Raw genomic sequence first — 57,671 nt, 5'->3', positions numbered from 1 at the left:
TTTGAGGTAACCAGTTCTCCTTTGTCATGCAAGAATTCCTTTAATGTAAAGGATGGTCGATTTTTTACCGTTTCCAAAAGCATTTGTACCGAGGTTCGATTTTCCAGATTGATCAGCAATTCATTATCACCATCTGCAAGTAGCACATATTTTGGGAGTCTTCTGGTCTTTTGAAAAGCTAGCATTTCTTTCGCAAATCGTTCGTTGTCTTTTTTATGTGTGATTAAGGGTTCAATAGACTTTTTTTGCACGCGCCAAGTGGCATCGTGTATAATTAGATTACCATATTCCACCCTGGGTAGAAAGTCGAACATTCCTGATAATGGACCGAAATTGAAGCCGATCGCGCCTCGAAGACCTTGGGTCTGTAAATCGGATAAAAAGTGATAAATGGGTAAGGAGTTTGCAGCGTAATTATGTGCGTTGGTCAATCTTGGCAGGACTTCCATATTGTATTTTTTTGACCTTAAAAGTATTCGATTGCCCTTGACTGAAATAAATAGATCCTCCAAAGTCAATTGTTGTTCCTCTGGAAGTATGGATTTTGCCAAATATGGAATTTCATAGCCCCGAAAACTCGGCCGCATTAGAATATTGCCCACTCGTGCCTCTGGCAGATGAACAATCTCTGCAATCAACTTATTGAAATTCAATTCGGTTTCTTTTGTTATAATCTGTTTGGTGTAGTTTGTAACTGTGCTCTCTTCATGGCAAAACCGCCCCAATAGATTTGCAGCTGAAGAACCCCCGCCGCCACTTAATACGATTTTGGTTTGCTCCCCATCTTGAATAAATTCAGTCATTATGGAAAGTGTACTTGGCGTATCGGTCCAATTTGCTTCGAAATCTTCAAAATCAGCATCTTCCAGTGAAATAACATGTTCGTTATTATCTCTGGCCTTAGTAATTTTTTGGAGTAATTTTTTGTGAATGGTATTTAGTTTTAATTCGTCTTCGGCAAAAGGATTTTCAGCCTGCGGTATAAATAGATCATCAACTAATGGGTTTACATCCCCATTCCCTGTGTTTTGAAGATACCCAATACCAGTTTCAACATCCAATACATGGCATAAGGGCATTTCACGTTCTTCATACCGTTCTTGAAACGCCTTTTTGAATCGTTCCAAGTTGTTTTCCTTGACTTTGGGGGTAAGCTTGTTGAAAAGAAGTAAGGCACGCTCAATATGCTTTAGATGTTCTTTAGATATGGTACAGCTTTCCACATTTGGTTCGAGATCGGTTTGGAAGAGATATTTCAATTCGAAACTTGTGGATTCTTGTTTTAAAAATTGACTCAATTTTAGGTATTGACCTGGTGAGTTCCCCAATTTTGAGTCCAATTGATTAAAGCGATTAGAAATTTGTTTCAAAAATTCGATTTCGGCCTCGCAATTTTGAAGGGGTTCCAAGACATTCAACATTTGGTTGACGAATGGGGGACCGCTAACTGAAGGTTCAAGATTACTGGTCAAAACTTGACTATCCAATAGTTCATCTATGAATGCAAGGGCTTGTTCTTCTGAGATTTCATCATCAACCAAGGCATTCGAAAGCACCTCTAATTTTGCACCCGAAGTAGCAATTTGCAGAATCTTACTTAAGTAGTGTGAATTATCTATCTCAACTATATGGTGATGCCGTCTACTTTCTGCATAATAGTATTCTATATAGCGCAATTGGTTACCAACAGTATACAAGCTTGAATTGGGAAAATAACAAAGTTGGGTTTTGATATGTTCCTTCTTGGCCAAGTCTTGTGATAGGGCAACCAGATAGTTCATATCGGGCCTTGTAAACCTTTGGTAATCGCTAGGATTATGTAGTGCTAACTGCGTTTTCTCCGCGAAACTTCCAATTGTGCAACCCGCGAACAATCCAAAGGGTGTACATCGCGAACTCATTCTTGAAAGATATTTTAATAAGGAGAGTATTACCCGTTGTTCTTTTTTGGGTTCCAACTCATCTTTTTGCCATTTATCCAATTCAAAGTATAAAGTGGGCGATGCTAGAAAAATGGCTTCTTTAATAATCTCTTGTGAAAATGCTTCTTTCAGTTGGTCAACCGAAACTTCACTTTTTTCGGTCAGACCGGTATAGAACTGAAATGGAAGTAATGGGGTTCGAAGAACGAATTTATCGAATGCTTGTAAAGGTGTTTTAGAATTACCCATTTTTAGCGCAACATTAAAGATTCATCCCACTTGCTTTCCGATTCGGTCAAAAAGTCCAACATACTAAGTCCAATTCCAGAAATACCCTCTAATAGATTTCTTTTAAATTCATGTTTATTTTCCATTTGTACCCACTGTTTATAAGGTTGGTTATCATCTTTAAAACGTCTTTTTAGGCCATCGTCCAACCAATAAGCTGCTGTGGCCAAAAACTGTTCCTCATTAAAACCGAACCCCAATTGTTGGAAAATATGGGCGTTCCCAAAAGAACCGTGGCAATAGCCCGCATCAACAACATAACTGCTTTCTTCGGTCTTTCTTAGACTTGCTTTTAACAGGAGTTCTTTGGCCTTCAGTTTAAGCTGTGGTTTTTGTTGTATACTACTGCTCCATTGGATTGCCTTGCCAATCCCCAAATCACCATAACACCATGCCAATCGACTATGATAAAATGGATTTTCAGTTGGGTTGATCCAACTTGGGAATTGAGAAATGCCCTCATCGGTATTTTTTTCGCAGCTTAAGATGTACGTCGTTGCTCCTTCAACCAAATTTTGAACCCGCTCTTTTTCAATTCCGGCTTCGTGAATCTTAAAAAGCACATAAACAATACTGCTCATACCATGGGATAAACTCAAGTTGTAGCCTTTGGTTCCAATCTCTGAATTTAGGGTCGATTTCCACTTTAGACCGTTTCTGTCTTTTTCGGCTAGATTTTCAAGATCGGATAAAAGCTCAATTATGATCTCTTTATAGTGCTCTTTAGTTTTCGAAGAAGTTTTCGGACTGTTAAATCGCTTAATAAAATAAATCCCATAACCAAGGGCACCGTGAAGAGCATCATAGTAGTTGTTTTGAAAATCCAGCTTCATTTGTTGGTGAAGGAAATCGTCAAAAGGGGTTAGCAGTTCATCTAAATCTAAATCTATAAAATCAAGATTTTGCAACAATTGTAATGTCCACCCAAAACCAGCAATACCGTTGCAATATGTTGTGTACGAGTATCCTTCATTGATTCGTTCCATGCAACGTGTAATTATTTCAACACCCGTTTCTGAATAGGAATCTTCATCAAAATAATGGGCGCAATAAAATTGAAAAAGAGCTACCCCGGCTAGGCCGCCAAGAACTCCTATATGTTCTAATTCTTCATAACTGTTTTTGGTGATGATGGCCAATTGTTTGACTTGGGCTTCTAATTCCAACCGCTTTTCTTTTGAAATTGAACTTCCAACTTCCTTAGGCTGTTCTACAGAATTATTTATCATGGTCATTATGAATTGGAATGTTACTTTTTTTAATCTTTAAATGATACCAAGCTTTTTTGCTTGATGAATCAATCCCCAAGCACTTTTTTCTTCGACGCCTAATTTTTCTTTGAGAATTCGTTTTTGTTTCTCGACTTTCGATTTTGACCAAGGCAGGTAGTTGGGTATTTCTTTGGATTGTACACCAGTTGACAGCAAATACAGAAACTTACGCTCTTGAAAGGAAATACCATTATCCTTAATGAATTGATTTTTTATCACCTTTAAAACGGTTGGGGAATAAAAAGGTACGCCGCTCAAGACTTTTTGAATAGCAAAAATGAGCTTGTGCTCGCAAATTTCATTTTTTAAAACCATCCCTTCAGGGTTTAGTGACTTCAAAATTGTCTGTAATCTGTAATCGTCATTGAGACTTGTCGCGACAAGAATTTTTGATTTTGGCCAGTGTCCCCTGATCAATTTTCCGAGATCTTCACCATTGAAGATATCCTTTTCAGGATAATTTGGTAATCCGATTTCCAATAAGATTAAATCGAAAGAAATTGACGAATTGTTGGTTACCACTTCGTAAACTTCCCTGCAAGAATTTAGAGCGGTAGTTTTAATTTTAGGCAAATACCCTTCTTTAAAGGCCTCATCAACCAACATGCTATAGGCTTTGCAAGTCAGTTTGTGGTTGTCAACAATCAATACATTCAAGGCTCCAATAGTATCCAAATAGGGTACAATCTTCTTGGAGCCGTCAATTGTTATAGAATCGTTCATCTTCAAAGGGGTGTTCAAAATGCTCTCATTTCCTTACTAAGTTGAATCAATTCTTCTATAAATGCAATTGAAACATCCCCAGATTTATAAATTAAGAGTAACTTTTTTTTGTTATCTTCAACTAGATTAAAATCCTGACTTCAGGTCAAAAACACAACCATTGCTTTTTTACGTAAGACCTTTATTTCATAGGTTGAACAAACCCTTGTTTTTTTAAAAATGTTTATAAGCAGTAATCATTACTTATAAATTATTGAATTATCATTTTGAAAAAAGTAAAAGAAATTCTTTTAGCCTGCCTTCTCTGTTTAAATTGTGTCACTGCGCAGAACGATTTGAGTTCGGAATCTTTCGATGAATTATTAAATAAAATCTATGAAAATGAATCAAACGATTCAATTCAAATGATTTACATAAATGCTTATTTGAACAAGGCCAAATTGACAAATGATTTTGATGAGTTATCCATGGCCTATTATATGAAGGGGGTTTATGTGGAGTATCCAAATTCTTTGAAATACCTAGATTCTGCAATTACCATTGGTGAGGGCAAAAAATCTAATAAGTTCCTCCCACATATATGTCTTGAGTATGGATATGCATTGTTTAATAACAGTCGATATTTTGAGGCTTTTCAAAAGTTCATTCAAGCTAAGAGAACCTCAGATTCTTTGGGTTTAAAGAACATTTCGTTTAATGCAAATACCAATATCGCTTTTTTAAAGCAAATCTCGGGTGATTATGCAGGAGCAAAAGACATTTATTTGGAGAATTCCTATCTAGCAAAATCTTTGTTCAAGGGGGAGGACTTAAAGGAAGAAAGGTTGCTCAATTATCAAGAATTGGCCTATGCTTATTTGATGATAGATCAATACGATTCTGCTACATATTATAACAGATTGGGTTATTCGTTAAGTAAAAATTACCCTAACAAGACATATCCGGCAATATTTCAATTGGTTGAGGGAATTAATCAATTCAAGAGGGAAAAATTTCAGTCGGCTTATGACAGTATCATAAAAACAGAATCGTCATTTATTGAAGAAGGAGATTCAATTAACCTTGCTTTTGCATATCTATACTTAGGAAAAATTCAATTCGAAGAAAAAGATACCCTTTTAGGGGAAAAAAGCCTTTTAAAAGCGTACGATGCCCTTGGAAAAAATCCAGAGAAAATTTCTGAATTGGGCGAAGTGTATAAATTATTGTGGCAAATCAACAAGAAGAGAAATAACAAACAAAAGGAATTATTTTACTTGACAGAATTGATTGAATTTCAGGAAGCTATAAAGCAAGAATACAATGAGCTTTCACCCGCAATGATCAATGAGTTTGATATTCCAAAATTAGTTGTTGAAAAAGAGGCCGTTATCACCAGTTTAAAAGAGACAAATAAGTTAAAGACCCAAGGTGTACGTGCCTTAATTATTGGATTGGTTTTGGTAGTGGCTTTTGCAATTTTTCAATTGGTAAGAAGACGGTATTACCAAAACAAACTGGATGAAATCATTCATAGTCTTGAGCAAAAGTCTGTTGAACATAAAAAAGATAAAAAAGTTGAATTGGATGGTATCTCAGAGGAAGTGCTGGATGAGATTTTAAAGAAACTATCGGATTTTGAAGCTAAAAACCAATTTTTAGATGCCAATCTGACCTTAAGTGGATTGGCAAAAAAATTAAATACCAACAGTAGTTATTTATCAAAGGTGGTCAATTTGCACAAAAACGAAAATTTCAGCAAATACCTTCGCGGATTACGAATCGATTACATCACCAAAGAACTCATCAAAAATGAAAAAATTCGGAATTTTACAATCAAGGCAATTGCCATTGAAGCCGGCTTTAATAGTGCGGAAACCTTTTCAAAATCTTTTCGAGAAAGTAATGGAATGTATCCTTCGAGATTTATAAAACAGTTGACAAAAAAAGGTCTTGATTTATAAATCTCGGGTAATACTCGAGATTTTGCGTCTCATAAATACCTATTTTGTAGGAACAAATTAAAGTTATACACCATGAAACAAGCAAAATTGAAACTTAACAAGTTAACTATAGCGAAATTGAATAATACCGACAATGTAATAGGCGGTGCACGAGGAGAGGATACTTATGACTCCTCATATTGTAATACTAGGCTTAATACTCGTCGAAGTAGTGTTCTTTGTCTAAAAACTACCAGGTGTTGATTAAGTTATAATCAATTACATGTTCTATATAACAGAAAAGATGCTCAAGAGTTATGTTTAGAGGCGGTTTTACCGCCTCTATTCTTTTAGAAACATCTTATTATTGATAGAGAATTAAGCGACTTACCTCTTTTCGGTTAATAAGTACTAAAAACTCCTTTACTGAATAGTAAAGCTATTTTCTAAATTAGCGTATTGCAATTATCGCAGTTTCTTAGACTGCTCGAGAAGATATCCAACACTTTATGTACCTAATCTTTGATACCGAAACCACGGGTCTCCCTAAGAATTACAATGCGCCAATAACCGACACGGACAATTGGCCGCGTTGCGTACAGATTGCCTGGCAATTGCATGACACCATGGGCAATTTGGTGGAGCATCAAGATTACCTAATTCAACCAGAAGGCTTTGATATTCCTTACGAGTCAGAACAGGTGCATGGCATATCTACAGCCCTAGCAGAACAAGAAGGTATTCCCTTAAATGAAGTACTGGAACGATTCAATGAAGCCTTGGCCAAAGCCAAATTTGTGGTTGGGCAAAATGTGGAATTTGATGTCAATGTAATGGGATGTGAATTCTTTCGTGAAAGTGTTGAAAATTCATTACAAGAATTACCCATTCTTGACACCTGTACCGAACATACGGCTGAGCTATGTCAAATACCAGGTGGTCGAGGAGGAAAATTTAAACTACCTACGCTTACTGAACTACACCAATTCTTGTTTGGTGAAGCCTTTAACGAGGCCCACAATGCGACAGCTGATGTAGAGGCTACTACTCGCTGCTTTTTAGAATTGATTCGTAAAAGGCAATTTACCAAGGAGGAATTGGATGTGCAGCCTGATTACTTTGAACAATTTTCTGAGGTCAATCCGAAAGAAATTGAACTCATCGGGTTAAAGCACATTAATCTTCGAGAAGCATCGAAGAAAATAGCTGATGCCCTTTGGGAAAAGGATACGGGTGATATCTCCCAACAAGACATTCAACAAAACATCCAAGATTTAGCGGATGTTGATTTTGTGCATTTGCACAACCACTCGCAGTTTTCAGTCTTGCAGTCAACCATGAGCACCAAAGACTTGGTGCAATTAGCAGCTGATGCGAAAATGCCTGCCGTTGCACTTACAGACCATGGTAATATGATGGGTGCTTTCCATTTTGTGAAGGAAGTTAAGGCACACAACAAAACGGTCAAAGAAAAAAATGAGGCTGCTCTAGAAAATGGAGAAGAGGCAATTGCAAAAGAAATAAAGCCGATAATTGGCTGTGAGTTTTTTGTCTGTGAAGACCATGCCAATAAATCGGTAAAAGACAATGGCTATCAAATAGTCTTGTTGGCAAAAAATAAAAAGGGCTATCAAAATCTAGCCAAAATGTCTTCCTTGGCGTATACCGATGGGTTTTATTATGTACCTAGAATAGATAAGGAAATTATCAAGCAATACAAGGATGACGTAATTGCCCTTTCAGGAAATTTATACGGTGAAGTACCCAATAAAATCTTGAATGTTGGTGAAAAACAGGCTGAAGAGGCCCTACTTTGGTGGAAGACCACCTTTGGCGCTGATTTCTATTTAGAGCTAATGCGTCACGGTCAAGATGACGAGACCCGGGTTAATAAGGTTTTACTACAGTTTGCGCAGAAACACTACATAAAATTGGTGGCGTCCAACAATACCTACTACGGTACCAAAATAGACGCCGAAGCCCATGATATCCTTCTTTGTGTAAAGGATGGGGAATTGGTGAACACCCCAATTGGTCGAGGTAGGGGTTATCGCTATGGGCTACCGAATCAAGAGTACTATTTCAAGTCTTCGGATGAAATGAAGGAACTCTTTAAAGACTTGCCCGAGGCCATTTTAAACCTTCAGGAAATTGTCGACAAAGTCGAAGCTTTTGATTTGGCCCGAGACGTATTGTTGCCCAAGTTTGACATACCTGAAGAATTTAAGGTTGCTGAAGATAAAGCAGATGGCGGCAAGCGAGGTGAGAATGCTTATTTAAGACACATTACCTACGAAGGTGCCAAAGAGCGTTATGGTGAAATTACACCAGAGATTAAAGAGCGAATCGATTTTGAATTGGCCACTATAGAGAATTCAGGGTATCCGGGCTATTTCTTAATTGTTGAAGATTTCATTCGAGAAGCGCGAAATATGGATGTCTCCGTAGGCCCTGGTCGTGGTTCGGCCGCCGGTTCTGTAGTTGCATATTGTCTCAAGATAACCAATATTGACCCGATAAAATACGACCTACTCTTTGAGCGGTTTTTGAATCCAGATAGGGTTTCCATGCCTGATATCGATATTGATTTTGATGATGAAGGTAGGGGTCGAGTCATGGATTATGTGATTGAAAAATACGGCTCGAATCAGGTGGCGCAAATTATCACCTACGGTACCATGGCTGCCAAATCATCGATTCGTGATACCGCACGTGTACTCGATTTATCATTACCCCAAGCGGATAGGTTGGCCAAGCTCATCCCCACCATGGGCAAGTTCAAAAAGATATTTGGGGTCGAGGAAGCCAAGCTTAAAAAAACTTTTCGTTCCGATGAACTCGAAAAGGTATTGGAGCTACGCGCTATTGCTGAAGATGAAGGTGAAGAAAGCCGTACCGTAAATATGGCCAGGGTACTCGAGGGTTCGGTTCGAAATACCGGTATTCATGCTTGTGGGGTCATTATTACCCCTGACGATATTACCAATTTTGTACCTGTAGCCACAGCCAAAGATTCTGACCTTTACGTGACCCAATTTGATAATTCCGTGGTTGAGGATGCTGGGTTATTGAAAATGGATTTTCTGGGGTTGAAGACCTTGACCCTAATTAAGGATACGGTCAAAATTGTAAAGGCACGTACTGGGGTCGAATTGGTACCCGATGACTTTCCGTTGGATGATGAAAAAACCTATGAGCTTTTTCAACGAGGGGAAACTGTGGGTATATTCCAATACGAATCTCCAGGTATGCAAAAGCACCTAAAGCATTTAAAACCTACGGTTTTTGATGACTTAATTGCGATGAACGCGCTCTATAGACCAGGGCCAATGGAGTATATTCCCAGCTTCATTGACCGTAAGCATGGTGAAGAGGAGATAACTTATGACCTTCCTGAAATGGAAGAGTTCTTGAAAGACACCTATGGTATCACGGTCTATCAAGAACAGGTAATGCGCTTATCCCAAAAACTGGCAGGCTTCTCCAAGGGTGATGCAGACGTTTTGCGAAAAGCCATGGGTAAGAAAATCTTTGCCTTACTACAAAAACTAAAACCACAGTTTTTGGATGGTGGTGAAAAGAATGGCCATCCACGAGAAGTGCTCGAAAAAATATGGAAAGACTGGGAGGCCTTTGCATCCTACGCTTTCAATAAAAGTCACTCGACTTGTTATGCCTATATCGCTTATCAAACAGCTTATTTAAAGGCGCACTATCCGGCAGAATATATGGCCGCTGTCTTATCAAACAACATGAACGATATCAAGCAGGTTACTTTTTTTATGGAGGAAGCCAAGCGAATGGGATTGGATGTTTTGGGGCCTGATGTAAACGAATCCTACTACAAATTCGCGGTGAATAAAGATAATGCGGTGCGCTTTGGTATGGGAGCCATTAAAGGTGTAGGCAAGTCTGCAGTGGTAGCAATTGTGGAAGAACGCAAGGAAAATGGACCGTACCGTTCCGTATTCGATATGGCCAAACGAATCGATTTGCGGTCAGCGAATAAAAAAGCATTTGAAAATTTGGCCTTGGCCGGTGGTTTTGATTCGTTTGAAGATACCCATAGAGCGCAATACTTTCATCAAGAATCAGATGGAATCAGCTTTCTGGAAAAAGTGATTAAGTACGGTGCCAAATATCAAGAAAATGAGAATTCTTCACAGGTTAGCCTTTTTGGTGACGCCAGCGAAGTGCAAATTCCAGAACCGATAGTTCCTCCTTGCGAAGACTGGGGAACCATGGAAAAACTGCGTCGTGAAAAGGAAGTGGTTGGGATTTATATTTCAGGTCATCCATTGGATGATTTTCAAAAAGAAATCAAGGCATTTTGCAATACAGGTATTTCAACCTTTAAGCAAGAGCTGGAACCTTATGTAAATCGTGAACTGACCTTTGCGGGAGTAGTGACTGATATTCAGCATCGAGTTTCTAAAAACGGAAAAGGGTGGGGACTGTTCACCGTTGAAGATTATACCGATTCACATGAGTTCAGAATCTTTGGTGAAGAGTATTTGAAATTCCGTCACTTTTTATTGGTTAATTCATTTGTTCACGTCAAGGTGTTTGTTCGTGAAGGATGGGTGAATCGTGAAACTGGTAAAAAAGGGGAGCCCCGTTTACAATACAACGAGTTTAAACAATTGCAAGATGTGATGGATGCTTATGCCAAAAAATTAACTATCAAATTGGATGTTGCCGCATTGCAAGAGAATCGAATACAGAACCTTAAAAAAGCCATCTCTAGCCATCAGGGAAAGCATCCTTTAAACTTTGTTGTTTATGAGATGCAAGACCAAATAAAATTGAATCTCTCCAGTAGAAAACAGAAAGTCAATATAAGTGCTGAACTATTGAATTTACTGGAAGAACAAGAGGTTCATTACAAGTTGAATTGATCAGTTAAGTAGGGTTTTTTAAAATAGGGTTGTTCCATTAGCAAAACGTAATTAAACAAATTTTGCAATGAAACATCTTAAAATCTTACTTGTAGTACTTACCCTAGGTTTTGCGGCCTGCGAAACCGAACAACTTGATGAAATCGTTCTAGAAGATGATACAACCACCCAAACAGATGTTGACTCTTTCGTTAGTCTAGAAGCATCTGTAGAAGAGGCCGATGACGTATTGGATGATATTTCAATTTATTCAAGTTACTTCTTTGGTGTAAACGGTAGTGTTTTTGGAAAAACCGATGATGACCATCGCGGTGACTCCGGATTTTTTCGTGAATGTGCCGATATTGAAGTGGAGGAAACGGACAATTCAATTACAGTGACCATTACATTCAATGGTGAATGTGAAGATGAAAATGGAAATGCTATTACAGGTGTTGTCGTAAAAACTGAGACCTATACAGAAACAAGTTCTGAAAACACTATAACAGTAACCGACCTAAGTATCAACGGTTATGTAATTAACGGTAGCAAGACCTTTACTTGGACGGAAAGTAACGAAAACGGGAATCCACAAATGAGCGGAACTGTTGATATTACCGTTGAAACCGGAGAAGGGACAATTTCAAAATCAGGAAATAGAACTGTAGAAATCACAGAAGGAGCTGACACTAGAACCTGGGTCGATAATGTAAAGACCATCACTGGGTCTTTTCAGTATACCGGATTAGAGCGCAGTTTTTCTATGGAAATTACAACCCCATTGGTTAAGCCTGCGGCCTGTAAATTTATAGTTTCAGGAGTTAAAACTTATTCAAGTAGTGCAATGGATGGAGTTACAACCTTGGATTATGGTGATGGCAGCTGCGACGGATTTGCAACCCTAACCATGCCTGACGGTTCCGAAGAGCAAATTACACTTGGTAAGAAACGTCGTGATAGGGGAGACGATGAGGACGAAGATTCGCATGATGACGAAGATGAAGATGAGGATGATGATGAGGATGAAGACGACGACAATGATGAAGATGATGATGAAGACGATGAGGACAGTTTCATCGGATGCATCTTGATCACCGAATGTGGTGAGGTAGAATTTGAAAATATGAGTGATCTTAGTGTTACTTCGGAAGAAATTGACGGCGTTTATGTAATTACCGTGACCGATATGAATGGCGAAGTTATTTACGAAGAGGAATGTGCTGAGGGGGGTGAAGTAGTGATTGAATGTTCATCAGCGTCCAATGGAGGATAAAAATGATTAAAAAGTTGCTGTGAGAAAAAGGGTCATCTTAGGATGGCCCTTTTATTGTTGAAACTGATTGAGTTATAGGCAAAAGCTATCTTTTTTGGTGTAAGGTTAGGGTCTTTTTTTGACTAACTTTGCGTAATTGAAAAATAAATAGACATGGCACTAGAAATAACAGATGCAACTTTCGAAGAAGTGGTATTGAAAAGCGATAAACCAGTAATGGTTGACTTTTGGGCGGCTTGGTGTGGTCCTTGTAGAATGGTGGGCCCAATTATCGAAGAGGTTAGCTCAGAATATGATGGTAAAGCTGTTGTAGGTAAGGTTGATGTTGATGCCAACCAACAATTTGCTGCAAAGTACGGCGTACGTAATATACCAACTGTTTTGGTATTCAAAGATGGTGAGATTGTAAATCGTCAAGTAGGGGTTTCTCCTAAAAAGGTTTACACAGATGCGATTGAGGCTGTGCTTTAATCGAATAATAGCATAAAATTATCAAAAGGTCTGGCGAAAGCTGGACCTTTTTCGTTTATCTTGTTTAGGATGGATGTAAAATCAGAACTTAATCAAGCGAAACTCTTTCAAAATCTGGAACTTCTTGCTGGTCAAGTGGTGGAAGGCTTCATCAGTGGAATCCATAAGAGCCCTTTTCACGGGTTTTCAGCAGAATTCGCGGAGCATAAAATCTATAACACTGGTGAAAGTACCAAGCATATTGATTGGAAACTATTTGCACGAACCGATAAGTTGTATACCAAGCGTTATGAAGAGGAGACCAATCTGCGTTGCCATATGATATTAGACAACTCAGGTTCGATGTACTATCCAGAAGTAAAAAACCTATCCATCAACAATTTGAATAAGTTAGGTTTTGGGGTTTTAGCTATTGCTTCCTTAATGGCTGTTTTAAAGAAGCAACGAGATGCAGTTGGACTTAGTGTTTATGCCGAAAAAAATAGTTTCTATGCCCCTGAAAAGAGCAGTGAGCGTCATTTTCAAATGCTTTATCAACAATTGAATGCATTGGGGGCAAAAACTTCCTCAAAAGCGGCTACAAGAACCTATGATTTTTTGCATCAAATTGCAGAAAAAATCCATAGAAGAAGTTTGATTTTTCTTTTTTCAGATATGTTTCAGACCGAAGTTGAAGAAGCAAAGCTCTTCGAAGCATTACGCCATTTAAAATACAACAAACATGAAGTCGTTCTTTTTCATTTGTTGGACTATGACCGAGAAGTAGCCTTTAATTTTGAAAACCAACCCAAGCGCTTTATTGATGTAGAAACCGGAAAACACATTGACCTATACGCAGACAATATCAAAAAGGCTTACAAGGCCAAGGTTGAATCTTATCTGAAAGATTTAAAAATGTCCTGTCTTCGCTATAAAATAAAATATGTGGGTGTAAATATTCACGATGATTTCTCTACGGTTTTGAACACTTTTATGGTAGAGCGACAAAAGTTTGTATAGGACAAAAAAATTTTTGTCGAAACCGAAAAGTGTCGGTATATTTGCCCTCGCTTTGCAAAAAGCTTTTGAACAAGATTTGAATCCCGCTTTCGCTGGAGTCTTTAAAAGATAAAATCATTGGTCTGGTAGTTCAGTTGGTTAGAATACCTGCCTGTCACGCAGGGGGTCGCGGGTTCGAGTCCCGTCCAGACCGCTGGAATTCGTTGAAGAATTCGCAATAAGCCTGTAAATCAAGCATTTACAGGCTTTTTCATTTTATTTGATACCAAAAAATACCATATAAAACCATAAAAAAGGTGCGTGATTCGGTGCGTTAAAATTCTGCTTTAAAAGACTCACCGCCATCGCTGTAATTGACTGTTAAAGAAATCTTTACGAAGAAATTTTAACATTTGGTTTTAGTACTTTCCGGTGAGTTTTAAAATTACTCACCGATGTCTGGAAAAATAAACGTCCTTTTTTACCCTAAAAAATCCGATACTGATACCGACGGAATGGTCACCGTTTATGCACGGATAACCGTTAGTGGAAAGCGTGCCGAACTCAGTCTGGGGCGTCGTGTGGAGGAACAACGATGGGATTCGAGGGGTGGCAGACTACGGGGAACTACCATTGAAGTCTCCAAGTTCAACCGATTTTTGGACACGGTCAAAAACCGTTGTTTTGAAATCCATGATACGCTGCTGAGGGAGCATCAGGATATTTCCGCTACTATCATCAAGAACATTTATTTAGGAAAGGAAGGCAAGGAATGGATGGTGTTGGAAATCTTCCGGAACCATAATGACGAAATGGAAAGCCTATTGGGCAAGGGTTTTACCAAAGGCACCTTACAACGCTATAGGGCGGCCTACAAGCACGTTTCGGCATATATTCAACACAACTATCAAAGAAACGATATTCCCGTTCGTAGGGTCGACCATAAGTTTATCACGGGTTTGGAATACTTTTTAAAGTCAAAACGGAACTGTGAACACAATACGGCAATTAAATATATCGTCAATTTCAAGAAGATCATTCGCATTGCCTATGCCAACGAATGGATCAGCAGAGATCCCTTTTTCCATTGGAAGGCCAGTTGGAAAACCAAGGAGAAACAATTTTTGACCCAAACGGAGTTGGACATTTTACAAAACAAAAAATCCTTTTTGCCACGTCTCGATTTGGTACGTGATATTTTCGTGTTCTGCTGCTATACGGGTCTGGCCTATGCCGATGTAAAACAGTTGGGAGAAGAAGACATTGTCATTGGGGTTGATGGTTACCGATGGATCAAGATGGCGCGAAAGAAAACCAAGGCCATTAGTAGCATTCCCCTGCTACCTCCTGCCGAGGCCATTATTGAAAAATATAGCGAGCATCCTTATGTATTGGATGGAAAGGGCGTCTTGCCTGTATTGACCAATCAGAAATCGAATGCTTATTTGAAAGAGATAGCCGATGTCTGTGGTATTAATAAGAACCTGACCACCCATTTGGCGCGACATACTTTTGCCACAACGGTCACCTTGTCCAAAGGGGTTTCCATTTCCACCGTGAGCAAAATGTTGGGGCATCGTTCCTTAAAAACTACCCAGATTTATGCCAAGGTATTGGACAGTAAAATTGCGGAAGAAATGTCCGTTCTGAAAGCACAATTGGAACAAGAGGAAGCCCAAAAGCGAAAGGAAGAGATTCCGACCGGAGATTGATTTTATCTCTATTTCTAAGGACACAATTTGTGACCTTAAAACTTTATTTGGCAACGACTCTTTCCATTATCATATCTTCAAAAAAGGACAATATCTGTTCTTAAAATCCATGAAAATCCAAACAATTTGAATTAAAGGCCATTACCTTAAAAGTAATGGTATTCTGAAGTCCCCACTCGTGGGGAAGAGGAATAGCAAGAGGGTAGCGTGCCAAGGCAACGCTACGACAATACATTTTCCTTCGGAAACCCTATAAATAAAGGGGTGATAAGGAAAATGAAAAATAAAAACATCGGTAAAGTTTGGCGCAAACTTGCTTCAAACCCCTATAAACAGGGAAAAAATTTGACGTAAAATGATTGTAAAAGGAAAATATAAGTACAGTTACAGTACTATCAATTTAAAGAGCCACATAGCGAAACGATTTCGGCATTTCTCAAAAAAAATTGCTCCTTCACATTCTGAAACGCTAGAGAAGATTATGGATTTTTTTGAATGGCATGGATTGACATCTTTCGACGAATTCGCACAGAATCTTTTGGAGGAAATCCTAAACAACAGGAAACGAACAGAGAAATCCATCAAGCGTACCGAAGCGGCTATTGCGATTATACGTGATATCGAGATTACCCAGACCAGACCCAACAATGCCATGCTCCTTTCCCTTTTTGGTGAGGGCACAAGACAAGAGAAACCGATTAGGAGGGAAAAGAAGCTTATCAAAAAAGACCCAGAAAAGAATAAGGAAATAGAAATCACAGTCCCCAAAATTCGTTATGAACGTTTAACCGATAAATTGAACCGCACCGTTAGGGATTTTCAACATGTCTTGGACAGTGCAAAAGTGGTTAAGAAAGGTTTTGGAAAAGCTTATTTGAAATTGGAACTCACCGAAAACGAACTAGAAAAATATAAGAAGAAGCTAAGGGATATCACCGGTGGGGAATGACCATTGTTTGGGACTTCTATTCAAGCCAAGTAGTGTGCCCTATCCGATTTTTGCTTCACGCTTATCTGTCGGAACACTACAAAAATCGAACAGGATCCGTACACAAAGTTTTGGGGTAAGTATTTGGGACTTGCAGCGCAAAACCTTGTTTTGCTCGCTGACTACTCAAAAATTTTTAACAACAACAAATTTTATGACCGCCATATTGTCCATGTTACCTGCCAAACAACCTAAAGTTTTCATTAATCGGTTTTTTATGCACTTAATCGATTGCAAAGAACATCAGTAATTTCTTACCATGTCATGTTGACATTTTTCCTTTTCGCTAAAGAAATGGAATAATGATTGACGATGAATGATTGGTTAATTGAATATTATTATACTGGTATTCAAACACTAAGCAAGCAAAACTTTTTTAAGTGATTAGTAAAGTAAAAAATTGTTTCCTGAGTTATCATCATAACTATGACAGAAAGTATGTCAGAGCTTTGCGGAAAGCCAAAAGGGGAATGCGCGTAGCTGACTATTCTCTAAAAAAAGATATTTCTAATTATACGGACCAAGAAATCTATAAGGTTATCCGAAATAAAATGAGGTCTTGTTCGGTTACAATTGTGCTGATAGGCGAACGTACAGGACATAGAAAATGGATAGATTGGGAGTTATGGGCTTCATTGAGAGGATATAAAAACAGTAAAGATCCGAGAAGATCTTTCAGGCCAAAAGGATTATTGGCGATTTATTTACCTGTTAAGTATCATTCTGTCCCCGAAAGACTTCAAGCTAATATCGATTCTGGCTATGCCGTTTCCATGAATTGGAGGAATTTAGAACGTGATTTGGAGAGTAAAATAAACTACGCTGTTTGGAAACGTGATAATGCTAGTCACGAAATCGATAATACTCTTGAAAGGGCTGAAAGAAATTCTATTAATTTTTTTGGATTGAGAATATAACTATGTCTGGAATAAATAGAGCTTTAAAACTTAACGAAAAAACATCCAAATTAAACTTATCTAATAAGGTAAAGTGTGTTTTCATAAGTCATCATAAAAGCGACTTAGATTACTGTAAAAAGGTCGCTGAGTATATTATGAAATCAGGAATCGATGTTTATTTGGATGAATACGATTATGATTTAAAGCATCAAGTACAAACAAACAATCCGACCGGTATTGTGAGGTGTATTAAAAAGGGAATCAACAGTAGTTCTCATATGTTATGTGTTATTTCTCCTAACACTCTTTACTCCAAATGGGTCCCATGGGAAATAGGTTACGGCTATGACAAAACGACAATTGGTGCATTGACTTTTAAGGGCATTACAGAATCATCTTTACCGGACTACATTAAAACGGTCCCCGTAATTAGAGGAACAAAATCTTTGAACAGCTATCTCTCAAAAATAAGTGGTTATAGCGAAGATTACATGAAATCTTATGGGTACATAAGCTCTCATACTAAAGCGTCACATTCTCTAGATACTGTTTTAGATTGGAATCTATAAAGAACTAAATATGGAATATTTAATATCAAAATTATCCATGGATTCAGATGAATTTTTAATTGAATCCATATTCGTTAGCCCAAATGAGGATAACAAGCTATCAAATTTTGAGCAAAAAAATAGGGCTTGGCTGGTTAATTGTTACAACGGCGGACATTCAATAAGAGGGCTAAAAAAAGAAGTCGATGGTGTCTGGTACAGAAATGGAGACTTTTCATACGATGGCAGCTATTTTAAATGGGGAGAAAAACTACCTAAAAATATATCCAAGAGAAATGTATTTGTGAGTTATTATCATAATGATGATCAGGTCAAAAGACAAGAGTTTGATAATTTATTTGGTGACCTAATTATTAATCAATCTGTTATGCTTGATGAAATCGATGGAGAAAATAGCGATGAATATATTCATAGACTGATAAATGAGGGGTATATGAAAGATACAACTGTACTCGCTGTATTGTTAGGTCCAAAGACAAAGTGTAGAAAACATGTTGATTGGGAAATTGGTGGTGCGCTAAACAGAAAGGTAGGTGATCGTTACTCCGGTTTACTAGGGATTAGGCTTCCTTCTCATCCAGATTATGGCTTTGGAGACTTTTATACCGAAACAGAGTATTCGGAAAGACTAATGGCCAATATAAATTCAGGATATGCCGTGGTTGTCGATTGGACAAAAAACAGAAGAGAACTACAAGACGCTATTGAACTTGCATTTCTTAGAAGGTCTGAAAAAGACAAAATTGTGAACACAAGCATAAAAAGGTTAACCGAAAATCTATGTGAATGAAGAGTTTTAAAAGTCCATTGTCAATCTATGTTATTTGGCATCCGAGTTTTAAAGAAGGTATAAAATATGCGGAAAGCATATATAATACATACAGTGGAGAGAATGACTTTGTTACCCATGCAAGATATGATATACCCGTAAGTTATCGGACCTTATCATACGGTAAGGATATTTTTGCTCCGATACCTTTTTCTGAATCTGATAAGAATGCACTTATTATTCTTGTTGATGAATTTATGTTTAATGATGAAGACTGGACAATAGGTTTAAATAAACTTTTAAAATCAAAACCAAAAAATACTAGAGTATTTCCAATTTCCTTCAGTAAATATGCCTTTGACCTAAATAAAGAGTTTTTAAGCTCCACTCAGTTCATAAAGACGAAACAGCAAAGTCCTGATTTTGGCAATGATTTTGCGTCAAACAACAAAATTATCAAGTACAGGCTTTTGGAGAGCATTGCTAAATTTTTATTTAATGTCAAAGAAAACTACAATACTAAAACTGATAGTGATGCACCAATAAAACTATTCATATCTCACGCTAAAGCAGATGGCGAAAAACTTGCAATTGATTTTAGAAATTATATTTATGGGAATACGAAGTTAAAGGCATTTTTTGATGCCAATGACATAGCGGATGGTCACTATTTTGAACAAGAGATAAAGAAAAATATCGATCACTCCGCTTTTATCATATTTAATACTGATGAATACGCAAATAGAGAATGGTGTAGGAAAGAAGTCATTATTGCCAAAAGGTATAGATGTCCAATTATAGCCGTAATGGACATAAAAAAAGGGGAAAGAAGAAGCTTTCCTTATAGTGGAAATTTTCCAACTATTATTTGGGATGATAATTTCGAAGAGGTTATCAATCTAATTCTTTCTCAAATCATTAGTGATAAATACAATGAATTGTTTTTAAAATCAATAGTAACAATGTACAAATTGGAAGAAAAATACAGCTGTATTATTCTCCCCAAGGCACCTGAGTTGTTCAACTATATAGATATTGAAAGATTTAAAGAAGAACGAAAAGAGGTCAAACCTTTCATTATTTTATATCCTGACCCACCCATTGGGATTGAAGAACTAAATCTTTTAAATGATATTGACAGCGAAATTAAGTTTATAACTCCCCTAATGCTTCCAACTTATACCACTTGATTATGAAAAAAGGAAATGCCAAGAGTGTCACTTCTAAGGATTTGGACAAATTTGTGGAGCAAGAGATAAAGGATATTGCCAATGACAAGCAAATACATCTTTTTAAAAATCAAAATGTCGCAGTATCCGTTAGTGATAGCCCAGAAATTGAAATGTTGGGTTTTTCAAACAATCATCAAAAGAACCTAATAACCGAAATTACTAGATATTTGGTTATTCATGGTAGCAAATTGGTCTATGGAGGAGATCTGAGACAAAATGGATATACTCGATTATTTTCTGACCTAGTATATCAATACCGCCCGACTAAAGAGGCAAATAAGAAATTCTTTAAGAACTATTTTAGCTTCCCCATTTACTTAAAGCTCAAGACTAGTGATGAACTCGAATTTAAAAAGAATGGTGTTGAACCCATAAAAATCCCTGCTCCAGAGCATTTAGATATTGACACAACTAAGTTCTATCCTCCTGATAGCAAAGAAAATCTTTTCATTTGGGCAGAAAGCCTTTCTAAAATGAGATTAGAAATGCAATCTTCGATTAATGCCAGAATATTTACAGGAGGAAATATGTCTAATTTTAAAGGAAAATATCCAGGGCTTCTAGAAGAGGCATTACTAGCTTTAAAGGAAGACACACCTGTTTATTTGGTAGGCATATTTGGCGGGATTACACAAAGAATCATAATGGGTATTCAAGGTTCAAAACCTAAAGAACTAACCCTTGATTGGCAGTCCAAAGTAAATGATCGGTATGGAGATTTTGTAAGATTTTATAATTCAATGAAAACGGAGAACATTATTGATTATAGTAATTGTACTGATTTTTTGAATAATTATACTTTAGGTAGGATAAGTAAAAATAATGGGCTGACCATTGAAGAAAATAAAAGGTTATTCACTTCCATACATACATCAGAAATAATCTTTCTTATTATGAAAGGATTGCTTAACGTAAGCAAGAAATAAATTATGGCTTAATACCATTTAGGGGCTTTTAACTCTCAAAGGTTTAGTTTCTTAACTAGCAAATATGATTATATATTGATTATATATCTTGTACTACGCCCACCTCCAACTGATATGAAAATTTCTTTTTCTACCAAGTCTTGTAAATCCCTTGTGGCTGTTGCTTTGGACGTTTTAGCAAGTGAAACGTATTTACGCGCGTTCATACCCCCTTCAAAACCCTGATGACCTTCTTCCAACATTCTTCGAACAACTTTTTGTTGGCGGTCATTTATCACGTCTTTGTGTTTGTCAAAGAACTTGGTTTTTTTTAGGGTGAATTCAATTTCCTGTTCTGCATCGATTTGAGCATCCAAAACCACTCTGACAAAGTAGTTCACCCAATCGGTAATTTCATTGGAGCGTTGGGCCTTTTGTAAGGCATCGTAATAGGCCTTTTTATTTCCTTCAATTGATTTAGACAAGCTGAAAAGAACTGGGCGACCTATGCTCTGTGACAAGGCTTTTTCAGAAATAGCCCTACCTATTCTACCATTACCATCTTCAAAAGGATGAATGGTTTCAAAATAGAGATGCGCTATTGCCGCTCGTACAACAGGTTTTTTGATTTCGGTTTGGGAGGTATTGAACCATTGTATAAAACCATTCATTTCAATAGGCACTTCCTTTGAAGGCGGAGCTTCAAAATGAACCACCTCTCTACCCATGCCCCCAGATACGATTTGCATGGGTTCTACGTGGCTCCGCCATTGGCCTACTTGAATTTGAGTGTTGGCTTTCATCAGCATAGTATGCCAATCGAACAGTATTTGACTTGTTAAGGGTTTTAAAAAATCATTTCGGACGGCCAACATCAACTCGGCCACGCCCTCAGCTCTTTTGTCTTTCGTCAATGGCAATTCCGGGTTAAGGCCCAAGTTTCTTCGAATAGAAGACATTACATCATTTCGGCTTAAGTATTCGCCTTCAATTTCTGAGGTCTTTATAGCTTCCGAAACCATAAGGTTTATCATAGCCTCCGTTTGTTCGGTTTCGGAAAGCCCTTTTAATACACCACTAATCCGTCCAGTTCTTTGGGCAAAATCAAAGAGCATATCTTCAATTTCACCTGTTTGATATTGAAAATTGGGCCAATCTCTTTGTTGCCAGTTGTAACGCATGAGCCGAATAATGTCTATAATCGGCTCAAAAATAATAAATATATGAGTTGATTATGCAAATTTTTCAACTCAAAGATTTATATTAGAAAAAGAATTATTTGAGATGAGAAATCTAAAATTACCTGTGAAACGAACCGTTGCCCTTCTTTTAGTAGTTAGCTTAATTGTTCTATTCTACAAATTGCTAGAAGAGTTGTTTATCGTAAATATTGTTAATCCCATTTTAAGTAAAGTAGAGTCAAATTTTTTAAACGATACGATATTAATACTGTTCTTAATTTATGTGTTCTACAAGCTAATTAGGAATCTTCAGCATAAAACCCACGTATCATTTTTGCAAGTTTTATTTGACGTTGTGGTTTTGATTTTCTATTTGTTCATAAGACTTTTTAAAAACTTTGAATTTCAGGAACTTTCGATATTCAATCCAATAAAATATCTGGACTTAATTTTTTCATTTTTCCTGTTATCGCCAATAACAGCAATAGCAAATATTCTATTACCAAGAAAAAAAGTTAGAAGTACAGTAAATGAACTTTTCAATGATGATCCAATAAAAAATAAGAGTCAAGACCTGCTCAACAGAAATTATAAGGCACAAAGATTGACTGAGGATATATTTCAATTAACCAGCGAGGGTTCCGTGGCTTTCGGTATTTCAGGAGAATGGGGTTCAGGAAAAACATCCTTTTTAAATCTTGTCAAGGATGAAATAATTAGAAGCGACGATAACAATAGTTTTATAGTTGTTGATTTTAGACCTTGGTTAAATCTGACCATAGAATCAATTGTGAAAGACTTTTTTGATACGATTAGATCTGCTATCAAACCTTTTAGCCAAAGTATTGGTCATGACATAAATCATTATTCAAAATCATTGCTAAAAGCCGATAAATATGGCATTTTGGATGCTGTTTCCAAACTTTTTGATTTTAGTGAAAAGCAAAACTTGACAATAGAATTTGAAGCCATAAACCTTTTACTAGAAAGGTTGGGAAAAAGAATCGTAATCTGTATAGATGATTTTGATAGATTACAACCGAATGAGATTTTCGAATTTTTAAAATTAATTCGAAGCTCAGCCAGTTTCAATGGATTTACATACTTGGTGGCCTTTGATAAAGCCTATTTAATTGAGTCCCTCAAAAATCTGGGAATACCTAAGTCAGAATACTTTTCAGAAAAAATCTTTTTAAAAGAAGAAAGATTGACTCCAATCACATCCGATCAAATAATGGGATTCGTTCATAACTCTTTGAAACCTCATTTTGGAAAGGATAACCAATCCCTCACTGATTATTTTGAAAAAAGAGATGCAAGAGTTTTGATAAAAGCATCCAACTTTTCGCCCTTACGTCATATTAGGGATGGCAAGAGATTTTTAAATTCATTTCTAACAGACTATAAATCAATTTACAAAGAGGTAGATTTTGAAGACTATTTCAATTTAAAGCTTTTGAAATATAGTTATTACGATGCTTACGCTTCATTGTTTTTGTTTAAACGGAGATTTCTTTCTCTCGAGTCTGGGGTAAAGAGCAGTTATAAAATAAAATATGAATCAGAAGGGGGGATTCAAAATAGGTTCAGAGATTTTAAAACCTCTGAATTAGGAAAACATTTAGCAGATTCATTCGATTACAATGAAGAAGATGTAAATAACGCTGGCAAACTTCTAAAAGACTTATTTGACGTCAACAATTATTTACCAAAAAATCATCTTTCAATCAGTTATCCCCAGAATTATCATAAGTACTTTCTAGACAATCTAAATGACAACGATCTTTCAGAGGATGAATTTTTAAAAGTTCTCAGATTAAAAATTGATAAGATTAAAGATAAAATTGATAAATGGCACGAAGCAAATAAGACAACAAATGTCAGCTATCGGTTTCAGGATTTAGAAATAAAAGATATTCCGGGCTTAGATATGTATGAGAATGCTATAAAGGCCATTGTTTATCTGGCTAAACTTGAGGTCGAAAATGCATTTAGCAGAAGAACCTATATGGGATATGATTACAACGATTTGGCCAATAAGATCAAAGATAGAGAGGGAATTTTAACTAAAAGATTCTATAGCCAAAATAGGACCCCTAAGGAATTTTTGATACAGCTATTTGATTCAGCCGAATCGCCCTACTTAGTCGAGACGGACTTGTTGAACCATATGTATTCTGACTTTGACCATGAATCTTACCCGTTGAGTAGAGATGAAATCAAAAGTCAACTTATTGGTTACTTCAAAAAATTCCATGAAAAACAAAAAAACTTTGATTTTAATGCATGGCTTCTTTTCCATAACTGTAAAGTCAAAAGATGGCATGGAGAAGGTAATGGTCCATTTACAAGCGAGACTTTCTACTTTGATGAAGCTAAAGAAATCATGAAAGAATTCATTAAAATAGATTTGGATAAAGCATTAGTCGATTTTATAGATGTGCAACCTTTCTATGGTTCTAAAGAAAGTGACAACAAAATTGGTATATCTAAAGGTGTATTGAACATTTTTGAGAGCTACGATGATTTATTGAATTTTATTGGGGACCAAAACACATTGAAGGCTCTAAAAAAACCTTCAAAATTTAAAGATGAATTTCTAGATTTTGGAAACAAGCTTAAGGATAATAATTATGAAATGATTGCATACGAATTTCAATATCAAGCGATTCTTGAAAAATTGGATTCAATAACACGACAATACAATAGATGAAAGATTCGGAATTCAAGGGTAAAGCCCATTCAGCCAATGGTTATGAAATATTCCTAAAAGGAGGGGAGTTATTTAAAGGTTACAAACCAGATTTCGTTCTTCGTAAAAATAACAGTTTCATAATTTTAGAGAGTGAACATGGGACTAGTAGAAAGCATTTTTTAGGAGGCATGATTAAAGCTTCAAAGTATCTAGTTGGGAAGAAAAAAGGAACATTGGTTTTTGTAATTAAGCTGAAAAATAATACTACAGAAGAAAATATAGCTCTTCATTTGAAACCATACTTGGAATGGATAAGACCATTGACAAATCTAAGAGATGTCTATGTCATTTCAGACATGAAATATTGTGCGTCGGAAATGCCTATCAGAATACTTGAGGATGAATTCAAGAATAGTTCACTTAAAGTTTAAATGTTAAACTTTGTTAAAAGGTGAGCAGCGCGGTGAGCCCAAAAAACGGCCCTTTGGTAGGCCTTATATACTGGGCGTTTCAGTAAAAAGTTCGAGTCCCGTCCAGACCGCAAACGGTAAAACCCTTCACGAAAGTGAGGGGTTTTTTATTTAAAAGCAATAAAACTTGTTTTTGAAGCGGAATAACTGAAAAAGAGCTTGCCAATGAAGTTGGTATTTGAGTTTGATGTATTCTAGGCCACCTTTTGAACGACACGGAGCGATAGGTGAGGTGGCAACCATGTTCAGATTACTGAAATTCATTAAACAATTAGTAAAAACGGGTAGATCAGTTATCTACATTCTTTTCATTTTGTTTACCATCAATTATTTTGTATATCATCAAAATTACGGCTCCCACGGCTTGTTTAGAACCCCTTTAATTTTGTTATGTCAAGTGCTTTGCTAATTATTAAAGAATTAACCCTTCAAGACATCTTAAAATGGATTCATTCTAAATAGATTTCATCCCTTTGAATTCTCCTTATGTTTTACCATATTACTAATAAATTAACAATTTTTGGCATTCTGTGTAATTATATATTAGAATATATTAAACAATATTGAATATTGTTTAATAATATTTACGAATCGTCAAACACCTAACAACTAAACTATGGCAAATGTTTTATGGTTACAAGGGGGGGCATGTAGTGGTAACACGATGTCTTTTCTGAACGCCGAAGAACCCACAGTGGTAGAATTGATTACTGATTTTGGACTCAATATTCTTTGGCACCCTACCACTGGTCTCCAGATCGGAGACCAAGTACAGGACTTATTAAAGGATATCCTAGATGGTAAAGTGCAAATGGATATTCTGGTCTACGAAGGCTCATTGATTCAAGGGCCGAATGGTACGGGTACCATGAACTTTTTTGCTGACAGGCCGATGATGGATTGGATTAAAGAACTGTCTGAAGTAGCGGGTTATGTAGTCGCTATTGGCGATTGCGCTACCTGGGGGGGTATTCCTGCAGTTCCGCCAAATCCGAGTGAATCTACAGGACTGCAATTCCATAAAAAAGCCAAAGGCGGTTTTCTTGGAGCGGATTATGTATCCAAAGGCGGACTGCCCGTTATCAATGTACCTGGATGCCCTGCACACCCAGATTGGATCACACAAATTTTAGTGGCCATAGCTGTGGGTAGGATTGGGGATGTTCTTATTGATGAATATCATCGTCCAAAAACCTTCTTCACCAATTTTGTTCAAGACGGTTGTACCAATGTGACCAATTTTGCACAAAAGGTCGATGGTGGATTTGGTAGACGTGGTGGATGTCTCTTCTACGAAGTAGGATGCAGGGGCCCAATGACTCGAGCAAGCTGTAACAATATACTGTGGAATAGACAATCAAGTAAAACAAGGGCCAATCATCCTTGTTTGGGTTGTACAGAACCTGGATTTCCACATAATGACCTCCAAAAAGGAAGTGTTTTCAAAACCATGAAATATTTAGGCTTCCTGCCTAAAGAAGTTCCTACGGGAAGAACAAAATTGGCCTATTACATGGAAGCAGGATTCCAAAAAGTAATGCCAAAGAACAACCGTATAATGGAGGCTTCCAAATAATTAAACTTACTAGAAAAATAAAATGGCAGTTAAAGAATTGAATATTTCTCCCGTTGGTCGTGTCGAGGGAGATTTAGATGTAAAAGTGTACATCGATGAAGGCAAAGTGACCAAAGCCCATACCCAGGCGGCAATGTTCCGTGGGTTTGAAAAAATTATGGCAGGGAAAGACCCACAATCTGGGTTAATCGTTACTCCAAGAATCTGTGGTATTTGCGGGGGTTCACACCTCTATTGTGCTTCGTCGGCATTGGATACCGCTTGGGGAACGCAACTTTCACCAAACGCTCTTTTGCTAAGAGCAATTGGACAAGCCACGGAAACCATCCAAAGTATCCCACGATGGTTTTACGCCATCTTCGCTACTGACATGGCAAACAAGAAATTTGCGAATAAACCCTTATATAAAGAGGTGGTGAAACGATGGTCGGCATACGTTGGGGAAACCTTTCAAACGGGATTGACCGCAAGTGGACTTCCGGTACAAGTATATGCTCTTTTTGGAGGACAGTGGCCGCACTCCAGTTATATGGTACCCGGTGGGGTTATGTGTGCGCCTACCTTAAAGGATATAACCAGGGCCTATGCGATTATGACCCAATTCAAAAACGACTGGTTAGAACCAGTTTGGTTGGGCTGTACCATTGAAAGATATATGGAAATCAAGTCGTGGGAAGATATGCTAGCTTGGTTAGAAGAAAGTGATTCACATAAGAACAGTGATTTAGGCCTATATATTAGAGCAGGGCTTGAATTCGGTTTAGACAAGTTTGGTAAAGGGGTTGAGAAATTCTTGGCGTTTGGCACCTACTTACATAAAGACATGTACAATAATCCTACAATAGAAGGCCGAAACAAAGCTTTGATTAGTCCTAGTGGTTTCTTCGATGGAGAGAATTGGCATGAGTTTGACCACATGAAGGTCAGCGAGCATGTGAAGCATTCTTGGTTTGGTGACCAGGAAGATGGATTGCACCCATGGGACGAACCAATTCCAACCCCAGTGAAATCGCAACCTTTACATCATTCAGATTTTGATGGGAAATACAGTTGGGCCAAAGCTCCAAGATATGATGGTTATGCAGCCGAAGCTGGACCTATGGCGCGTTGTATCATGGCAGGTAATCCGGCTAATCATGAACATCAAATCAGAGACCCATTTTTTATTGATGCTTATCGTAAACTAGGTGGCGCTAGTGTATTTACTCGAGTGTTGGCCAGAGTTCACGAGGCTCCTAGAATCTACCAATTGATCAATGAATGGTTAGGTCAAATTGATTTGGATGGGGACTTCTATAACAAACCTGTTGAAAAGGATGGTAAAGGATTTGGAGCTACCGAAGCGGCAAGAGGTGCTTTGGCGCACTGGATCGAAGTGGAGAATGGCGTTATCAAAAACTATCAAGTTATGGCCCCTACCACATGGAATGTTGGGCCCAATGATGGAAATGATAATCCTGGTCCTATTGAAGCGGCTTTGGAAGGTACGGATATTGAGGACGTGAAAGACCCAGTTGAAGTAGGAATGGTGGCCCGTTCATTTGATTCATGTTTAGTGTGCACGGTACACGCCCATGACGAAAAGAGCGGCGTTGAACTTTCAAAATTCAAGATTTAGAAAAAGGAACGTTAAACAAAACCAATATAATTTGAGACCTGTTGGGCTTATTGCTGCCCAGCAGGTCTCACTTTTCAAAAACCAATAGAAAAAGAAGATTGATGAGAACAGCCATAATGGGTTTTGGAAATCCGGTAAGAAGTGATGACGCTATCGGTATTTATGTAATAGAGGAACTCCGGAAAAGTATTGGCAATACTGATGCTGTGAGCCTTTTTGATATGGGGACTGCTGCCTTTGAAGTTCTTTTTGGACTAAAGGGTCATGATAAAATTATTTTGGTTGACGCCGTAATCAACACGAATGAACCCATTGGAACTTTGTTTAAGGTTCCAGCGGAAGAAGTACTGCGTGCTCCGGAAGAAGACCCTATGGTTTTTCTTCATGGAATGAAATGGGACCAAGCGCTTTCCTACGCCAAAAAGATTATGGGAGATTCTTACCCTGAGGATATCAGTGTATACCTCATTGCAATCGACAACACAAGGTTAGAGGTAGATTTAAGCCCAACTGTTAAGGAGGCTGGAGATAAAGTGGTAACCCACATTATGGATGAACTTAAAGCACTTAAGGTATCATGAATTCCGATGTGGTTTTGAGGTCATCCCATGTCTTGTTACAGGCGGAGCTGGTACAAAAGGTATTCCAACAAATTCATTACGCTTATGTGACTTACGTAAAAGAAAAAAAACACCTCTTAATCACTCCGGTTAGCAGTCAATGGTTTGTAAAAATGTATGAACCCACGCAATTCTTGCTAAAGGACCGAAACTTGAAAGGGGATAAAGTTCTGGCTGTTCGGGAAATATTTATTGATAATGATTTAGACACTTCAGACCGTGAGCTGAATTATGAATGGATTGAAAAAACCAATCTTCTGAAAATATCGGTATGAGAGGAGGCGAAAAAGATGATGATGCCTGGTTACAAGACGCTGAAGTACAGACCCGAATTGAGGAGGAACGGGGAAGGTGGGTGGTCTCGCTGGTCTTTATTGATACAAACAACCCATCACGGGTGTTGGTGAATGAAATTGCAGATTATCGTTCCAGACGTTTGGCGGAAATTCACGCCAGGAACATGCAGCTGACGGCGGCGAAAGACACAAGAGGAACACAAAAAGTGAAAAAGGATGATTACGATATTAACAACAACTGAGCATGAATTCCAGATTAAGGAAATCATTGATTCGGTGGACCACTTAAATGAGTTGGTGCAAGTCTCGACTGAGGATTCACCTTTAGAAAAAAGTGATAAAATACTTCGTGTAGAAGGGAAGGAGATTCATTCAACAATTGATTGGTTCGATACCGAACCTCCCTATCTTTTTCCTTCTGTGGTATTGAGCGAAGCTAGTTTATTGGCCTTAGTTTTCTATAAAATTGGGAACGAGCAACAAGCCTTTCAGTACATTTCTGAATCTGACTCCTCATACAAACATCTATTGTTAGCTACCAAACTCAAGTTTGGTTATGAAATCGAATTAGAAGAGCTATTCGATTTAAATGCGCATAACAAAGCTATTCTTCATCATTACAGCAATCTCTCTCCAAGAATCAGCTTTAATGAGTTGCGAGAACTTTACGCAAATGCCCTTCAACAGGCAAGTAGTTCTGATGTAAAAAGCTATACAGCCAAACACTATCTCAACCTTCTGTTGGATGCCCAATTGTTTGAAGATACCATAGTAGCTAGTGAATCATTTCTTAAAGAAGCAAATTCAAAAGCCGCTCAACTTGCGTTATCCATGCAATGGTGTACCGCTAGCTTTAAAAATTTACAGCTTCCCTATGATCCAGATACCCTAAAAAGTATCTTGGTAAAACAAGAAGAATGCATTCAATACCTTCAAGCACATGATTTAAACTTGAATGCAGCCCTATTGGCTATGGAAGCCTGCGATGTTGCCAATTTTCTAGGGGATTTCCCTTTGGCTAAGGAACATATCAATACAGCAATTAAAACGTTCAAGGAAGAGGAGGTAACAGAGTTTTTAGGTGAGGCAGGCTTAAAGAAAGCGCATCTTCTTTACCATTGGTCCAAGAATGGAAGTCCTCAATATTATAAAGCGGCGATTAATGCTTTTCAGGATACCTTGAAAGTCTTTAAAAAAGATTCGCATCCAGATTACTTTGCTGAAATCCAACATTCCTTGGCACTCATCTATTCCGAGATTCCCGCGCCGCCAGATGAAAAACCAATGTGGACGGCGTTTTGTGCTTCAGCCTTCAAGGAAGCACTAGAATTCTATACAAAGGAGACCCACCCTTATGAACACGCCATGGTCTGTCATAACTATGCTACAGCTTTGATGGATTTTCCTCCCGCAAAACTTCATAACAATCATGAAAAGGCTTACGGTCTTTTCGAAAATGCGTTGGAAATCCGCACAACGGAAAAATATCCCACCGAACGTGCATTGACCCTTTTGAACCAATTGGAATTGGGCTGGTTGATGCACAATGAAGATGGAAAACAGGAGGAAGAAAGATTGCAATCGATGCGGAAAAAAGTAGAAGAGGTGAAATCGTTGGTTACTGACGAAAACCTCTTGAATCGAGCTGAGGAACAACTGGAAAAATTAGAAAAATTAAAAGCAATAATTTAAGCTTATGCACGAGACATCCATAGTAAATAGCATCATGAGGACTTTAGAAATGGAGTTCGAAAAGGAAAAGCTCGATAAAATGAAATCCATCCACCTAAAGGTGGGAATACTTTCGAATATTGAACCTAGGTTGCTCCATAATGCTTACAGCGCATATCACATGTCCCATCCAGAGTACAGTGCGGTGAAATTGAATATAGAATCTACTGAACTCAAGATTCAGTGTGAAGTTTGCAATCATATAACCCTAGTGAAAAACTATAGATTTCTCTGTGATAATTGTGAACGACCGAGCAAAAATGTGATTCAAGGAGAAGAATTGTTAATACATAAAGTAGAATTTGAAGATTAAGCTATGATAGAAAAGTCAACTAAGGCAGCTAGAGGCACCGTCCAGTGCGAAAACACTAATATACATTTATTAAAGGCTAACGATTTTGTAGCGGACATTATTCGAAAAGAAGTTGCCAAGACCAAAACTCTTTTAATAAACATCACATCTTCTGCCGGAAGTGGTAAAACCACTTTAATGCAAAAGACCGCGGAAAAATTGAAGGACAAAATCAACTTGGCAGTTATGGTAGGGGATTTGGAAACCGAAAGGGATGCGGAGCGTATTCGAGAAACAGGAATTCATGCATTGCAAATTGTTACTGGTGGAATATGTCATTTGGAAGCCCAAATGGTCCATCAGGTCTTGGACCAGTTTGATTTGGAAAGCATAGACCTATTATTCATTGAGAATGTGGGGAATTTGGTTTGCCCGGCTTCCTTTGATTTAGGTGAGGATTTTCGTGTAACCTTGATTGCAACAACCGAAGGAGACGACAAGCCAAAAAAATATCCAAAGATGTTTTTGACCAGTGATTTGATGCTAGTGTCAAAATCTGATTTGTTGCCCTATCTACCGTTTTCAGTAGATGCGGTTACCAAAGATGCCCGAGAGGTCAACCATGAATTGGAAATGATTCAAATATCCTCACTAACTGATGAAGGCATTGATGAATGGTGCGACTGGTTAGTTGAAAAAATAAATGATAAGAAAGGCTTTTAAGCCGAATGCTTAAAACCTATAAAATACAGGTTGGTGGTCAAGTACAAGGAGTTGGATTCCGACCCTTCGTCTTTAACCTGGCCCAAAAATATCAGCTAAAGGGTACAGTAAGCAATAACGCCAATGGGGTTTTGATTTATGTGAATGGAACAAGTGAGTTAATGAATTTTATGGAAGACATTTTGGAAAAAGCACCGGATGCTGCTATCATCCAAAATCATACTATGGAGGAAATGGAATCCATGGAGTTCGAAAACTTTTCTATTATCCCTTCTCAAAAAACCACCAAAATAGCGATACCCCTTACGGCGGACTTTGCCATCTGCAACTCCTGTAAAACGGAAATTCAAGACCCAAGGAATCGAAGATATCGGTACCCCTTTACCACTTGTACTCAATGTGGTCCAAGGTATGCCATCACACAAAAATTTCCATTTGAACGGGCACATACCTCAATGAACCAGTTCACTATGTGTGAAAGCTGCGTTGTCGAATATGAAAACCCAAAGGATTCCAGATTCCATTCCCAAACCAATAGTTGTGAGGATTGTGGAATTACAATGCAACTGCTATCGAATTCAGGGGAACCAGTTTCTGCCGAAAACGAAAAGGCGATTTTAAGTACGGTTGCTAGTTTCCTAAAGGATGGAGCCATTGTCGCTTTGAAAAATACCAGTGGTTACCTGTTATGTGTGGATGCCACAAATCCTGAAGCCGTTAAGAAATTGAGACAAAGAAAACAGCGTCCAACCAAACCGTTTGCTTTGTTGTACCCGAACATGGAAAAAATCCATGAAGCCTATGAGGTATCCAAACACGAACAGAACGCCCTGGAATCAAGAGTCTGTCCCATTGTACTTTTAGATGCCAAGCAACAAACAAAAGAGCACCTAGCTGAGGAAGTAGCTCCCGGTTTAGACCACTACGGGGTCATGTTGCCCTCAAGTGCTTTGTTGACTTTGCTTTCCATAGAAGTACAAATTCCTTTAGTAGCTACAAGTGGAAATATCCACGGTTCACCAATTCTTTCATCAGAAAAAGAAGCTAGAGAAAAGTTGAATGTAGTGGCAGATTATTTTTTGAACCATAATTTGGAAATTGTTTTTCCTCAAGATGACTCGGTAATGCATTTTGCGGATAAGCAGCGAATTTTGTTGCGCCGCTCTAGAGGATTGGCTCCTAATCTTATGGGATACACCCCCAAGACTAGCGAGAAGGTATTGGCCATGGGGGCACATTTAAAAAGTACCCTGGCCTTCACACCTAACGGACATACCTATGTGAGCCCCTATTTTGGAAATTTAGATTCCTACGAAGTACTTCAGCGTTACACGGATACTTTGCAACGGTACACCCAACTATTTGAGGAATTGCCAGAAATGGTTGTGGTAGATAAGCATCCTGCTTATCAAAGCACGATTTTAGGAAAGGAACTCGCCACAAATTGGGAAGTTTCTGTGATTGAGGTGCAACACCATAAAGCGCATTTTGCAAGTGTTTTGGCAGAGCATGATTTATTTGAAACTACAACACCTGTTCTCGGTGTGATTTGGGATGGGACCGGTCTAGGTGATGATGGCATGATTTGGGGTGGGGAGTTTTTTGTGTATGAGAATCACCAAATGGACCGAAAGGCACACTTTGAATACTTCGACACCTTGGCAGGAGATAAAATGGCCAAAGAACCGAGATTGTCATTGTTCAGTTTGGTAGCTCCAGAAACTGAAGTTGAAGACAAATTTTCAAAAGGGGAATTTAAGATTTACCAAAAACTGAAAGAGAATCCAAAACTCAAAACATCTTCTGTCGGCAGATTGTTTGACGCGGTTGCTTCCTTATTGGAGGTTTTGGATGTTTCCACTTATGAAGGAGAAGCTGCGTTGCTTTTGGAAAATCTCGCATGGCAATACCGAGGGGAGTGTATTGATTTGTTGGAGCGAAAATCCTTTGAAAATGTTCCTTCCAAAACAATTATAGACCGCTTACTTACCCTGAAAAATCAAGGAGAATTAAAAGCAAAGCTAGCAGCCAGTTTCATTTATACGCTAGCAGGGGTGGTGATTAAAATGGCAAAGACTTTTGAAATATCAACCATTGCCTGTAGCGGGGGTGTATTTCAAAATCGCTTATTGGTACAAACATTATTGGATATGACCAAAGAAAATGATATTAACTTCCTATTTCATAAGGAGATGTCAAGTAACGACGAGAATATAGCATTGGGCCAATTGGCCTATTATCAAAACATAAAAGAATAAGTTATGTGTTTAGCGATTCCAGGAAAAATCAAAAGTATTGAGACTATACATGATGGTCTGGTACGTATGGCTAAAGTTTCCTTTGGGGGAATTACCAAGGAGGCCAGTTTAGAAATGCTCCCCGACGCGCAAGTGGACGATTACGTATTGGTTCATGTGGGAGTGGCGATTAGTAAAGTAGATGAAGAGGAAGCTCAAAAAACGTTCAGCTATCTGGAAGAAATTGGAGAACTGGGCGAATTGGAAGATGTAGACGAATATTTACCCAAAAAAGAATAGGCTATGAAGTATTTATCAGAGTACCGAGACCCAGAATTGGCGAAAAAATACTTGGAGGAAATCAAGAATACCGTTTCAAGACCATGGTCTATTATGGAAGTTTGTGGTGGGCAAACTCATAGCTTGGTGAAGAATGGTATTATTGAGATGTTGCCGAAAGAAGTCACGATGATTCATGGTCCGGGCTGTCCAGTATGTGTAACTCCCTTGAACCTGATTGATAAGGCCGTGCATTTGGCGTTGGAAAAAGGGGTTATTCTCTGCTCGTTTGGGGATATGCTTCGCGTACCCGGTTCAGAAAAAAGTCTTTTGGAGGCAAAAGCGGAAGGAGCAGATGTACGCATTTTATATTCTCCTTTGGAAGCTGTAAAAATTGCGGAAGACCATCCTGAAAAAGAGGTCGTCTTTTTTGCGGTTGGTTTTGAAACTACAGCACCAGCCAATGCACTATCAGTGATTCATGCACACCGTAAAGGATTGAAGAACTATTCTATTTTGGCTTCACATGTATTGGTTCCACCGGCGATTAAGGCGGTCATCGATGACGAAGAAAGCCGAATCGATGGCTTTTTAGCAGCAGGTCATGTTTGTACCATTATGGGCAATTCGGAGTACCATCCACTTTCTGTAAAATACAAAGTGCCTATTGTCGTGACTGGTTTTGAACCCTTGGATGTGCTTCAAGGTATATTAATGGTGATTCGCCAATTGGAACAAAGCCAATCAGAAGTTGAAAATCAATATGCGCGTATCGTCCGTGAAGAGGGCAATGTCGAAGCACAAAAAGTAATTCACGAAGTATTTGAAATTCAGAATCAGATGTGGCGGGGTATTGGTGAAATCCCGATGAGCGGGTATGGAGTAAAACCCAAATATGCGGATTTTGATGCGACCAAGAAATATGAAGTTTCCATTGAAGAAGCGCCAGAAAATCCGGAGTGTATCTCAGGTCAAATCATGAAAGGTATCAAGAAACCCTTTGAATGCGCACAGTTTGGTAAAAAGTGTAAACCATCAAATCCATTGGGTGCTCCGATGGTGAGCAGTGAAGGTGCGTGTGCCGCGTATTATCATTTTTCAGGGATGGTCGAAGCATAATAATTTTGAATGTCAGAAGAGAAAAAATTACGCATGCAGTTGCAATGCCCTATGCCCAAATTAGATTTTGATGTCATTACCTTGGGCCATGGTAGTGGTGGATTATTAACCAATAAATTACTGGATAGTGGGGTTTTTGACCTCTTGTCAAATCCTATTTTGGACGCTCGTCATGATGGTGCATTTATAGAGCTTGACGGGAAGACGGCTTTTTCTACAGATAGTTTTTTGGTATCCCCAATCTTCTTTCCAGGGGGAAATATTGGTGAGCTGGCCGTAAACGGTACAGTAAACGATTTAGCGATGTGTGGGGCTATCCCAAAATATCTATCACTGAGCTTTATTATTGAAGAGGGACTAAAGGTTTCAGAGTTCTGGGAGGTTTTGGTTGCTGTAAAATTTGCTTGTGAGAAAGCCGGAGTACATGTAGTTACGGGAGATACCAAGGTGGTGGAAAAAGGGAAAGGTGATAAAATCTTTATTAATACCTCCGGCATTGGGAAAGTGCATCCCAAAGCAAATATCGCGGCGAGTACTATCAAAAAGAGTGATAAAATTATTATTAGCGGACAAGTAGCTACCCATGGCATGGCCATCATGTCAGTTCGGGAAGGATTGGAATTTGATTCTGAAATAGAAAGTGATACGACCAACCTAAATCACACTATTTCGGGTCTTTTGGACCAATTTGGAGAAGACATTCATCTATTAACAGATCCCACCAGAGGGGGAGTGGCTACTGTTCTTAAAGAAACTGCTCAATCCATCAAGTTGGGAATCGATATCTTTCAAAAAGACCTCCCTATTAATGACCAAGTTTCCAGTGCCTGCGAACTATTGGGGCTTGACCCCTTGTACGTAGCCAACGAAGGTCTATTCATCGCTTTTGTCAATGAAGCAGTAGCTGATAAATTCCTTTCCGAATTGCAAAAAAATGAAAATGGAACGCATGCCAAAATCATCGGTATGGTCACTGAAGAACATCCAGGACAGGTGATTCTTGAAAGTGCCATTGGAGGAAAACGCGTGGTGAGTATGTTGCCTGGAGAACAATTACCACGAATCTGCTAATATGGACTTTTCAACGCTAGGCAAACAGGTGTGCAACCCCTACATTTTTAAAGGCTCCGAGCAGAAACCCTTTTTGGCCCCCAGAGGAGTCCATTTCATCAATGATATGCTTTTTGTATCTGATACTGGTCAGAATCGGGTGTTCATATGGAACAAACTACCAAACAATCTATATAAAGAACCGGATTTGGTTTTAGGGCAGCAGGACGTTGAAAGTTCGGGAAGAAATGCGGGTGGGATTGTTTCCGCTGAAAGTTTACATTATCCTTCTGGGATTTGGAGCGATGGACAACGGTTAATTGTTGCAGATGCTTGGAATCATCGTGTCTTGATTTGGCATCAATTGCCCACCAAACATGGACAAGCGGCTGACGTGGTATTGGGTCAACCTGATTTTGAATCGAACGAGGTCAATGTCGAAGGCATCTCAAAAGACCCCACGGCAAAAAGTATGCATTGGCCTTATGGTGTTTTTTCGGACGGGAAGCAGTTATGGTTGGCTGACACGGGGAATCGTAGAATCTTGTATTACGACACCATCCCTACGGAAAACTATGCTCCTGCAAACAAAGTGATTGGAAAACCCAATTTTTCCACTCGCGACTATGAAAACAATCAGCCTATTTGGCCGTATTCCGTTAAATTAAATCGAGATGGTGTTTTGGCCGTAGCGGATACGCAATTCTACAGAACTCTGATATGGCGAAATTGGGAAATGGCGTTCCATGCCCCGGCGGACGTTATTATTGGTCAACCTGACTTTGATGCCTGTGGACAAAATCAATATGGACTTTTTCCTGATTCCCATACCTTAAACTGGACGTATGATGTCTGCTTCTATAAAAAAGGATTGTTGGTCAATGATACAGGTAACAGCAGACTACTTTATTTTAAAAAAATCCCGAATACCAATAATCAGGCTGCTGATGCTGTCATAGGGAAACGTGATTTTAAAACAGGAAGTGAAAATAAGGATACAATAGTGGGAACCGATAGCTCCTTGTATTGGCCTTTTTCTATATGCACCCAAGAAAATAAACTAATCGCTGCCGACACCGGCAATCATCGCCTAGTGCTGATGGACCTGCTACTTTAAATCCTTAGTAAACGAAAGAACCTTCGCCAGGCATCCTTGATGATGATAATAGAATTATCTGACTTCCAAAGGTCAAATCCATGCATTTTGTTAAATTTCATCTTATGAATGCTAAACTCAAGTCTTTTCTCCTAAACAAAACGGCTGCAACAGATGCTAGGGATAAAGAAGTTATTCAAACCTTATGGAGCGGATATGGTAGCATTCAGCGCATCCTGTTGGAGGGTTCAGAGCTATCAAGTGTTATCGTTAAACATATCCAACTTCATAAAACGGGGAATCATCCCAGGGGGTGGAACTCTGATATGGGACATCAACGTAAATTAAGGTCCTATAAGGTAGAAGTGCAATGGTATCAGAATTATAATGATTGTTGCGAAGCGAGGATTCCAAAATGTTATGGCGTAATGGAGCGAGATAATGAAGTTTGGATTCTGCTCGAGGATTTGGATACTGTAGGTTATTTCATCCGAAAGCAGCGTTTAGATTGGACAGAGTTATCCAATTGCCTACAATGGTTGGCGCAGTTTCATGCTTGTTTTTTACATCAGCGACCAGTTGGTTTATGGGAAAAGGGAACCTATTGGCACTTGGATACCCGACCCCAGGAGCTTGAGGAATTGAGTGATTTAACCTTAAAGAATGCTGCAGCAAGAATCGACCAAAAACTAAGCGATTGTAACTACAAAACCTTGGTGCACGGCGATGCTAAATTGGCCAATTTTTGTTTTTCAGATAATAGTGAAGTAGCGGGAGTGGATTTTCAATATGTTGGTGGTGGCTGTGGGATGAAAGATGTGGCCTATTTTGTGGGCAGTTGTTTAGATGAGGTGCAGTCCGAAGCTTTTGAAACTAAAATATTGGATACGTATTTTTTTCATTTGAAGAATCACTTGAATCGGGAAGCAGAAAAAGTGGAAGAAGAGTGGCGACCACTTTATTCCGTAGCTTGGGCAGACTTTCATCGGTTTTTAAAAGGGTGGAGCCCCGGGCATTGGAAGATAAATTCCTATAGCGAGCGTATCACCCAAAGCGTTATAAGTAATCTATGAGTATAGATTTCGATAAACTTCAACAGGTAGCCGTTACTGCTTCTAAAGAAGCGGGGAATATAATTATGACCCATTTTGAAAAAGACATCGAAGTTACCACCAAACAGGGCATGTCCTCTTATGCAGCCCAAGTGGTAACTAAAGTTGATAAGGCTTGTGAGGAAGTCATTTTGAAACATATTAAACCCATAAGTGTGGAGTACGATTTGGCGATACTTTCTGAAGAAACGGAGGATGATGGGAGTCGTTTGATTAAGCCTTACTTCTGGTGTATTGACCCTATGGATGGAACCTTAGCATTTATTGAAAAACGAGAGGGTTTTTCGGTTTCCATTGCCTTGGTTCGTAAAGATGGTGTACCCATTCTGGGTGTAGTTTATAACCCAGTTTCCAACACTGTTTTTACGGCTCAAAGGGGAAAAGGTGTCTACAAAAATGGAATGTTCATAATCATGGAAAAAAAGAATGACTTTTTGACTTTTGTAACGGACAAAAAACTCAACAAGAAGGAGTTGCCTGAACAGATTTTAAAGGAAATAAATGTGATTCAAAATCAATTAAATTTAGATTCTTCGTTGGTGCTTTCCGGTGGCGGTTCTGTAATTAACGCCATTAAGGTGCTGGAGCATCAACCTGCACTCATGTTTAAATTCCCAAAAAAAGAAAAAGGAGGTGGAAGTCTCTGGGATTATGCAGCCACCGCTTGCATTTTTAACGAGCTTGGCCTTAGAGCTACCGATTTTAAGGGGGCCCCTTTAGATTTGAATAGAAGGGATGGCCTATTTATGAATCACAAGGGAATATGGTTTTCAAATCTATAGGTTGGCCAATACAGTAATTGGATAAGACAGGAAGTGATAACAAGGTTACAATTGTGAGAACGGACAGCTCCTTATATTGGCCTTTTTCCATTTGTACACAAGAAGATAAACTGATTGCCGTCGACACGGGAAACCACCGTTTGACAATTATGGATTTGTCGCTTTAGAAGCCTAGATAGAGCCAATAAACCCCGATAACTATAGCAAACAATCCTCCGGCAATTCGAATACCCTGAAAGGTATTTGGGTTTTGTAGTTTTTGGGAACCCCTTGATAATTTTCCCAGAATATAAGAGTAAACCACCATGGCCAAAATGGTTCCCAGCGCAAATCCAATAATGTAGAGTACCCCTTCAAATTGATTTTCAAAGCCTAAAACAGGAAGTAATAGCAAAAAGTGCGCTATCCCAGCCAATCCATGTAAAACCCCAATTAAAAATGAAGACCAACTGTTTTGTTTAAGTGCTTTTGAGTGAGTGTGTTCATGCTCCAGGGAGCTATGATCATGATTATGATCGTGTACGTGGATGTATGGTTTTTCACCGCCATGAATATGGGGGTGTTTGTGTTCCTTTCCTTTGAAGAAAATTCGAAAAATGGCCCATATTCCTACCCCGATGAGCACAACGCCAACCAATTGTTCGCTGTACTCCGAAATTAACTCAACGGGTATAAGTTCTTTAAAAGCCAAAAAGAGTAGTCCAATGACCAACATTCCCGTAAGATGCCCAAATCCCCAAAACAAACCGATTCGCCATACCTTTTTTCGGGTTTCAATGGCCAAGGGGGTTATTGCGGCAAGATGGTCTGGACCAGAGACTACATGTAGTACAGAGGCCAAAATTCCAGCAAAAAGAGATTGAACTATCACTAGAACAATATATTAACTATCCTGGGAATATTGGGTTATTAACTTCTATTTCTTTTGCTGTGAATTGACTGCTCTAATTGAAAAGTGCATGGATAATCTGAATAATTTATTTTAAGCTAGAAAAGTTTGTCAATCAATTCTTAATTCTAATTTATAATTTCAGATGATTTATAGCTGTTTGCTTTGGTATCAAAATGAAGGGCTTCATTTTCTACGCTATTGAATAGTTAATTTCTTGGCCTAATTATTAAATAGGCCACTAATGTTTTAAAATATTTAGAATTTCAATGGCAGCCTCAGAGATTTTAGTTCCTGGGCCAAAGATACCCACTGCGCCAGCTTCGTATAGAAAGTCATAGTCCTGTTTAGGAATGACTCCCCCTACAATTACCATAATATCTTCCCTTCCAAATTTCTTAAGTTCTTCGATGACCTTTGGCACCAAAGTTTTGTGGCCAGCAGCCAAAGAGGAAACGCCTAATATGTGTACGTCGTTTTCAACAGCTTGTTTCGCGGCTTCTTCAGGTGTTTGGAAAAGTGGCCCAATATCCACATCAAAACCTAAATCCGCATAACCTGTAGCCACTACTTTAGCCCCACGGTCATGCCCGTCTTGCCCCATTTTGGCAATCATGATGCGAGGCCTGCGACCCTCCTGCTCTGCAATCTCGTCGGAAAGTTTTAGTGCTTTTTCAAAAGAGGGGTCCTTTTTCACTTCTCTTGCGTATACTCCGGTAAACGATTTTATTTCTGCTTTGTGCCTTCCAAAAGCAGCTTCCAAGGCATCACTTATTTCACCTAAAGTTGCTCTTGCTCGCGCTGCTTCAACACATTGGGCCAATAAGTTTTTTCCTCTACCATCAACTTTTTTATTGGCTTCTTCGGAGATTTTGGTTAAAGTTGAAGTTACCAAATTTTGGTCTCTTTCCGCTTTGATTTTATTCAATCGGGATATTTGTTGCTTGCGAACCGCTTGATTGTCTACTTCTAAAATCTGTAGTTCGTCCTCATCATCTAATTGATATTTATTCACTCCTACAATAACATCTTGTCCGCTATCGATTCGGGCCTGTTTTTTTGCTGCAGCTTGTTCAATTCGCATTTTGGGAATTCCTGCTTCAATAGCCTTGGTCATACCTCCCATTTCTTCAACCTCTTCTATGAGTTGCCATGCTTTTTGGCAAAGTTCATGGGTCAATGATTCCACATAATAACTTCCTGCCCAAGGGTCGACTGTTCTTGTAATCTGTGTTTCTTCTTGAAGAAACAATTGGGTATTTCTGGCGATGCGCGCAGAAAAATCGGTAGGTAGGGCAATAGCTTCATCCAGTGCATTGGTATGCAGACTTTGCGTGCCCCCAAATACAGCTGCTGCTGCTTCAATCGTGGTACGTGCAACGTTATTGAAAGGGTCTTGTTCGGTTAAGCTCCAACCACTGGTTTGGCAGTGCGTTCGCAGGGCCATGGATTTCGGATTTTGTGGATTGAACTGCTTTACAATTTTTGCCCAAAGCATACGGCCGGCACGGAGCTTTGCTATTTCCATGAAATGGTGCATCCCAATTCCCCAGAAAAAGGAAAGACGGGGTGCGAAATCGTCAATTTTTAAACCTGCCTTTAGTCCAGTTCTAATATATTCCAATCCGTCAGCCAGGGTATAGGCCAATTCCAATTCTGCTGTGGCACCGGCTTCATGCATATGATAGCCAGAAATACTTATGCTGTTAAATTTGGGCATGTACTTACTGGTATACTCAAAAATATCTGCAATGATCTGTATGGAAGGAGTTGGAGGGTAGATATAGGTATTTCGTACCATAAACTCCTTAAGGATATCGTTTTGAATAGTTCCTGCCAGTTGTTCAGGTTTTACCCCTTGTTCTTCGGCCGCGACAATATAAAATGCCATTATAGGAAGCACTGCACCATTCATGGTCATAGAAACGGACATTTTATCCAAAGGAATTCCATCAAAAAGGATTTTCATATCCTCTACGGAATCAATAGCCACACCAGCTTTACCAACGTCACCAATTACCCGTTCATGGTCACTATCATATCCGCGATGGGTAGGAAGATCAAATGCCACGGACAATCCCTTTTGACCGGCTGCCAAATTTCTTCTGTAGAAAGCGTTACTTTCTTCGGCAGTTGAAAAACCTGCATATTGACGAATGGTCCACGGTCTTGTAACGTACATCGTAGAATAGGGTCCACGTAGATAAGGAGGTATTCCGGCAGCAAAATCCAGATGTTCGTATCCTGCAAGATTTTGTTGTTGGTTGTCAGAATTATTAGATAATTGCAGATGTTGCAGGTTCTTTCTTCCCATTCTTTATTTTTTGATGTACTACTTACATCTTCAACTTACGTTTAGGTAGTGGTCTAATGGCAAGATACTGCTCTTTTTGATTTTTCTAAAGGAAGATTACGGGTATCGATGGTTACTATAAATTCCAAAAATTCATCGATGTTCTTTTAAGTTTACGCTATTCTTCCAATTTATTTATTAGGCTCAATTTTAATTTGAAATTGTTAAAGTAGATTCCCTTTCTATCAAACTGGTTTTTACCAGTTTTGTAGTAAAAGATAAAAAGTCTTTAGTGTTTTCAATACGGTCAATAAGAAGATTTGCTGAAAGTTCTCCAATGTATTTACCGTGTTGACTGACCATTGTAATGGCTGGTGTGACATATTTTGAAAGTTCTCCGTTGGTAAATCCGATTAAAGAGATGTCATTTGGTACATTGTAACCCTTCGATTTGACGATATTCTGGACTTTTACAGCTGTGATTTCATCAAGTGCAATTATGGCATCTATTTTTTTATAATTCAAAAGAAGGGATAAGGTTAGTTCCAAATCTTCATTGGGATTTAATGCCTCAACAAGTTTTTCATCGAACGAAAAATTATTCTCGAGTAAAGCCTTTTTATAACCTTCTATCCTGAATCGACCTATTATGGAATCAGCTATTGGATTAACAATAGCTATGGTTTTACATCCAGTTTCAATGAGATACTTAGTTGCTTTATACCCTGCTTCAAAATCATCTACCACCACCTTGTCACAGTTAATCAAATCAGATACCCTATCAAACATCACCAAGGGAATTTGATTTTCGGATAAGTCTCTTAGATGTTTGGCATGATGCGGTATTTCATCTTCTTGGGCCGCGGATGAAATTATAACACCATCGACGGAACCATTGCTCAATAGCTCAAGTGTTTTTGTTTCCTTCTCCAAAGACTGATTAGTAATACAAGTGATAATACTATAGCCTTTCTCATCGGTTATTTTTTCTATTCCGTACAGGACCTGAACAAAAAAATAATTCAAGATATTGGGTATTACCACACCTATGGTTTTGGTATTTCTATTAAGAAGGTTAAGCGCTATTTTATTGGGACGATAGTGATTGTCTTTTGCAAACGCTCGTATTTTGTCTTTAAGTTTTTCACTTATTTCATGACTATCATTGATAGCTTTTGAAACCGTTGAAATTGATACTCCAAATTCAGATGCGATATCTTTTAAGGTTATCTTTTTCATATTTGCTCAAATGGAAAAGTTATTCCTGCTTGTTCTCGTACATCATCAACTATAGAGATTAAATCAAAGCTATTTTCGTGACTCCAGTAATCACTTTCCAGCTTTTTTGCATGAATGCAATAATGACATTCTTTAATCTCATAGGTAAACCCTTTGCCCAGGGTTGGTTCATAATGATATTTTTCCCAACCTTCTTTTCTTAAGGTAAATCCTTGGGTCTCATGCCAGATAGGTTCAATAAAAATTTCTCCTTTTTCACCAGCTATTTTTGCCTTCATATCAATGTTGTTCGCAAAACCGGAGTAAAGTACTGCTTGGGCCTCATCATATTGAAATAGTATAGAAGTTTGAATCTCTGCTCCTGTTTCATGAAAATTGGATCTTGCCAATATTTCTTTAGGTTTCCCAAATAGCAAATAACTTAGAAAAATAGGATAGACTCCCATATCCAAAAGAGAGCCTCCAGCCAAATCAGGATTTAGCATCCTACCATTTGGATCACTATCCAATACGTAAAAACTGAATTCTGCATTAAGATATCTTAGCTTCCCTATTTCGCCATTTTCAACCAAATGCTTCACTTTTCTAATGGCCGGGTTAAAACGGCTCCAAAAAGCTTCCATAAAGAAAACTTCATTCTTTTGGGAAGCTTCTATCATCGCTGCGGCTTGTGTTCTACTTGTAGAAATTGGTTTCTCGCATAAGACATGTTTGCCAGAATTCATTGCTGAAATGCTTACTTCGGCATGCGTATGGTGGTAGGTTGCTACATATACGATATCAACCTCTGCATCATTGAATAATTCTTTATAAGAACCATAAGACTTTTTTGCTCCGTAAGTCTTCGCAAAGTCTTTCGCACGATTACTATTTGAAGAAGCAACTGCCACCAATTCAGCATCATTTACCAAGGCTAAATCTTCAGCAAAAAGTCTGGCAATATTACCCAGACCAACAAGCCCCCATCTTATTTTCTTGGTTTTCATTTTTGAATTAAATTAAAATTGAAACTTGTTTCATGGCGATAGGTCTCCCCCTTTTTTAAAATACTTGAGGGAAAATTTGGGTGATTAGGAGCATCTGGAAAGTTCTGCGTTTCAAAGCATATGGCTGGGTATTCAATTTCGGACCAAAGGTGATTTTTTGGTTCACTTGCAAAAGCAATATGTTTTGGGGCAAAAATTACCGCTGCTGGTTGATTGGTTTCTATTTCAAGTTTAATGCCTGATGCCTTCGAAAATAACTTGAGTTGAGATGACACCTGGTCCAAAACAAAACAAGTATCCAATCCACCCAATTGTTTGATTTGGGATAGCTCTTTTGATTTGTAGAAGTCATACGCGGTACCCGCAGTTAGTATAAAATTTCCGGTGGGAATTAGTTTTTCATCCGTTTCAAGAATCTTCTTTGCGGTGATTTGACATGCATGATGTTCAACTGAATTGTCACCTAAATTGAAATAGGCATGATTGGTTAAATTAAGAACGGTATCTGAATCTGAAGTGGCCGTATAGCTTATACTTACCCTATTCTGAGCACTTAGACTGAAGTTTACTTTTATAGAAAGATTTCCGGGATAACCCTCTTCCAGGTTTGCACTTTCAAATCCTAAAATAACAGAAGGTTCTTCTCCACTATTTAATTCAACAATTTCCCAGATTTTATTATGTAAACCATTTAAACCTCCGTGCAAATGCACCCCATTTTCGAATTCAAGGCTTGCTAGGTTCCCGTTTCTGATTTCTTTTCTTTCTGCAATTCTACCAGCGTAACGGCCAATGGTATTTCCAAAAAAGTAAGCTTGTTTCTTAGTCTGTTGCTGATAACCTTTAAAGTTTTTTGGACCCACAATTACATCTCTTCGCGTTCCATTTTTATCATTCAACTCTAGTGCATGCCATGTCGCACCCCATGTAAGAACCCGAAGTACGGTGTCAACTTTATTTTTTAAGGATATGCAATGGACTTTTTCACCATTGAATTCCCCAAATTCTGATATGTGTTCTGCTGCAATCAATTTTTAGACTCGTTCTTCTATGACCTCTGAAGTCGAAAACTTATACTTCATATTTCGGTAAACACAGATGTCTGTGATATCTTCTGGCGTCCCTTTCGGAACCGCTCTAAAATTGCTAGAAACCCTATCTGATTTGACTGGTTTGACCCGATGGAAACAGTGACCATGAAGAAACACAACAGTTCCTTTTTTTGGTTGAAAAACAAGTTGACCCTCAATCTCATCGTGCGGGTTGCCCACTGGTAAAATACCTGCTTTATGCGCTTCGGGCATGATAACGATTTCACCGCCAGTTTCATCTGTAATGTCGTGGGTATATACCAGTCGATTTAGGTTATATTTTTTTGGGTCATCTGGCGGACAATCTTGATGCCAAGCTTGCCCTTTACTTCCTGCTTTTGAGAACATCATCATGCAGTAGAGATTTTCCCAGCCTTCTTTTAAGATGGCGTCTGTTATTTCGTTGAATTCAGGATGTCTATCAATACCGTCAAAACCACCATCGCTTTCACGATAAGGAAACCATGGAATTACTTCTACGGCTGATTTTGAAATGAACTCATTGGTATGTTCCCAATTTTGGTTTAAACCGTAGTGTTTTAATATTTTATTATTGTACTCATCCATCAACTCATCTGAAAAGAATTTTTCAAAGATGATATAGCCTTGGTCCCAAAAAGTTTGCGAGATTTTTTTATAGTCCATTTTTCGTTTTTATTGGTTGTTGTACAACTTATTGTATAAATCATCTGAAGATAGAATGAAGGGCGGCTTTGACGTTCGTTCCATCCATTTTTTACTTATTGAATCACTCAATTGAAGCCGGGCATCAATACCTTTAAAGGTTGGGTTTTCGAACCACATGGGGTGTGAATCCCAATGGCAGTTGATGTAGTGTACTGCCTTAATTACGTCAGCGTTTTCCTCTATAGCCTTGAAATAGGGTAAAAACCATTTTTCCCAGGCTTCTTCAGCTTGTTCTGGATTGCTTAATTGGGTTTCTTTGGTCTCACCATAAAGTTTACCGAAATAGTCTGAAATTGTTGGGGTTGCTTCAGCAATAAAAACTGGTTTCCCTTTTTTTCTGGCGAATTCGAACATTTCTATTTCCTTCCATCGATTAAAAAAGGAGGTTGCACACCAGTCGACATAGTCATCACCGGGATACCAGCCTTCTAATTGTTCTTGTCCTGAAATAAAACCTACTGATTGCCATACATAAGCCGTGTTTTCCACACCTTGGGCACGCAACTTATCTACAATTCTTCTGTAAGCGGCAATTGTCGGTTCACGGTCATAATGATTCCAAGGGTCGCCATCAAACTCGTACGCAATTCGAAGAAATACCGGTCGCTTGCCCAATGATTTTAAAAACACTCCTAAACTGTCAATAAATTGATCATGGGTTCCATCAGCTACTTTTTCTTCATGGTTCACGAATTGTAGCCCAATAGCAAGAGCCATATTCTCGTAGTCTTTGTCATTGTGTTGTAGCATGGCATTGTAATCGTTATCGCCCCAATCGTGCGTTTCCCAAAGGCCATCCAAACCTTGCTGAATTCTACCAAAGGAATTCTCCCCTGGATTTATATTGGAATAGCTGGTCCAGCCCGCTGGTCTAGGAAAATGGTCTAGATAACCATCGGTGTAACCTTCTACAGCACCCACAGCTTCCAATTCCTGGCCGACAAAAAGTAGTACTCCTTCTCTAGGTTCAAATTTTGCCAATGGCCTTTTTTGAGTTTCTTTAGGCTCAAATTTTTGCATGCAACTGGCTAAAGTAATCCCTAGGATTACCAATAAAATTCTGTTCATTTTTTGTTGATTAGATTATACTTTTATACTCAAACCATTTAAAGTCAGCATGTTTGTTGCTAGTTGCCAAATCTTGGCAACAAATCCCTACAAAACAACCCGTAAAGGCAGCGCGATACTGTTGTCCGCCATCTCTTACATAATCATCTGATAAAATACTGGCGTCAAGTTTATTCCCCAATGGGATAAATTCTTCCCCATCTAGGGAGTAGAAAAAATGGAGTTCATCCCGATTCATTTCACCTTTAATAACAATGGAATTTGATTGGGTGACATCAACCAATTCATCTTGAAATGACATTTCGGAGTTGTTGGCGGTTACGACTGATAACCATTTTTTACTACCATCATAATTTCCAGAGATATGGGCATAGTGATAGTGTCCGGTGTTGTAATAGAACACCAAACCTGCCATTTGCTGGAAATTTTCGGGTTTGAATTCAATTTCGGTACTTGCCTCCATATGAAAGTTCTGAACCCTTCGGGCCAAAAGACTTTGACTATGTAAAGAAGTAAGCGATTCCCGACCGTACAATCGTAAAAATCCTTCTCGGGCATTAAGGGAACACCAATCTTCCGTAATAGGAATTCTTAATGATTGAAATTCGATGGGCAATGAGTCTGGACTAAATTCAATTCTATCTTTTGTCTTTGGTTTTTGTACTTCCTCTAAGTCAGGGACTTCAATAAATTGCCTCGCAACTCGCCCTTCTTTAAGCCAGGGCCAATCATCTTTCCATACCACTTCTTCCATCGCTGTTTCCCTTCCTAGGGTACATCGACCATTTGTTTCAAGGGGTCTCCCGCTAAGGAAAACTGCTAGCCAATCCCCATTTCTGGTTTCAACCAAATCCCCATGACCGGTTTTCTGCAAATAATTTTCGGGTTTCTCACTAGCTGAAACAAAAGGATGTTCAGGATGGAACTCATAGGGTCCTGTGATTACTTTACTTCTCGCTATACTCATGGCATGGCCATAATCTGTACCACCTTCAGCCATAATTAAATAGAAGTATCCCTTTTTTTCATACAGGTGCGGGCCTTCGGTTTTTCCCAATTCAGAGCCCTTGCTGAGGTAATGAACATCACCGACTACTTTTTTTTGAATTGGGTCGTATTCCTGCATTTCAATTCCGCCAAAGAATTTACCACCACGATGGTCAACCAACATATTCAAAAACCATTTTTTCCCGTTTGATTGGTGAAATAGAGAACCATCAAAACCACGGGAATTCATGTAAATTGGTTCACTCCAATCTCCTCGAATATCATTGGTGGTAACCAAGTAATTTGGGGTGTCTTTCCAAACCCCATCAAATGATTTCACGTTGGAATACACCAGATAAAAAGTTCCGTTGTCGTATGAAAGGCATGGCGCCCAAACCCCACACGAATCTGGAACTCCTTTCATATCCAGTTGAGAAATTCTAGTGAGTGGTCGGGCAATTAATTCCCAATTTACAAGGTCTTTAGAGTGATGAATCTGAACTCCCGGGAACCATTCAAATGTTGAGGTAGCAATGTAATAATCATCTTCTACTCGAATAATCGATGGGTCAGGGTTAAAGCCTTTTAAAATTGGGTTTTCAATTGTCATTTATGTAATTAATTCGCTTTCCAGTTCCTCCAAGGATTTCCCTTTGGTTTCTGGTAAAATTTTCAAGAATAAAAAGAAGCCTGCCAATGCTATAAATCCAAAAATGAAGAAGGTGGTAGCATTCCCGAGATTTGAAAGTTCCCAAGGAAATACCTGTTGTACCAACCAACTGGCAAAAGAGTTTACGAAACCAATCACCCCAATGGCCAATCCCCGATATTTATTCGGATACATCTCAGAAAGCATTACCCACATCACAGGGCCTAACGAAAAACCAAAGCATGCTATAAACACTAAGATTCCTATAAGAATCAATGTACTGTTCATATTTGCCGCTGCCTCTAATATTGCACCTTCATTTTTGGCATATACTTGGCTTCCCAAAGCTTGTTTCATATCATTTTTAAAGGCAACATCATTGTCATAGACCTTTCCCTCAAAACCAGATAAATTTTCAACCAATGATGCATCCAAAGCGGACATTTTTTCAGTGGAAAGCTCATAGGTTGCTTGTTTAAATCCATAACCACAAATAAGCATGCTCAAGGCGATTCCTCCGATACCAATTAACAACAATGGTCTGCGCCCCATTCTATCAATTAATAGCATAGCTACTATCGTAAATACTACTGTTGTCATACTTAATAAAACCCCAGAGGCGAAGGCAGCATTCGTGCCAATACCAGTTTGTTTAAATATGGAAGTAGCATAAAAATAGATGGCGTTTATCCCTGTTATCTGTTGTAGAATACCGATGGTCAAACCAACTAAGAAGATGAAACGTAAAGCGGGTTTAACCAGTTCCTTAAGGTTTACTTTTTCCTTATTACTTTGTTTCTGAATACTTTCTTGAATAGACTTTGCTTCTTCTTCAGCCCTTGTTTTGCTATGGAGGCTTTTTAAGATTTCGATGGCCTCATTTACTTTTTGTTTTAAGAATAGCCATCTCGGACTTCTCGGTACAAAAAACATCAAAATGAAATAGAGGACTGCTGGTATCATTTCCAAGCCCAGCATCCAACGCCAAACAGTTTCATCGGTTAAAAAACTATCTCCTGAAGTATTGAGTTCATTCAGATAATAATTACATAAAAAGGCTGCAAAGAAACCTAGAACTATATTTAATTGTTGCATGGAGACCAACTTACCGCGATTCTCTGCACTGGAGATTTCGGCGATGTAGGTTGGTGCAAGAATCAATGCTGCCCCAAAAGCAACACCTCCGAGCATACGGGCGATCCATAGCATATTATATCCTACTGCATAGGCTGAAAGCAAGGCTGAAAGGGCATAAAGAAAAGCTACAACAATTAAAATCTTCTTTCTACCATAAAAATCACTGAGACGACCTGATATCAGCATCGCTAACATTGCTGAGAAAGATGGTGAACTTACGACCCATCCTGTTTGAATATCATTGAGGTCAAATTCTGGTCCTGCGTAGGCCATGACCCCTGAAATGATACCAGCATCAAAGCCAAATAAGAAACCGCCCAATGAGACGACGAAAGCAATAAACCAAGTTCTTCTAGTTGTATTTTCCATGATCAGTTATTTGTTTACCCCGTAAAATAGGTTAATACTGAGATTACTACAACTATTAAAACAACAGACAGCACTATATCTATGGTAGAAATACTGTGTTTATTCATTGCTTTTTCTTCAGGGCTAAGTGTTCCAACGGCGAGCCCTTTAATGGCAATATAATCTGGTGGGTTCGTCGCCAAACTCACAGAAATACAAATAAATACTGAAAATAGGAACATAAAAATGGCCATGTGGGCAAAGTTTATGGTGGCAAAAGTTAAAAGGATACCAGACAAATCGGTTTGGTAGATTTCGGCTAATATTCGAAGTGCCGCCACCACAAGACCAGAAAAGAGTGTGACTATCGCTGCCTTTGAATTAACTCGCTTCCATAGAATTCCCAACAGGAATACGGCGGTGATGGGCGGGGCGATATAAGACTGTACACTTTGAAGGTATTGGTACAACACACCACCACCAATCTTGTTCATGATAGGAATCCATATGATACCTAAAATCACCACAATTGAAGTAGCCAGTTTGCCAATATTCACCAATCTTTTTTCCGGTGTTTTAGGTCTTAATTTTTTATAAATATCAATTGTAAAAATGGTTGAGCACGAATTGAATACCGAAGCCAAAGAGCTCATCAATGCCGCCATCAAGCCACCAGCAACAAGACCTTTTAAGCCTACAGGTAATAAAGTTTTTACCAAAACTGGAAATACTTCATCGCTCTTTTCATAGGTCAACACCCCTTGTTGTGAAAGTGCAAAAGCAATAATACCTGGTATCAGAAAAATAAAGATTGGAAGCAACTTTAAGTAGGCACCAAAAATGGCACCTCGCCGGCCAATTTTAATATTGTTAGCCGCCAGTGTCCGCTGTACAATATATTGGTCGGTACACCAATACCAAACACCGACTATCGTTCCGCCAATTAACATACCCGTCCATGGAAAATCAGGGTCAGAAATTGGACGCCACATATTAAAATGTTCACTCCCCGCGGCTTCTCGAAGGGCTGACCAACCGCCAACCTCCTGTAATCCCAAATAAGTGATAACTATAGAGCCTGCAATTAAAATTACCGTCTGCAGGGTTTCCGTATAGATTACCGCTTTCATTCCCCCGACAACCGTATATATACCTGTAAAAATTACGATGCCTATTGCCCCGTACCAAAAGGGAATGCCCAATAATTCTGAAACAACGATTCCTCCAGCATAGATGGTCACAGAAACCTTTGTAATTACATAGGCCGTTAAGGTAAATACCGATAAAAACCAACGTGATCTTGCATCAAATCGCTTTTCTAGGAATTCGGGCATCGTAAAGGCCTTACTTCTAAAGTAAAATGGGAGAAAGAGCCAACCCAACAATAGCACAATCCAGGCGTGCAGTTCATAGTGCGCCATCGGCATTCCCGATTCAGCCCCTGTGCCTGCAAGCCCTACTACGTGTTCCGAACCTATATTGGATGCAAAAATGGATGCACCAATAACAAACCATCCCACATTTCTACCGGCAAGAAAGTAGTCTGCGGTGTCTTTATTCTTTTGGAGAACGACCCAAACTGCAACGCCAATTAATGCTGCTAAATAAGCCCCTAAGACCCACCAATCCGCTGATTCCAATATCGATTCCACCGGATTATATGTGCTGATTTAAAATGTTCTCGTACAATTCTTGCTTACCACTTATTTGTGGTGGCTCGCCGCCAACTTTGGCGTATTCAAACAAATCGGTCAATGACAGTGAACCTCTTACATAATCTAGACCTTTACCAGAAGTAAATGAAGCATAACGTTCATCCAAAAGATTTTCGTAGTTGGAATTGTTCAAAACCGAATCTGCAACCAACAATCCTCTAGCGAAAGTGTCAGCACCTCCAATATGGGCATAGAAAAGGTCTTCTAAATCGGTCGAATTTCTACGGGTTTTTGCATCAAAGTTCACTCCACCGCCTTGCAGTCCTCCTGCCTTCAAAAAGACCAACATTGCCTCGGCAGTTTCCAAGACATTATTCGGAAATTGGTCTGTATCCCATCCGTTTTGGTAATCTCCTCGGTTTGCATCTATACTTCCCAGCATACCCGCATCAGCAGATACCTGTAATTCGTGTTGAAAGGTGTGTTGCGCCAATGTAGCATGGTTAACTTCAATATTGAGTTTGAAATCTTTCTCTAGACCTTGTTCCCTAATAAAGTTAATAGAGGTTGCCGCATCAAAATCATACTGATGCTTTGAGGGTTCCATAGGTTTTGGTTCGATAAAGAAGGTTCCCTTAAATCCTTGTTTTCTAGCATAATCCCTGGCCATTCTCATTAATCGGCCAATGTTATCCTGCTCCAATTTCATATTGGTGTTCAAAAGCGACATATATCCTTCACGACCACCCCAGAAAACATAATTCTCTCCATTAAGTTCCATTGTGGCGTCTAAGGCAATTTTGATTTGTGCACCAGCCCTTGCAACGACATCAAAATTTGGATTAGATCCGGCACCATTCATATATCTTGCATTTGAAAAGAGGTTGGCCGTTCCCCAAAGTAATTTAACTCCTGAGGCATTCATTTTCTCCTTTAAATAAGATGTGGTCTGTTGCACTCTGTTTTCAAATTCTACCAACGAAGTTCCTGGTTCATCTACGATATCAACATCATGAAAACAGTAATAGTCAAATCCCATCTTGGTAGAAAATTCAAAAGCTGCGTCAGCTTTTTCCCTTGCGGCTGCAATTGGGTCATTATTCGTTGCCCAAGGGAACTCTTTTGTGCCAGGGCCAAAAGGATCACCGCCGGTTCCACATAGTGTGTGCCAGTAGGCCATGGCGAACTTAAAATGCTCGCGCATGGTTTTGCCGGCAATAACTTGTTCAGGATTATAAAATTTAAAAGCCAATGGATTATCAGAATCCTTTCCTTCAAATTTTATCTCACCAATACCTTTAAAATATTCCTTGTCACCGATTAATGCCATTATTTTAAGAATTTAAGATTAGTTGTAGTTCCGTTTTCCAGTTTTGATATGCTTCTTCATAAGCGGTTTTGTCTTTTAAGGGCATAAAGGTCATCACATGATTATTACTCATAAATGATGAGAATTTCTCATAATCCTTATCCTTCAAAATACACGCTCTGGCTGCGCCTATCGCACCAGTTGTATTATAAATTTCTATTTCTTGTTGTATTAAAGTTGCAACGGTATTTGCAAAAATTTCAGATCTAAAAAGATTGTCGTTTCCGGCTCGAATTACAGTGGGGGAGATTCCGTCTTTTTGCATGATTTCGAATCCATAAACAAATGAAAACGCAATTCCTTCTAACGCGGCACGACACAAATGTCCCTTATGATGACGATTCAAATCTAAATTCGCAATGCGCGTACCTACATCTTTGTTTAAAAGCATTCGTTCAGCACCGTTACCAAAAGGAATTAAACAAACGCCATCTGAACCGATTTCAATTTGCGATGCCTCTTGGTTCATTTCATCATAATTTGAAACTGCGAGGTTATTCATGAGCCATCGGTATTGAATGCCCGCTCCATTGATACATAACAGCTTTCCAATATTTTTTGAACCGCCCTTTTGGTAATTTACGTGGGCAAAATTGTTCACCCGGGCACATTCTTTTGCAGAGAGATTATCGGTGATGGCATACATCACCCCCGAAGTTCCTCCAGTTGCTGCCACTTCCCCAGGATTGAAGACATTTAAAGAAAGGGCGTTATTAGGTTGGTCTCCTGCCCTGTAGAGGATAGGGGTACCTTCTTTTAAGCCACTTTCTTGTTCGCCTTGTTTTGAAACCACTGACTGAATTGCAAATGTGTCAGTAATATCTGGTACAAGATTTTTTGAGATACCGTAATAATCAAGCAATTCAGTGGCTAAATCATCTTCCTTAAAATTCCAAAAGATGCCTTCGGACAATCCTGAAAGTGTGGTGTTGATTTGATTTGAAAATTTATAGGCCACGTAATCACCTGGAAGCATAAATTTGCTTGCTTTAGAAAACAACTCAGGTTCATTTTCTTTTACCCACTTTAATTTTGATGCTGTGAAGTTTGCAGGTGAGTTCAATAAGTTGGTGTCACAAAACTCCTTACCAATCGCTTCATAAGCAGCATTTCCTATTTCGACTGCTCGGCTGTCACACCAGATGATTGATTTTCTTAAAAGCTTACCTTCATCATCAACCAATACCAAACCATGCATTTGATAAGCGATACCCACACCAATGATGTCCTCTTTTGAAATCGCATATTGTTTTTTTATTCTGTCAATTCCGGTACAAATACAGCGCCACCAATCTTCTGGTTCTTGTTCAGCCCATCCCTTATTTAAGGCAAACATTGACATTTCTTCATCGGGCTCCTGAACCACACCTAAACTTTTGCCAGTGGTACTTTCGACCAAGGCTATTTTGATTGAAGAACTCCCTATGTCAATTCCTAGATAGTACATTATTGATGTGATTCGCTATACTCTCAAATTTAGAGAATGATGCTAGAGATTTTCGTTTTTTTTCGTGAATGAGTAAAATTGATTGATTTTTTGATATTTAAATTGCAGCTATTTTTATTTATAAACATCAGTATACTAGTTCGTTAAACGAAAAATTGTGCTTTCGAAATATTTCGAAAAGGTTTTCGTAATTATTAAAAAAAAAGAGTAATTACCTACGATACTTTTTCTTGTAAAGAACTACATGCTCATTAATTGAGGGGATGCCATTTGGCATCCCCTACAATTTAGATGAAGTCATCTTATTTAACTAAACAAACAAATTCTCAATTAATACCCAGGATTTTGATCCAATAATGGGTTTGCTTCAATTTCTGAAAGGGGTATCGGTAGTAATTCATCCCTTCCACTGGTGAAATTTTTAAATGAAAGGGTAGTTGCCGCATCGCCCCATCTTACCAAATCAGAGAATCGATTCCATCCTTCAGTGGCCAATTCTTTTCTTCGCTCAAGTTTTAAGGTCGCAAGGCTTAAGGTTTCAGCTGGCGCTGTACCAGCATAAGCACGGTTTCGAACCATATCAAAGGCTTGTTGGCCAGACATTGCTGTTGCCCCACTAGCAAAAAGACTGGCTTCGGCATGCATTAGGAGAACTTCCGCATATCGAAATACTTTTTCATTTAAATCATTCTGACTCAATTGTGTTATTGAGATTTGGCCAATATTGTACTTGCGCATAGATGCTCGGGATACCCATGAATTATCGTTCACTAACCAAAAGAAATTATAGATATCGGTTCCAATCCATTGACTTTCATTGCCTTCTTCCCCAAAGACTACTGTTCCATCCGGATTAAAAACAAGACAATCACATGTCTGAGGTCCGTTTTCAAGAATGGATTCAGGAGTTATAAAAGTGGCGTCCTTTCTGGAATCAATATCGTCGTAAAGTGCAATTAATTCAGGTCTTGGCACACTATTACCGAAAGAACCGTTATTATTAAATATATAGCCAAACATTTGATAGGAAGAAGAGCCTTCCGCCGAAGTGCCCACTGATTCGAAATACCCATTATTCACATTTGACAAGTAGCCAATTTCGAAAATGGATTCGATTCCATATTCATTAGTGACCGTAAAATTATCAGCGAAATTGGGCTCTAAAGAATATTCACCACTATTGATTATAGCATTGGTTTGGGTCAAAACTTCTGCATACTCACCTAAAGTCAGATGAACCTTTGCCAACAAAGTTCTTGCAGCTCCGGCGGTTGCCCTTCCTTCTGGAGTTTCGTTTCTTCCCAATAAGTTCGGAATCGCCTCATTTAAATCATTTTTTACTTGATTGTAAACTTCGCCACTGTTCGTCCTACCGGTCAGTTCAACTTCACTTACATCAGTGGGATTTTCAGTTATCAATGGAACACCACCGAAGTGCCTTACAAGTTCAAAATAATAGAATGCACGGAGGAATTTGGCTTCAGCAATAATCAGGTCTTTATTACCGGCATCAGAATCTTCAAGACTTTGAATAACATTATTTGACCTTGATACGCCAGTGAATAATTTTTGCCATAATGCTGCTACATTGGTATTGTTCGGCTGCATTAAACTTAAATCATCCAATAGAAGTCCAGGTTGCCAGAAGGTGGCCCATTGCGAAACCATGTCATCAGCCCGAATTCCTTGCCACATAACGGGGTAGATATGTTTGGCATTTCCTTCATTCACACCAAGGTTTTGCCATTGCAATGGGTCGTACGCAGCCGCAATAAAAGCTTCTGCTGCTTCTGAAGTCAACCCATCTTCTCGTAAAACGGTTTCAGAGCCTACATCCAATAATTCATCTTGGTCGCATGAGACCAATGGCATCGCGAGCATGGCGATGAGTGCTAATACGTTGATTTTTCTATATATAGTTTTCATTGCTTTTTTAGAATTGAAGTTGGAATCCGAATAAAATGGTCTTTGGTGCAGGATAGAATCCTCGGTCAATACCAATATCCAAGGAATTGGCTGCATTTTGCTGTCCTATTTCCGGGTCAGCACCATCGTAATCCGTAATAACAAAAAGGTTCTCACCTGTTAAATAGAATCTAGCTCGACTCAAGCCTATATTGGAAATAAATTTGTCTGGAATTGAATATCCA

The 57,671-nt window shown here is 38.7% G+C and carries 47 protein-coding genes and 1 tRNA gene (2 of these 48 cut by a window edge); 30 read left to right on the top strand and 18 right to left on the bottom strand.

Translation table 11 applies throughout. The annotated features are described in order from the left end of the window. The 3 genes in view from HCU67_RS02470 to HCU67_RS02460 are tightly spaced (at most 36 nt apart) and all read right to left on the bottom strand, a layout consistent with a single transcriptional unit that may run on beyond the window. A protein-coding gene (locus HCU67_RS02470; RefSeq protein WP_168551022.1) for a lantibiotic dehydratase family protein crosses the window boundary here: on the bottom strand, nucleotides 1-2,171 show its 5' portion. Its footprint begins 100 nt before the window's first position; only the first 2,171 of its 2,271 coding nucleotides appear in the window; its start codon is at nucleotides 2,169-2,171; its stop codon lies off the left edge, out of view. Nucleotides 2,172-2,173: 2 nt separating this feature from the next. After that, entirely contained in the window at nucleotides 2,174-3,439 is a 1,266-nt protein-coding gene (locus HCU67_RS02465; RefSeq protein ID WP_168551021.1) for a lanthionine synthetase LanC family protein, read from the bottom strand. Nucleotides 3,440-3,475: 36 nt separating this feature from the next. Then, nucleotides 3,476-4,204, bottom strand: a complete 729-nt coding sequence (locus tag HCU67_RS02460; RefSeq protein ID WP_168551020.1) for a response regulator transcription factor — start codon at nucleotides 4,202-4,204, stop codon at nucleotides 3,476-3,478. 266 nt (nucleotides 4,205-4,470) lie between these two features. On the opposite strand from HCU67_RS02460, the gene HCU67_RS02455 reads away from it, so the two are divergent. The 13 genes from HCU67_RS02455 (at nucleotide 4,471) to HCU67_RS02395 (ending at nucleotide 20,820) form a co-directional block, all read left to right on the top strand. Further along, on the top strand, nucleotides 4,471-6,147 hold the full coding sequence (locus tag HCU67_RS02455; RefSeq protein WP_168551019.1) for a helix-turn-helix domain-containing protein: 1,677 nt from the start codon (nucleotides 4,471-4,473) through the stop codon (nucleotides 6,145-6,147). A gap of 488 nt (nucleotides 6,148-6,635) precedes the next feature. After that, nucleotides 6,636-11,024 carry a DNA polymerase III subunit alpha gene (dnaE, locus tag HCU67_RS02450; RefSeq protein ID WP_168551018.1) on the top strand — a complete coding sequence of 1,463 codons (4,389 nt, stop codon included), beginning with the start codon at nucleotides 6,636-6,638 and terminating at the stop codon, nucleotides 11,022-11,024. Between the two features lie 67 nt (nucleotides 11,025-11,091). Then, the gene (locus HCU67_RS02445; protein ID WP_168550546.1) at nucleotides 11,092-12,276 is read left to right on the top strand and encodes a hypothetical protein; all 1,185 of its coding nucleotides are present in this window, start codon (nucleotides 11,092-11,094) and stop codon (nucleotides 12,274-12,276) included. A 153-nt stretch (nucleotides 12,277-12,429) separates the two neighbouring features. Next, on the top strand, nucleotides 12,430-12,747 hold the full coding sequence (gene trxA / locus HCU67_RS02440; RefSeq protein WP_168551017.1) for a thioredoxin: 318 nt from the start codon (nucleotides 12,430-12,432) through the stop codon (nucleotides 12,745-12,747). Between the two features lie 69 nt (nucleotides 12,748-12,816). Continuing rightward, on the top strand, nucleotides 12,817-13,746 hold the full coding sequence (locus HCU67_RS02435; RefSeq protein WP_168551016.1) for a DUF58 domain-containing protein: 930 nt from the start codon (nucleotides 12,817-12,819) through the stop codon (nucleotides 13,744-13,746). A gap of 119 nt (nucleotides 13,747-13,865) precedes the next feature. Beyond that, nucleotides 13,866-13,939 (top strand) — tRNA-Asp (locus tag HCU67_RS02430). Between the two features lie 241 nt (nucleotides 13,940-14,180). Beyond that, complete coding sequence (locus HCU67_RS02425; RefSeq protein ID WP_168551015.1) at nucleotides 14,181-15,437, top strand: site-specific integrase; 1,257 nt, start codon at nucleotides 14,181-14,183, stop codon at nucleotides 15,435-15,437. A 355-nt stretch (nucleotides 15,438-15,792) separates the two neighbouring features. Beyond that, on the top strand, nucleotides 15,793-16,386 hold the full coding sequence (locus HCU67_RS02420; protein WP_168551014.1) for a BfmA/BtgA family mobilization protein: 594 nt from the start codon (nucleotides 15,793-15,795) through the stop codon (nucleotides 16,384-16,386). A gap of 419 nt (nucleotides 16,387-16,805) precedes the next feature. After that, a complete protein-coding gene (locus HCU67_RS02415) occupies nucleotides 16,806-17,342 on the top strand; it encodes a TIR domain-containing protein (protein WP_168551013.1) in 537 nt (178 codons plus the stop codon). 2 nt (nucleotides 17,343-17,344) lie between these two features. Continuing rightward, complete coding sequence (locus HCU67_RS02410; protein ID WP_168551012.1) at nucleotides 17,345-17,893, top strand: toll/interleukin-1 receptor domain-containing protein; 549 nt, start codon at nucleotides 17,345-17,347, stop codon at nucleotides 17,891-17,893. 10 nt (nucleotides 17,894-17,903) lie between these two features. Next, nucleotides 17,904-18,683, top strand: a complete 780-nt coding sequence (locus HCU67_RS02405; RefSeq protein ID WP_168551011.1) for a TIR domain-containing protein — start codon at nucleotides 17,904-17,906, stop codon at nucleotides 18,681-18,683. Continuing rightward, the gene (locus HCU67_RS02400) at nucleotides 18,680-19,852 is read left to right on the top strand and encodes a toll/interleukin-1 receptor domain-containing protein (protein ID WP_168551010.1); all 1,173 of its coding nucleotides are present in this window, start codon (nucleotides 18,680-18,682) and stop codon (nucleotides 19,850-19,852) included. Before HCU67_RS02405 ends, HCU67_RS02400 begins: the two co-directional genes overlap by 4 nt. 2 nt (nucleotides 19,853-19,854) lie before the next feature. Continuing rightward, nucleotides 19,855-20,820 (top strand): hypothetical protein, encoded by a 966-nt coding sequence (locus HCU67_RS02395; protein ID WP_168551009.1) that lies wholly within the window; start codon nucleotides 19,855-19,857, stop codon nucleotides 20,818-20,820. A 68-nt stretch (nucleotides 20,821-20,888) separates the two neighbouring features. On the opposite strand, the gene HCU67_RS02390 is transcribed toward HCU67_RS02395, so the two are convergent. Beyond that, on the bottom strand, nucleotides 20,889-21,980 hold the full coding sequence (locus HCU67_RS02390; RefSeq protein ID WP_168551008.1) for a Fic family protein: 1,092 nt from the start codon (nucleotides 21,978-21,980) through the stop codon (nucleotides 20,889-20,891). A gap of 103 nt (nucleotides 21,981-22,083) precedes the next feature. On the opposite strand from HCU67_RS02390, the gene HCU67_RS02385 reads away from it, so the two are divergent. The 17 genes from HCU67_RS02385 to HCU67_RS02305 all read left to right on the top strand — a co-directional run bounded on the left by HCU67_RS02385 (nucleotide 22,084) and on the right by HCU67_RS02305 (nucleotide 39,676). Next, nucleotides 22,084-24,693, top strand: a complete 2,610-nt coding sequence (locus tag HCU67_RS02385) for a KAP family P-loop NTPase fold protein (protein ID WP_168551007.1) — start codon at nucleotides 22,084-22,086, stop codon at nucleotides 24,691-24,693. After that, the gene (locus HCU67_RS02380; RefSeq protein ID WP_168551006.1) at nucleotides 24,690-25,106 is read left to right on the top strand and encodes a hypothetical protein; all 417 of its coding nucleotides are present in this window, start codon (nucleotides 24,690-24,692) and stop codon (nucleotides 25,104-25,106) included. Before HCU67_RS02385 ends, HCU67_RS02380 begins: the two co-directional genes overlap by 4 nt. 655 nt (nucleotides 25,107-25,761) lie before the next feature. Further along, the gene (locus HCU67_RS02375; RefSeq protein WP_168551005.1) at nucleotides 25,762-26,721 is read left to right on the top strand and encodes an NADH-quinone oxidoreductase subunit B family protein; all 960 of its coding nucleotides are present in this window, start codon (nucleotides 25,762-25,764) and stop codon (nucleotides 26,719-26,721) included. A 22-nt stretch (nucleotides 26,722-26,743) separates the two neighbouring features. Continuing rightward, nucleotides 26,744-28,339: a nickel-dependent hydrogenase large subunit gene (locus HCU67_RS02370; protein WP_168551004.1), complete on the top strand. Its 1,596-nt coding sequence runs from the start codon at nucleotides 26,744-26,746 to the stop codon at nucleotides 28,337-28,339. A 101-nt stretch (nucleotides 28,340-28,440) separates the two neighbouring features. After that, on the top strand, nucleotides 28,441-28,920 hold the full coding sequence (locus HCU67_RS02365; RefSeq protein WP_168551003.1) for a hydrogenase maturation protease: 480 nt from the start codon (nucleotides 28,441-28,443) through the stop codon (nucleotides 28,918-28,920). Continuing rightward, on the top strand, nucleotides 28,917-29,234 hold the full coding sequence (locus HCU67_RS02360) for a hypothetical protein (protein ID WP_168551002.1): 318 nt from the start codon (nucleotides 28,917-28,919) through the stop codon (nucleotides 29,232-29,234). The genes HCU67_RS02365 and HCU67_RS02360 overlap by 4 nt, the downstream gene beginning before the upstream one ends. Continuing rightward, a complete protein-coding gene (locus tag HCU67_RS02355; protein WP_168551001.1) occupies nucleotides 29,231-29,497 on the top strand; it encodes a hypothetical protein in 267 nt (88 codons plus the stop codon). Before HCU67_RS02360 ends, HCU67_RS02355 begins: the two co-directional genes overlap by 4 nt. After that, on the top strand, nucleotides 29,472-30,947 hold the full coding sequence (locus HCU67_RS02350; RefSeq protein ID WP_168551000.1) for a hypothetical protein: 1,476 nt from the start codon (nucleotides 29,472-29,474) through the stop codon (nucleotides 30,945-30,947). The genes HCU67_RS02355 and HCU67_RS02350 overlap by 26 nt, the downstream gene beginning before the upstream one ends. 4 nt (nucleotides 30,948-30,951) lie before the next feature. Next, nucleotides 30,952-31,299, top strand: coding sequence for a hydrogenase maturation nickel metallochaperone HypA/HybF (locus HCU67_RS02345; RefSeq protein ID WP_168550999.1), 348 nt, complete (start codon nucleotides 30,952-30,954; stop codon nucleotides 31,297-31,299). A 3-nt stretch (nucleotides 31,300-31,302) separates the two neighbouring features. Then, nucleotides 31,303-32,001 carry a hydrogenase nickel incorporation protein HypB gene (gene hypB, locus HCU67_RS02340; RefSeq protein ID WP_168550998.1) on the top strand — a complete coding sequence of 233 codons (699 nt, stop codon included), beginning with the start codon at nucleotides 31,303-31,305 and terminating at the stop codon, nucleotides 31,999-32,001. Between the two features lie 5 nt (nucleotides 32,002-32,006). Then, nucleotides 32,007-34,259 carry a carbamoyltransferase HypF gene (gene hypF / locus HCU67_RS02335; RefSeq protein ID WP_168550997.1) on the top strand — a complete coding sequence of 751 codons (2,253 nt, stop codon included), beginning with the start codon at nucleotides 32,007-32,009 and terminating at the stop codon, nucleotides 34,257-34,259. Between the two features lie 3 nt (nucleotides 34,260-34,262). Continuing rightward, the gene (locus HCU67_RS02330; protein WP_168550996.1) at nucleotides 34,263-34,538 is read left to right on the top strand and encodes a HypC/HybG/HupF family hydrogenase formation chaperone; all 276 of its coding nucleotides are present in this window, start codon (nucleotides 34,263-34,265) and stop codon (nucleotides 34,536-34,538) included. Between the two features lie 3 nt (nucleotides 34,539-34,541). Continuing rightward, on the top strand, nucleotides 34,542-35,636 hold the full coding sequence (gene hypD, locus HCU67_RS02325; protein ID WP_168550995.1) for a hydrogenase formation protein HypD: 1,095 nt from the start codon (nucleotides 34,542-34,544) through the stop codon (nucleotides 35,634-35,636). Nucleotides 35,637-35,645: 9 nt separating this feature from the next. Further along, nucleotides 35,646-36,707 carry a hydrogenase expression/formation protein HypE gene (gene hypE / locus HCU67_RS02320; RefSeq protein WP_246865686.1) on the top strand — a complete coding sequence of 354 codons (1,062 nt, stop codon included), beginning with the start codon at nucleotides 35,646-35,648 and terminating at the stop codon, nucleotides 36,705-36,707. Between the two features lies 1 nt (nucleotide 36,708). Continuing rightward, nucleotides 36,709-37,803, top strand: a complete 1,095-nt coding sequence (locus tag HCU67_RS02315) for an NHL repeat-containing protein (protein ID WP_168550994.1) — start codon at nucleotides 36,709-36,711, stop codon at nucleotides 37,801-37,803. 104 nt (nucleotides 37,804-37,907) lie between these two features. Next, on the top strand, nucleotides 37,908-38,855 hold the full coding sequence (locus HCU67_RS02310; RefSeq protein ID WP_168550993.1) for a phosphotransferase: 948 nt from the start codon (nucleotides 37,908-37,910) through the stop codon (nucleotides 38,853-38,855). Further along, the gene (locus tag HCU67_RS02305; RefSeq protein ID WP_210423602.1) at nucleotides 38,852-39,676 is read left to right on the top strand and encodes a 3'(2'),5'-bisphosphate nucleotidase CysQ family protein; all 825 of its coding nucleotides are present in this window, start codon (nucleotides 38,852-38,854) and stop codon (nucleotides 39,674-39,676) included. The genes HCU67_RS02310 and HCU67_RS02305 overlap by 4 nt, the downstream gene beginning before the upstream one ends. A gap of 163 nt (nucleotides 39,677-39,839) precedes the next feature. On the opposite strand, the gene HCU67_RS02300 is transcribed toward HCU67_RS02305, so the two are convergent. From HCU67_RS02300 to HCU67_RS02235, 14 genes are all read right to left on the bottom strand, one after another. Next, nucleotides 39,840-40,547, bottom strand: a complete 708-nt coding sequence (locus tag HCU67_RS02300) for an urease accessory protein UreH domain-containing protein (RefSeq protein WP_168550992.1) — start codon at nucleotides 40,545-40,547, stop codon at nucleotides 39,840-39,842. 259 nt (nucleotides 40,548-40,806) lie between these two features. Continuing rightward, nucleotides 40,807-42,879, bottom strand: a complete 2,073-nt coding sequence (gene scpA, locus HCU67_RS02295; RefSeq protein WP_168550991.1) for a methylmalonyl-CoA mutase — start codon at nucleotides 42,877-42,879, stop codon at nucleotides 40,807-40,809. 189 nt (nucleotides 42,880-43,068) lie between these two features. Beyond that, entirely contained in the window at nucleotides 43,069-44,097 is a 1,029-nt protein-coding gene (locus HCU67_RS02290) for a LacI family DNA-binding transcriptional regulator (RefSeq protein ID WP_168550990.1), read from the bottom strand. Continuing rightward, nucleotides 44,094-45,083: a Gfo/Idh/MocA family protein gene (locus HCU67_RS02285; protein WP_168550989.1), complete on the bottom strand. Its 990-nt coding sequence runs from the start codon at nucleotides 45,081-45,083 to the stop codon at nucleotides 44,094-44,096. The genes HCU67_RS02290 and HCU67_RS02285 overlap by 4 nt, the downstream gene beginning before the upstream one ends. Continuing rightward, nucleotides 45,080-46,114 carry an aldose epimerase family protein gene (locus HCU67_RS02280; RefSeq protein ID WP_168550988.1) on the bottom strand — a complete coding sequence of 345 codons (1,035 nt, stop codon included), beginning with the start codon at nucleotides 46,112-46,114 and terminating at the stop codon, nucleotides 45,080-45,082. Before HCU67_RS02280 ends, HCU67_RS02285 begins: the two co-directional genes overlap by 4 nt. Nucleotides 46,115-46,117: 3 nt before the next feature. Next, complete coding sequence (locus HCU67_RS02275) at nucleotides 46,118-46,819, bottom strand: phytanoyl-CoA dioxygenase family protein (protein WP_168550987.1); 702 nt, start codon at nucleotides 46,817-46,819, stop codon at nucleotides 46,118-46,120. A gap of 9 nt (nucleotides 46,820-46,828) precedes the next feature. Continuing rightward, nucleotides 46,829-47,929, bottom strand: a complete 1,101-nt coding sequence (locus HCU67_RS02270) for a glycoside hydrolase family 26 protein (RefSeq protein WP_210423601.1) — start codon at nucleotides 47,927-47,929, stop codon at nucleotides 46,829-46,831. Between the two features lie 10 nt (nucleotides 47,930-47,939). Further along, nucleotides 47,940-49,526 carry a glycoside hydrolase family 43 protein gene (locus HCU67_RS02265; RefSeq protein ID WP_168550986.1) on the bottom strand — a complete coding sequence of 529 codons (1,587 nt, stop codon included), beginning with the start codon at nucleotides 49,524-49,526 and terminating at the stop codon, nucleotides 47,940-47,942. Continuing rightward, the gene (locus HCU67_RS02260) at nucleotides 49,527-51,071 is read right to left on the bottom strand and encodes a sugar porter family MFS transporter (RefSeq protein ID WP_168550985.1); all 1,545 of its coding nucleotides are present in this window, start codon (nucleotides 51,069-51,071) and stop codon (nucleotides 49,527-49,529) included. It abuts the gene before it with no gap. A gap of 14 nt (nucleotides 51,072-51,085) precedes the next feature. Next, a complete protein-coding gene (locus HCU67_RS02255; RefSeq protein ID WP_168550984.1) occupies nucleotides 51,086-52,702 on the bottom strand; it encodes a sodium:solute symporter family transporter in 1,617 nt (538 codons plus the stop codon). Nucleotides 52,703-52,706: 4 nt separating this feature from the next. Then, nucleotides 52,707-54,035, bottom strand: a complete 1,329-nt coding sequence (gene xylA, locus HCU67_RS02250; RefSeq protein ID WP_168550983.1) for a xylose isomerase — start codon at nucleotides 54,033-54,035, stop codon at nucleotides 52,707-52,709. Nucleotides 54,036-54,039: 4 nt separating this feature from the next. Beyond that, nucleotides 54,040-55,521, bottom strand: coding sequence for a xylulokinase (locus HCU67_RS02245; protein WP_168550982.1), 1,482 nt, complete (start codon nucleotides 55,519-55,521; stop codon nucleotides 54,040-54,042). Between the two features lie 330 nt (nucleotides 55,522-55,851). After that, nucleotides 55,852-57,447: a RagB/SusD family nutrient uptake outer membrane protein gene (locus HCU67_RS02240; RefSeq protein ID WP_168550981.1), complete on the bottom strand. Its 1,596-nt coding sequence runs from the start codon at nucleotides 57,445-57,447 to the stop codon at nucleotides 55,852-55,854. Nucleotides 57,448-57,454: 7 nt separating this feature from the next. Further along, on the bottom strand, nucleotides 57,455-57,671 hold the final stretch of the coding sequence (locus tag HCU67_RS02235) for a SusC/RagA family TonB-linked outer membrane protein (protein ID WP_168550980.1). The gene runs 2,834 nt beyond the window's last position; 217 of the gene's 3,051 nt are visible here — the last part of the coding sequence; its start codon lies beyond the right edge, outside the window; the stop codon is at nucleotides 57,455-57,457.

Origin of the sequence: Croceivirga thetidis (assembly GCF_012272815.1) — a bacterium.
GTDB lineage: Bacteria > Bacteroidota > Bacteroidia > Flavobacteriales > Flavobacteriaceae > Croceivirga > Croceivirga thetidis.
The sequence above is the reverse complement of the archived record's forward strand: the minus strand, read 5'-3'. Positions and strand labels throughout refer to the sequence as shown.

Coding starts and splice junctions, on each gene's coding strand:
- HCU67_RS02465 (WP_168551021.1), bottom strand. CDS start 3,439: ATGATAAATAATTCTGTAGAACAGCCTAAGGAAGTTGGAAGTTCAATT.
- HCU67_RS02460 (WP_168551020.1), bottom strand. CDS start 4,204: ATGAACGATTCTATAACAATTGACGGCTCCAAGAAGATTGTACCCTAT.
- dnaE (WP_168551018.1), top strand. CDS start 6,636: ATGTACCTAATCTTTGATACCGAAACCACGGGTCTCCCTAAGAATTAC.
- HCU67_RS02445 (WP_168550546.1), top strand. CDS start 11,092: ATGAAACATCTTAAAATCTTACTTGTAGTACTTACCCTAGGTTTTGCG.
- trxA (WP_168551017.1), top strand. CDS start 12,430: ATGGCACTAGAAATAACAGATGCAACTTTCGAAGAAGTGGTATTGAAA.
- HCU67_RS02435 (WP_168551016.1), top strand. CDS start 12,817: ATGGATGTAAAATCAGAACTTAATCAAGCGAAACTCTTTCAAAATCTG.
- HCU67_RS02425 (WP_168551015.1), top strand. CDS start 14,181: ATGTCTGGAAAAATAAACGTCCTTTTTTACCCTAAAAAATCCGATACT.
- HCU67_RS02420 (WP_168551014.1), top strand. CDS start 15,793: ATGATTGTAAAAGGAAAATATAAGTACAGTTACAGTACTATCAATTTA.
- HCU67_RS02410 (WP_168551012.1), top strand. CDS start 17,345: ATGTCTGGAATAAATAGAGCTTTAAAACTTAACGAAAAAACATCCAAA.
- HCU67_RS02405 (WP_168551011.1), top strand. CDS start 17,904: ATGGAATATTTAATATCAAAATTATCCATGGATTCAGATGAATTTTTA.
- HCU67_RS02400 (WP_168551010.1), top strand. CDS start 18,680: ATGAAGAGTTTTAAAAGTCCATTGTCAATCTATGTTATTTGGCATCCG.
- HCU67_RS02395 (WP_168551009.1), top strand. CDS start 19,855: ATGAAAAAAGGAAATGCCAAGAGTGTCACTTCTAAGGATTTGGACAAA.
- HCU67_RS02390 (WP_168551008.1), bottom strand. CDS start 21,980: ATGCGTTACAACTGGCAACAAAGAGATTGGCCCAATTTTCAATATCAA.
- HCU67_RS02385 (WP_168551007.1), top strand. CDS start 22,084: ATGAGAAATCTAAAATTACCTGTGAAACGAACCGTTGCCCTTCTTTTA.
- HCU67_RS02380 (WP_168551006.1), top strand. CDS start 24,690: ATGAAAGATTCGGAATTCAAGGGTAAAGCCCATTCAGCCAATGGTTAT.
- HCU67_RS02375 (WP_168551005.1), top strand. CDS start 25,762: ATGGCAAATGTTTTATGGTTACAAGGGGGGGCATGTAGTGGTAACACG.
- HCU67_RS02370 (WP_168551004.1), top strand. CDS start 26,744: ATGGCAGTTAAAGAATTGAATATTTCTCCCGTTGGTCGTGTCGAGGGA.
- HCU67_RS02365 (WP_168551003.1), top strand. CDS start 28,441: ATGAGAACAGCCATAATGGGTTTTGGAAATCCGGTAAGAAGTGATGAC.
- HCU67_RS02360 (WP_168551002.1), top strand. CDS start 28,917: ATGAATTCCGATGTGGTTTTGAGGTCATCCCATGTCTTGTTACAGGCG.
- HCU67_RS02355 (WP_168551001.1), top strand. CDS start 29,231: ATGAGAGGAGGCGAAAAAGATGATGATGCCTGGTTACAAGACGCTGAA.
- HCU67_RS02350 (WP_168551000.1), top strand. CDS start 29,472: ATGATTACGATATTAACAACAACTGAGCATGAATTCCAGATTAAGGAA.
- HCU67_RS02345 (WP_168550999.1), top strand. CDS start 30,952: ATGCACGAGACATCCATAGTAAATAGCATCATGAGGACTTTAGAAATG.
- hypB (WP_168550998.1), top strand. CDS start 31,303: ATGATAGAAAAGTCAACTAAGGCAGCTAGAGGCACCGTCCAGTGCGAA.
- hypF (WP_168550997.1), top strand. CDS start 32,007: ATGCTTAAAACCTATAAAATACAGGTTGGTGGTCAAGTACAAGGAGTT.
- HCU67_RS02330 (WP_168550996.1), top strand. CDS start 34,263: ATGTGTTTAGCGATTCCAGGAAAAATCAAAAGTATTGAGACTATACAT.
- hypD (WP_168550995.1), top strand. CDS start 34,542: ATGAAGTATTTATCAGAGTACCGAGACCCAGAATTGGCGAAAAAATAC.
- hypE (WP_246865686.1), top strand. CDS start 35,646: ATGTCAGAAGAGAAAAAATTACGCATGCAGTTGCAATGCCCTATGCCC.
- HCU67_RS02315 (WP_168550994.1), top strand. CDS start 36,709: ATGGACTTTTCAACGCTAGGCAAACAGGTGTGCAACCCCTACATTTTT.
- HCU67_RS02310 (WP_168550993.1), top strand. CDS start 37,908: ATGAATGCTAAACTCAAGTCTTTTCTCCTAAACAAAACGGCTGCAACA.
- HCU67_RS02305 (WP_210423602.1), top strand. CDS start 38,852: ATGAGTATAGATTTCGATAAACTTCAACAGGTAGCCGTTACTGCTTCT.
- scpA (WP_168550991.1), bottom strand. CDS start 42,879: ATGGGAAGAAAGAACCTGCAACATCTGCAATTATCTAATAATTCTGAC.
- HCU67_RS02290 (WP_168550990.1), bottom strand. CDS start 44,097: ATGAAAAAGATAACCTTAAAAGATATCGCATCTGAATTTGGAGTATCA.
- HCU67_RS02285 (WP_168550989.1), bottom strand. CDS start 45,083: ATGAAAACCAAGAAAATAAGATGGGGGCTTGTTGGTCTGGGTAATATT.
- HCU67_RS02275 (WP_168550987.1), bottom strand. CDS start 46,819: ATGGACTATAAAAAAATCTCGCAAACTTTTTGGGACCAAGGCTATATC.
- HCU67_RS02270 (WP_210423601.1), bottom strand. CDS start 47,929: ATGAACAGAATTTTATTGGTAATCCTAGGGATTACTTTAGCCAGTTGC.
- HCU67_RS02265 (WP_168550986.1), bottom strand. CDS start 49,526: ATGACAATTGAAAACCCAATTTTAAAAGGCTTTAACCCTGACCCATCG.
- HCU67_RS02260 (WP_168550985.1), bottom strand. CDS start 51,071: ATGGAAAATACAACTAGAAGAACTTGGTTTATTGCTTTCGTCGTCTCA.
- xylA (WP_168550983.1), bottom strand. CDS start 54,035: ATGGCATTAATCGGTGACAAGGAATATTTTAAAGGTATTGGTGAGATA.
- HCU67_RS02245 (WP_168550982.1), bottom strand. CDS start 55,521: ATGTACTATCTAGGAATTGACATAGGGAGTTCTTCAATCAAAATAGCC.
- HCU67_RS02240 (WP_168550981.1), bottom strand. CDS start 57,447: ATGAAAACTATATATAGAAAAATCAACGTATTAGCACTCATCGCCATG.